The 57,512-nt window shown below is 51.7% G+C and carries 57 protein-coding genes and 1 pseudogene (2 of these 58 running past the window's edge); 45 read left to right on the top strand and 13 right to left on the bottom strand.

The window, feature by feature from the left end:
• From NC856_RS09235 to NC856_RS09075, 33 genes are all read left to right on the top strand, one after another.
• Positions 1-351, top strand: the 3' portion of a protein-coding gene (locus NC856_RS09235; protein WP_264090203.1) for a F0F1 ATP synthase subunit epsilon. 63 nt of this gene lie to the left of the window's left edge; the window shows 351 of its 414 coding nt (coding positions 64-414); the start codon falls outside the window, past its left edge; its stop codon occupies positions 349-351.
• A 261-nt stretch (positions 352-612) separates the two neighbouring features.
• Positions 613-1,983: a bifunctional UDP-N-acetylglucosamine diphosphorylase/glucosamine-1-phosphate N-acetyltransferase GlmU gene (glmU, locus tag NC856_RS09230; protein WP_264090136.1), complete on the top strand. Its 1,371-nt coding sequence runs from the start codon at positions 613-615 to the stop codon at positions 1,981-1,983.
• Between the two features lie 188 nt (positions 1,984-2,171).
• Complete coding sequence (gene glmS, locus NC856_RS09225; protein ID WP_264090135.1) at positions 2,172-4,004, top strand: glutamine--fructose-6-phosphate transaminase (isomerizing); 1,833 nt, start codon at positions 2,172-2,174, stop codon at positions 4,002-4,004.
• A gap of 292 nt (positions 4,005-4,296) precedes the next feature.
• Positions 4,297-4,683 (top strand): hypothetical protein, encoded by a 387-nt coding sequence (locus tag NC856_RS09220; RefSeq protein ID WP_264090134.1) that lies wholly within the window; start codon positions 4,297-4,299, stop codon positions 4,681-4,683.
• A gap of 71 nt (positions 4,684-4,754) precedes the next feature.
• Positions 4,755-5,828, top strand: a complete 1,074-nt coding sequence (locus tag NC856_RS09215) for a methyltransferase (protein WP_264090202.1) — start codon at positions 4,755-4,757, stop codon at positions 5,826-5,828.
• Between the two features lie 77 nt (positions 5,829-5,905).
• Complete coding sequence (locus tag NC856_RS09210; RefSeq protein ID WP_264090133.1) at positions 5,906-6,634, top strand: beta-ketoacyl synthase chain length factor; 729 nt, start codon at positions 5,906-5,908, stop codon at positions 6,632-6,634.
• Complete coding sequence (locus tag NC856_RS09205) at positions 6,627-7,421, top strand: lysophospholipid acyltransferase family protein (protein WP_264090132.1); 795 nt, start codon at positions 6,627-6,629, stop codon at positions 7,419-7,421. The genes NC856_RS09210 and NC856_RS09205 overlap by 8 nt, the downstream gene beginning before the upstream one ends.
• A gap of 17 nt (positions 7,422-7,438) precedes the next feature.
• Positions 7,439-7,705, top strand: coding sequence for a phosphopantetheine-binding protein (locus NC856_RS09200; protein WP_264090131.1), 267 nt, complete (start codon positions 7,439-7,441; stop codon positions 7,703-7,705).
• A gap of 18 nt (positions 7,706-7,723) precedes the next feature.
• Positions 7,724-7,975 (top strand): acyl carrier protein, encoded by a 252-nt coding sequence (locus NC856_RS09195; RefSeq protein ID WP_264090130.1) that lies wholly within the window; start codon positions 7,724-7,726, stop codon positions 7,973-7,975.
• Between the two features lie 15 nt (positions 7,976-7,990).
• A complete protein-coding gene (locus tag NC856_RS09190; protein ID WP_264090128.1) occupies positions 7,991-8,551 on the top strand; it encodes a COG4648 family protein in 561 nt (186 codons plus the stop codon).
• Complete coding sequence (locus NC856_RS09185) at positions 8,548-9,903, top strand: AMP-binding protein (protein ID WP_264090127.1); 1,356 nt, start codon at positions 8,548-8,550, stop codon at positions 9,901-9,903. Before NC856_RS09190 ends, NC856_RS09185 begins: the two co-directional genes overlap by 4 nt.
• A complete protein-coding gene (locus tag NC856_RS09180) occupies positions 9,890-10,282 on the top strand; it encodes a 3-hydroxyacyl-ACP dehydratase FabZ family protein (RefSeq protein ID WP_264090126.1) in 393 nt (130 codons plus the stop codon). Before NC856_RS09185 ends, NC856_RS09180 begins: the two co-directional genes overlap by 14 nt.
• The gene (locus tag NC856_RS09175) at positions 10,269-11,978 is read left to right on the top strand and encodes a glycosyltransferase family 2 protein (RefSeq protein WP_264090125.1); all 1,710 of its coding nucleotides are present in this window, start codon (positions 10,269-10,271) and stop codon (positions 11,976-11,978) included. Before NC856_RS09180 ends, NC856_RS09175 begins: the two co-directional genes overlap by 14 nt.
• Positions 11,979-11,980: 2 nt before the next feature.
• The gene (locus NC856_RS09170; protein ID WP_264090124.1) at positions 11,981-12,403 is read left to right on the top strand and encodes an acyl-CoA thioesterase; all 423 of its coding nucleotides are present in this window, start codon (positions 11,981-11,983) and stop codon (positions 12,401-12,403) included.
• Positions 12,400-13,005, top strand: coding sequence for a LolA family protein (locus NC856_RS09165; protein ID WP_264090123.1), 606 nt, complete (start codon positions 12,400-12,402; stop codon positions 13,003-13,005). Before NC856_RS09170 ends, NC856_RS09165 begins: the two co-directional genes overlap by 4 nt.
• Positions 12,977-15,298 carry an MMPL family transporter gene (locus NC856_RS09160; protein ID WP_264090122.1) on the top strand — a complete coding sequence of 774 codons (2,322 nt, stop codon included), beginning with the start codon at positions 12,977-12,979 and terminating at the stop codon, positions 15,296-15,298. The genes NC856_RS09165 and NC856_RS09160 overlap by 29 nt, the downstream gene beginning before the upstream one ends.
• A complete protein-coding gene (locus NC856_RS09155) occupies positions 15,295-15,870 on the top strand; it encodes a DUF3261 domain-containing protein (protein ID WP_264090121.1) in 576 nt (191 codons plus the stop codon). The genes NC856_RS09160 and NC856_RS09155 overlap by 4 nt, the downstream gene beginning before the upstream one ends.
• 1 nt (position 15,871) lies before the next feature.
• Positions 15,872-17,035 (top strand): beta-ketoacyl-[acyl-carrier-protein] synthase family protein, encoded by a 1,164-nt coding sequence (locus NC856_RS09150; protein WP_264090120.1) that lies wholly within the window; start codon positions 15,872-15,874, stop codon positions 17,033-17,035.
• Positions 17,028-17,504 (top strand): hotdog family protein, encoded by a 477-nt coding sequence (locus tag NC856_RS09145; RefSeq protein ID WP_264090119.1) that lies wholly within the window; start codon positions 17,028-17,030, stop codon positions 17,502-17,504. Before NC856_RS09150 ends, NC856_RS09145 begins: the two co-directional genes overlap by 8 nt.
• Positions 17,504-18,235, top strand: coding sequence for a 3-ketoacyl-ACP reductase FabG2 (locus NC856_RS09140; RefSeq protein WP_264090118.1), 732 nt, complete (start codon positions 17,504-17,506; stop codon positions 18,233-18,235). The genes NC856_RS09145 and NC856_RS09140 overlap by 1 nt, the downstream gene beginning before the upstream one ends.
• The gene (locus tag NC856_RS09135; RefSeq protein ID WP_264090201.1) at positions 18,235-19,473 is read left to right on the top strand and encodes a beta-ketoacyl-ACP synthase; all 1,239 of its coding nucleotides are present in this window, start codon (positions 18,235-18,237) and stop codon (positions 19,471-19,473) included. The genes NC856_RS09140 and NC856_RS09135 overlap by 1 nt, the downstream gene beginning before the upstream one ends.
• A gap of 294 nt (positions 19,474-19,767) precedes the next feature.
• Positions 19,768-20,808: a phosphate ABC transporter substrate-binding protein PstS gene (gene pstS / locus NC856_RS09130; RefSeq protein WP_264090117.1), complete on the top strand. Its 1,041-nt coding sequence runs from the start codon at positions 19,768-19,770 to the stop codon at positions 20,806-20,808.
• A gap of 150 nt (positions 20,809-20,958) precedes the next feature.
• Positions 20,959-21,918 (top strand): phosphate ABC transporter permease PstC, encoded by a 960-nt coding sequence (pstC, locus tag NC856_RS09125; RefSeq protein ID WP_264090116.1) that lies wholly within the window; start codon positions 20,959-20,961, stop codon positions 21,916-21,918.
• Positions 21,918-22,805: a phosphate ABC transporter permease PstA gene (pstA, locus tag NC856_RS09120; protein ID WP_264090115.1), complete on the top strand. Its 888-nt coding sequence runs from the start codon at positions 21,918-21,920 to the stop codon at positions 22,803-22,805. Before pstC ends, pstA begins: the two co-directional genes overlap by 1 nt.
• Before the next feature lie 51 nt (positions 22,806-22,856).
• Entirely contained in the window at positions 22,857-23,633 is a 777-nt protein-coding gene (gene pstB / locus NC856_RS09115) for a phosphate ABC transporter ATP-binding protein PstB (protein WP_264090114.1), read from the top strand.
• A 12-nt stretch (positions 23,634-23,645) separates the two neighbouring features.
• Positions 23,646-24,395, top strand: coding sequence for a phosphate signaling complex protein PhoU (phoU, locus tag NC856_RS09110; RefSeq protein ID WP_264090113.1), 750 nt, complete (start codon positions 23,646-23,648; stop codon positions 24,393-24,395).
• Between the two features lie 644 nt (positions 24,396-25,039).
• Positions 25,040-26,572, top strand: coding sequence for an ABC transporter substrate-binding protein (locus NC856_RS09105; RefSeq protein ID WP_264090112.1), 1,533 nt, complete (start codon positions 25,040-25,042; stop codon positions 26,570-26,572).
• A gap of 74 nt (positions 26,573-26,646) precedes the next feature.
• The gene (locus NC856_RS09100; protein WP_264090111.1) at positions 26,647-27,564 is read left to right on the top strand and encodes an ABC transporter permease; all 918 of its coding nucleotides are present in this window, start codon (positions 26,647-26,649) and stop codon (positions 27,562-27,564) included.
• Between the two features lie 9 nt (positions 27,565-27,573).
• Positions 27,574-28,506: an ABC transporter permease gene (locus NC856_RS09095; RefSeq protein ID WP_264090110.1), complete on the top strand. Its 933-nt coding sequence runs from the start codon at positions 27,574-27,576 to the stop codon at positions 28,504-28,506.
• A 10-nt stretch (positions 28,507-28,516) separates the two neighbouring features.
• Positions 28,517-29,506 (top strand): ABC transporter ATP-binding protein, encoded by a 990-nt coding sequence (locus NC856_RS09090; protein ID WP_264090109.1) that lies wholly within the window; start codon positions 28,517-28,519, stop codon positions 29,504-29,506.
• Positions 29,507-29,547: 41 nt separating this feature from the next.
• Positions 29,548-30,393 (top strand): ATP-binding cassette domain-containing protein, encoded by an 846-nt coding sequence (locus tag NC856_RS09085; RefSeq protein WP_264090200.1) that lies wholly within the window; start codon positions 29,548-29,550, stop codon positions 30,391-30,393.
• 165 nt (positions 30,394-30,558) lie between these two features.
• Positions 30,559-31,995 carry a M20 family metallopeptidase gene (locus NC856_RS09080; protein ID WP_264090108.1) on the top strand — a complete coding sequence of 479 codons (1,437 nt, stop codon included), beginning with the start codon at positions 30,559-30,561 and terminating at the stop codon, positions 31,993-31,995.
• Between the two features lie 156 nt (positions 31,996-32,151).
• Positions 32,152-33,081: a LysR family transcriptional regulator gene (locus NC856_RS09075; RefSeq protein ID WP_264090107.1), complete on the top strand. Its 930-nt coding sequence runs from the start codon at positions 32,152-32,154 to the stop codon at positions 33,079-33,081.
• Between the two features lie 36 nt (positions 33,082-33,117).
• On the opposite strand, the gene NC856_RS09070 is transcribed toward NC856_RS09075, so the two are convergent.
• Complete coding sequence (locus NC856_RS09070; protein ID WP_264090106.1) at positions 33,118-34,131, bottom strand: DMT family transporter; 1,014 nt, start codon at positions 34,129-34,131, stop codon at positions 33,118-33,120.
• Between the two features lie 216 nt (positions 34,132-34,347).
• Between NC856_RS09070 and NC856_RS09065 the strand changes: the two genes are divergently transcribed.
• Together NC856_RS09065 and NC856_RS09060 are read left to right on the top strand one after the other, a co-directional pair.
• On the top strand, positions 34,348-34,836 hold the full coding sequence (locus NC856_RS09065; RefSeq protein WP_113867140.1) for an Lrp/AsnC family transcriptional regulator: 489 nt from the start codon (positions 34,348-34,350) through the stop codon (positions 34,834-34,836).
• A 218-nt stretch (positions 34,837-35,054) separates the two neighbouring features.
• Positions 35,055-36,071, top strand: coding sequence for a 1-aminocyclopropane-1-carboxylate deaminase (locus tag NC856_RS09060; RefSeq protein ID WP_264090105.1), 1,017 nt, complete (start codon positions 35,055-35,057; stop codon positions 36,069-36,071).
• A 56-nt stretch (positions 36,072-36,127) separates the two neighbouring features.
• Here NC856_RS09060 and NC856_RS09055 read toward each other — a convergent pair whose 3' ends face one another.
• Entirely contained in the window at positions 36,128-36,637 is a 510-nt protein-coding gene (locus NC856_RS09055) for an Lrp/AsnC family transcriptional regulator (protein ID WP_264090104.1), read from the bottom strand.
• Between the two features lie 343 nt (positions 36,638-36,980).
• Here NC856_RS09055 and NC856_RS09050 point away from each other — a divergent pair, with 343 nt between their 5' ends.
• The 4 genes from NC856_RS09050 to NC856_RS09035 all read left to right on the top strand — a co-directional run bounded on the left by NC856_RS09050 (position 36,981) and on the right by NC856_RS09035 (position 40,845).
• Entirely contained in the window at positions 36,981-37,817 is an 837-nt protein-coding gene (locus NC856_RS09050) for an ABC transporter substrate-binding protein (protein ID WP_264090103.1), read from the top strand.
• 85 nt (positions 37,818-37,902) lie between these two features.
• A complete protein-coding gene (locus tag NC856_RS09045; RefSeq protein WP_264090102.1) occupies positions 37,903-38,655 on the top strand; it encodes an amino acid ABC transporter permease in 753 nt (250 codons plus the stop codon).
• A gap of 1 nt (position 38,656) precedes the next feature.
• Entirely contained in the window at positions 38,657-39,385 is a 729-nt protein-coding gene (locus NC856_RS09040) for an amino acid ABC transporter permease (protein WP_264090101.1), read from the top strand.
• Between the two features lie 122 nt (positions 39,386-39,507).
• The gene (locus NC856_RS09035) at positions 39,508-40,845 is read left to right on the top strand and encodes an NCS2 family permease (protein WP_264090100.1); all 1,338 of its coding nucleotides are present in this window, start codon (positions 39,508-39,510) and stop codon (positions 40,843-40,845) included.
• Between the two features lie 66 nt (positions 40,846-40,911).
• Here the strand turns inward: NC856_RS09035 and NC856_RS09030 are convergent, their stop codons facing one another.
• The 5 genes from NC856_RS09030 to NC856_RS09010 all read right to left on the bottom strand — a co-directional run bounded on the left by NC856_RS09030 (position 40,912) and on the right by NC856_RS09010 (position 45,875).
• Positions 40,912-41,652: a 4'-phosphopantetheinyl transferase family protein gene (locus NC856_RS09030; protein WP_264090099.1), complete on the bottom strand. Its 741-nt coding sequence runs from the start codon at positions 41,650-41,652 to the stop codon at positions 40,912-40,914.
• A 173-nt stretch (positions 41,653-41,825) separates the two neighbouring features.
• Positions 41,826-42,362 (bottom strand): 4Fe-4S dicluster domain-containing protein, encoded by a 537-nt coding sequence (locus NC856_RS09025; RefSeq protein ID WP_264090098.1) that lies wholly within the window; start codon positions 42,360-42,362, stop codon positions 41,826-41,828.
• A complete protein-coding gene (gene aegA / locus NC856_RS09020) occupies positions 42,362-44,383 on the bottom strand; it encodes a formate-dependent uric acid utilization protein AegA (RefSeq protein ID WP_264090097.1) in 2,022 nt (673 codons plus the stop codon). The genes NC856_RS09025 and aegA overlap by 1 nt, the downstream gene beginning before the upstream one ends.
• 583 nt (positions 44,384-44,966) lie before the next feature.
• Positions 44,967-45,392, bottom strand: a complete 426-nt coding sequence (locus NC856_RS09015) for an organic hydroperoxide resistance protein (RefSeq protein ID WP_264090096.1) — start codon at positions 45,390-45,392, stop codon at positions 44,967-44,969.
• Positions 45,393-45,515: 123 nt separating this feature from the next.
• Positions 45,516-45,875: a winged helix-turn-helix transcriptional regulator gene (locus NC856_RS09010; protein WP_264090199.1), complete on the bottom strand. Its 360-nt coding sequence runs from the start codon at positions 45,873-45,875 to the stop codon at positions 45,516-45,518.
• 126 nt (positions 45,876-46,001) lie between these two features.
• Here NC856_RS09010 and NC856_RS09005 point away from each other — a divergent pair, with 126 nt between their 5' ends.
• Complete coding sequence (locus NC856_RS09005; protein ID WP_264090095.1) at positions 46,002-46,853, top strand: SDR family oxidoreductase; 852 nt, start codon at positions 46,002-46,004, stop codon at positions 46,851-46,853.
• A gap of 246 nt (positions 46,854-47,099) precedes the next feature.
• Positions 47,100-47,282 (top strand): annotated as a pseudogene (locus tag NC856_RS09000) (HipA domain-containing protein); the annotation flags it as partial.
• 240 nt (positions 47,283-47,522) lie between these two features.
• Here NC856_RS09000 and NC856_RS08995 read toward each other — a convergent pair.
• The 6 genes from NC856_RS08995 to rpmH form a co-directional block, all read right to left on the bottom strand.
• Positions 47,523-47,858, bottom strand: a complete 336-nt coding sequence (locus NC856_RS08995; RefSeq protein ID WP_264090094.1) for a Fic family protein — start codon at positions 47,856-47,858, stop codon at positions 47,523-47,525.
• A 136-nt stretch (positions 47,859-47,994) separates the two neighbouring features.
• A complete protein-coding gene (mnmE, locus tag NC856_RS08990; protein ID WP_264090093.1) occupies positions 47,995-49,359 on the bottom strand; it encodes a tRNA uridine-5-carboxymethylaminomethyl(34) synthesis GTPase MnmE in 1,365 nt (454 codons plus the stop codon).
• Between the two features lie 118 nt (positions 49,360-49,477).
• Positions 49,478-51,112: a membrane protein insertase YidC gene (gene yidC, locus NC856_RS08985; RefSeq protein ID WP_264090092.1), complete on the bottom strand. Its 1,635-nt coding sequence runs from the start codon at positions 51,110-51,112 to the stop codon at positions 49,478-49,480.
• Positions 51,113-51,114: 2 nt separating this feature from the next.
• The gene (gene yidD, locus NC856_RS08980) at positions 51,115-51,372 is read right to left on the bottom strand and encodes a membrane protein insertion efficiency factor YidD (RefSeq protein ID WP_009115145.1); all 258 of its coding nucleotides are present in this window, start codon (positions 51,370-51,372) and stop codon (positions 51,115-51,117) included.
• Positions 51,336-51,695: a ribonuclease P protein component gene (gene rnpA / locus NC856_RS08975; protein WP_264090091.1), complete on the bottom strand. Its 360-nt coding sequence runs from the start codon at positions 51,693-51,695 to the stop codon at positions 51,336-51,338. Before rnpA ends, yidD begins: the two co-directional genes overlap by 37 nt.
• An 18-nt stretch (positions 51,696-51,713) precedes the next feature.
• On the bottom strand, positions 51,714-51,854 hold the full coding sequence (rpmH, locus tag NC856_RS08970) for a 50S ribosomal protein L34 (protein ID WP_004093983.1): 141 nt from the start codon (positions 51,852-51,854) through the stop codon (positions 51,714-51,716).
• Positions 51,855-52,572: 718 nt separating this feature from the next.
• On the opposite strand from rpmH, the gene dnaA reads away from it, so the two are divergent.
• The 4 genes from dnaA to gyrB all read left to right on the top strand — a co-directional run.
• A complete protein-coding gene (gene dnaA / locus NC856_RS08965) occupies positions 52,573-53,964 on the top strand; it encodes a chromosomal replication initiator protein DnaA (protein WP_264090090.1) in 1,392 nt (463 codons plus the stop codon).
• 4 nt (positions 53,965-53,968) lie between these two features.
• Positions 53,969-55,069, top strand: coding sequence for a DNA polymerase III subunit beta (gene dnaN, locus NC856_RS08960; RefSeq protein ID WP_264090089.1), 1,101 nt, complete (start codon positions 53,969-53,971; stop codon positions 55,067-55,069).
• Positions 55,070-55,168: 99 nt separating this feature from the next.
• The gene (gene recF, locus NC856_RS08955; RefSeq protein WP_264090088.1) at positions 55,169-56,254 is read left to right on the top strand and encodes a DNA replication/repair protein RecF; all 1,086 of its coding nucleotides are present in this window, start codon (positions 55,169-55,171) and stop codon (positions 56,252-56,254) included.
• 18 nt (positions 56,255-56,272) lie between these two features.
• Positions 56,273-57,512, top strand: partial view of a DNA topoisomerase (ATP-hydrolyzing) subunit B gene (gene gyrB / locus NC856_RS08950; RefSeq protein WP_264090087.1) — the 5' portion only. The gene runs 1,178 nt beyond the window's last position; the window shows 1,240 of its 2,418 coding nt (coding positions 1-1,240); its start codon is at positions 56,273-56,275; its stop codon lies off the right edge, out of view.

Here is a 57,512-nt window from a genome sequence, read left to right as displayed (position 1 = left end):
ATCCAGGTGACGGGGAGCGAAGGCGAACTGGGTATTTATCCGGGACATGCCCCTCTGCTCACTGCCATTAAGCCCGGTATGGTTCGTATCGTTAAACAGCACGGTGAAGAAGAGTATATCTACCTTTCCGGCGGCGTTCTTGAAGTGCAGCCGAATATGGTGACCGTACTGTCAGATACCGCCATCCGTGGGCAGGATCTGGATGAAGCGCGTGCGCTGGAAGCGAAACGCAAGGCAGAAGAGCATATTCGTAGTTCGCATGGCGATGTGGATTATGCTCAGGCGTCCGCTGAGCTGACTAAAGCGATTGCCAAACTGCGCGTTATCGAACTGACCAGAAAAGCGATGTAACAGATAAGCATGTTATGAAATAAAGGCCAGTGGGGTAATGCCGACTGGCCTTTTTGCGTTAATGCGCAAGCAATTCTGACTGCAACATTTATGTTCAGTTTGTTGGAGGGAGCCAGCCATTTTATCCCGCTATTTTTAAGCATATCTTTCAGAAAAAAACCATGAAAAACTGTCTGCTTTCAGGACAAGTTTCGGTACACTCAGATTGTTGTTTTGTTCACCTCTTTTGATTATCTGCCAACCCGTTTTTTCAGGATGCTTATGTCGAATAGCGCTATGAGTGTGGTTATCCTTGCCGCTGGTAAAGGAACCCGCATGTATTCCGATCTTCCCAAAGTTTTGCACCCGTTAGCGGGTAAACCGATGGTGCAGCATGTAATTGACGCCGCGATGACAACCGGCGCACAGCATGTTCATATGGTTTATGGGCACGGCGGCGATTTGTTGAAGCGTGAACTGTGCGATCCGGCATTGAACTGGGTATTGCAGGCAGAGCAGTTGGGGACGGGGCATGCTATGCAACAGGCCGCGCCCTATTTTGCCGACGATGAAGATATTCTGATGCTATACGGCGATGTGCCGCTGATTTCTCCATCAACGCTGAGCCGTTTATTGCAGGCAAAACCGCAAGGGGGAATTGGCTTACTGACGGTGAAGCTGGATGATCCCGCGGGTTATGGCCGTATTGTGCGTGATAACGGTGCGGTGGTGGGGATTATTGAACATAAAGACGCCAACGAAGAGCAGCGCCGGATTAATGAAATCAATACCGGCATTCTGGTCGCCAACGGCAAAGATTTGAAGCGCTGGTTAAGCCGATTGAATAACGATAATGCGCAAGGTGAGTTTTACATTACCGATATCATTGCCCTAGCCGCCGCAGAAGGCAACAGGATTGAAACGGTACATCCCGATCGTTTAAGTGAAGTTGAAGGGGTGAATAATCGCTTGCAGTTGTCGGCGCTTGAGTGTGTTTATCAACTTGAACAGGCGCAGCAACTCCTGTTGGCGGGGGTTATGCTGCTTGATCCGCATCGTTTTGATCTGCGTGGTGAATTGACCTATGGCCGTGATGTTATCATTGACGTCAATGTGGTGATGGAAGGTCATGTTCAGCTTGGCGACCGGGTTAAAATCGGCGCGGGCTGCGTCATCAGGAACTCGATTATTGGTGATGATTGCGAAATCAGCCCATACTCAGTACTGGAAGACGCGGTGTTGGAGGCTGACTGTACGGTGGGGCCATTCGCTCGTCTGCGTCCGGGGGCTGAACTGGCGCAAGGCGCGCATGTCGGCAATTTCGTGGAACTGAAAAAGGTGCGTCTGGGCAAGGGTTCAAAAGCAGGCCACCTCAGCTATCTGGGCGATGCGGAGATTGGCGCCGGTGTGAATATCGGCGCGGGAACCATTACCTGTAACTATGATGGCGCCAACAAACATAAAACCGTGATTGGCGACGATGTGTTTGTGGGCTCCGATACACAACTGGTGGCGCCGGTTACGGTTGCGGCAGGCGCTACTATCGCCGCAGGCACGACGGTGATGAAAGATGTAAATGGCGCGGAACTGGTCTATAACCGTAAAGAGCAGAATCAAAAAGCGGGCTGGCGGCGGCCAGTGAAGAAGAAATAATCGGGTTTTAGCCTTCGCCGACGGCGGAGGCTGTTTTGCTCTGTGTTTTGATGATTGGTCAAAAGCGCACGGCAAAACATAATAACCCCCAACTCTCTACAAGGCTCGGGGAACCCGGAAAAACCGGGACAATCAGGTCTAAGACATCTCTGGTGACACAATATGTCACTTTTATAGGAATACAATCGATGTGTGGAATTGTAGGCGCAGTCGCGCAACGTGATATCGCAGAAATTTTGTTGGAAGGTTTACGTCGCCTTGAATATCGTGGTTATGATTCAGCGGGGCTGGCGGTGGTGGACAGTGAAGGGCAGGTTTCCCGCTTACGGCGTTTGGGAAAGGTTCAGATTCTGGCTCAGGCCGCTGAAGAACATGCGCTGAATGGCGGCACCGGGATTGCCCATACCCGTTGGGCAACGCACGGCGAACCTTCAGAGGTCAATGCGCATCCTCATGTTTCTGAAAACATTATCATCGTTCATAACGGGATTATCGAAAACCACGAACCGTTGCGTGAACTGATGATAGAACGCGGTTACCGCTTTGTGTCGGAAACGGATACCGAAGTTGTTGCCCATCTGGTTCATTTTGAACAAAAGCAGAGTGGTGATTCACTGGTCGAGGTGGTTAAACGCGTGATCCCTCAATTGCGCGGCGCGTACGGTATGGTGGTGTTGGATAGCCGTGATCCAGGCGTACTGGTTGCCGCGCGTTCCGGTAGTCCGCTGGTTATCGGTCGCGGCATGGGGGAAAACTTTATTGCTTCCGACCAACTGGCGCTGTTGCCGGTTACCCGCCGTTTTATGTTTCTGGAAGAGGGCGACGTGGCGGAAATCACACGTCGTGACGTTCGCGTATTTGATAAATCCGGCCAGCTTGCCGTGCGCGAAGAAATTGAATCGAAAGTCAATTACGATGCCGGTGACAAAGGGGCTTACCGTCATTATATGCAGAAAGAGATCTACGAGCAGCCGATGGCCATCAAAAACACCCTTGAAGGGCGTTTCAGCCACGGCGAGATCAATCTTTCTGAATTAGGCCCGCACGCGGATCAGCTATTGGCGAATGTGCAGCATGTTCAGATTATCGCCTGCGGTACGTCTTACAATTCCGGTATGGTGGCCCGTTATTGGTTTGAAGCGCTAGCGGGCGTGCCGTGTGATGTGGAAATCGCCTCCGAATTTCGCTATCGCCAACCAGCGGTACGACAAAACAGCCTGATGATTACCCTGTCTCAGTCCGGTGAAACAGCGGATACGCTGGCTGCGCTGCGTTTATCCAAGGAACTGGGATATCTGGGCTCACTGGCTATTTGTAATGTTGCCGGCTCCTCGCTGGTGCGTGAATCCGATCTGTCGCTGATGACCAAAGCCGGTGTGGAAATCGGCGTGGCCTCCACTAAAGCCTTCACGACGCAACTCACCGTTCTGCTGATGCTGGTGGCGCGTATTGGCCGTCTGCGTGGTATGGATGCAAAGACTGAGCAGGATATCGTACACGGTTTGCAGGCGCTGCCTGCCCGAATCGAGCAAATGCTGTCGCAGGATAAGCTCATCGAGTCGCTGGCTGAAGGTTTCTCTGATAAGCATCATGCGCTGTTCCTGGGGCGTGGCGATCAGTATCCTATTGCAATGGAAGGCGCGTTGAAGCTGAAAGAAATCTCCTATATCCATGCGGAGGCCTATGCTGCGGGTGAACTGAAGCACGGTCCGTTGGCGTTGATTGATGCGGATATGCCGGTAGTGGTGGTGGCGCCCAACAATGAGTTGCTGGAAAAGCTAAAATCCAATATTGAAGAAGTTCGGGCGCGCGGCGGCGAACTCTATGTGTTTGCCGACGAAGATGCGGGTTTCACCAGTAGCGAGAATATGAAGATTATTCCCCTGCCGCACATTGAAGAGGTGATTGCGCCGATTTTCTACACCGTGCCGCTACAGTTGCTGGCTTACCATGTGGCGCTGATCAAAGGTACGGACGTCGATCAGCCGCGTAACCTGGCGAAGTCGGTGACGGTTGAGTAATTTCATGGCCGCTTTTTAAGCTTCAATCCGTCTTGTGGTGACTTTTTCTAAGCATTTCCATAAGGCGGATTTTTTGTCATTCCGCTTTACTGGGAATACATTCTGGTTATTACATCCCTCCTTTTGCTATTTTTCCCTTCCTTTTGACTTGAAAACATGCAGCGATGTTTTTTTTGTCAACGGATAATTATTTTGTGTAAAATAGTTTAAATGATGCGCTAATTCTTATGCTTCGCATCAGACGCTGCTGCTTTATCGCAGTTTAAATGTAGAGTTTATTGACAGGGATTTTATGAAAAAACTTTTTATTTTCTTAGGGTTGGCATGTGTTTTGGCTCTTTCTGGTTGTGCTCGCACGGCCCCAGTAGCCAATGTGACTAAAACAATTGCAGCACAATACACGGCTGATCAGGTGAAAAAGGCTATTCTTCAAGCTGGTCTGGAGCGTGAGTGGGTGATGACCCCGGTTTCTCCTGGCGTCATCAATGCACGCCTTGATCAGCGTGGTCACGTGGCGGATATCCGTATTAACTATTCACAAACCAGCTATTCGATCAATTATGTCAGTAGTCAGAATCTGCTGGCAGGTGATGGAAAAATTCATCGTAATTATAATCGCTGGGTAAACAATCTGGACCGAGAAATTCAATTAAAACTCGCAGGCCAACAAATTAAATAATTTTAAGGGCCGGATATTTTTATTTGGCCCTCTTATTTTTTTATTTCGTGATATTCGCTTTTTTAAGGGAAATGATCGTGCCTTACGGATATGAAAAAGATAATGTCAGTGCGCTTGATGCTATTACCGAAGCTCAACGTATCGCTTTTGCGCCGATGTTGTTTCAGGCTGCAATTAATCTATGCAATCACGGTATTCTGGCGTTTCTCGATAAGCGCGGTCGCCAGGGAGCGAACCTCGGCGATATTATCACTATCACTTCATTAAACCGCTATGCCGTCGAACTGTTACTGGATGTTGGTCTTAGTGGACGTATTATCACCCAGTGCGATGAGGTCTATTTTCTGGCAAAAATAGGCCACTATCTGCTTCACGATCGCATGACCCGCGTAAATATGGATTTCACCCAGGATGTTTGCTATCAAGGCATGTTTTATCTTGATGAAGCTTTATCAAAAAATGAGCCGGCGGGGTTAAAGGTTTTTGGCGAGTGGCCAACAATATATCCGGCCTTAAGTCAATTACCACAGCAGGCAAAAGATAGCTGGTTTGCTTTCGATCACTTTTATTCTGACGCGGCATTTGATGCTGTGTTGCCGCATGTATTTCAGTTAAAACCAAAGCATTTATATGATGTGGGCGGAAATACCGGTAAGTGGGCAATGCGTTGCTATGACTATGATCGAGATGTGAAGGTTACAATTCTGGATCTACCGGAGCAAATTACGCTGGCAGCGGCAAATATTGCAGAAGCAGGCAAATCTGATCGTATTCAAGGGACTGCTGTCGATATGCTCTCGGATTGTCTATTACCAGGGGAAGCGGATATCTGGTGGATGAGCCAGTTTCTTGACTGTTTCAGCGAAGAACAGATAGTCGCGATTCTGCGAAAAATTGCGGGTTCAATGAAGGCTGAGGCGCGAGTCTGTATTTTAGAAATTTTTTGGGATCGTCAGCAGTGGGAGGCGGGCGCGTTCAGCCTCAATGTTTCTTCGCTCTATTTCACCTGTCTTGCTAATGGTACCAGCCGTTTTTATGCGGCCAAACGATTTTTACCCTTACTGGGTGAAGCCGGGTTTATCGTAGAACATCAGGTTGACAATATTGGTATCGGCCACACGCTGCTTGTTTGTAAAAAGCAATGATAAACGAGATGCATAAAGCAGTCTCAAGATGGTATGTGTGTTTCTGGCGTAGGTAGCATCGGAATAAGATGACAGGTATGAATTTAGCGTTTTCAATTCTTGACTGGCAGGCTAGCGCACCAGGTATCAGCAATGTTGAGGATTGGCGGCTTTGGGCCGGACGACCAACGGTAATTGATTCGGAGCAGCCGCTGGAAAAGTGTCGGCACTTGCCGATGATGATGGCGCGTCGTTTGAATCATGGAAGTCGCCTGGCGGTAGATTGCGGCCTGGCGATACTTCGTCGTCAGACGGTTGATGCAATTGTCTTTACTTCTCGTCATGGCGAGCTGGAACGTAATCTAATTATTTTGAAAGCGCTGTCAAACAATGAAGATATCTCGCCTACTGATTTTGCCATGTCAGTGCATAATGCCGCGGTAGGAAGCCTGACTATCGCGGCGGGAGCGCCATTGGTATCAACATCCGTTGCTGCGGGGGCTGATTCTTTCCAGCAAGGACTGATCGAGGCTAAATCATTACAGACTGCGGGTCACCGGAATATTCTGCTGGTTGATTTTGATGGCGCTATCCCTGCTTTTTACTACTCGCATATACCGGCACAAATGCCACGTTATCCTTACGCGGTTGCCGTATTACTGGGGAAAGGACAAGGTATTATCTGTAAATCGGTGCCGCAGGTTGAACATGGCGCGGGTAATGTTCCGCAAAGCTTACTGTTTTTGCATGACTTTCTGGCCAGGAAGCCGACATTTCATATCCCTGGTGAACGTCTTGACTGGCATTGGGAACGACGCGATGTCTGAGTCGTCATTGATATTACGCTCATCATCTCGTGTAAATCGTTTATGGCGATTGACGATGACGGGATGCTGCTTTTTGATGTTTGGTCTTGGCGGGTTATTGCTATCTATGGTGTGGTTTAACCTGTTGCTGATTTTTCAACATGATGTTATGCGCCGCCGCCAGATGGCGCGCCGCAGTATTTCCGCCAGTTTCCGTTTCTTTTTATGGAGTGCGCGTAAGTTGGGGGTGTTGGATTACCACATTGATGGCATTGAAACCTTGCAGACGGATCGAAGCTGTCTGGTTGTCGCCAATCATCCGACGTTGATTGATTATGTGTTGCTGGCGTCTGTGATGCCGGATGCGGACTGTCTGGTCAAGGCTGATTTACAGAAAAACCCTTTTTTTCGTGGTGTCATCCGTTGCGCTGATTATCTGCTTAATAGTCAGTCTGACGCACTGTTAGCTGACTGTCAGCAACGACTTGACAACGGGGATGCGATAATTATTTTCCCTGAGGGTACGCGAACGCGATATGGCGAACCTATGGTGTTGCAGCGTGGCGCCGCCAATATTGCGGTGCGTTGTGGTTGCGATTTACGGGTGGTGCATATTCACTGTAGCCAGCAAACACTGGGTAAACAAAGTCGTTGGTATCATATTCCGCCTGAGAAGCCATATTTCGCCGTAAGTGTGCGGGAACGAATCAATAATCAAACGTTTATGGCGCCGGAAGTGGCGCGACCTCTGGCGGCACGCCGTTTGAATAGCCTTTTACAACAGTCTTTAACACCAGAATATTTATAATTATTTGGATACACCTTATGGAAAATATGTTTATTGAAATTAAAGAGATGATTATCGAATCTCTGAATCTTGAAGATATCGGCGTCGATGAAATCGAAACGGATGCACCTCTGTTTGGTGATGGTCTTGGATTGGATTCGATCGATGCGCTTGAATTGGGGCTGGCAGTAAAAAATCGCTATGGCGTCGTGCTTTCCGCGGAAAGTGAAGAGATGCGCCGGCACTTTTTTTCCGTTGCAACTCTGACTGCTTTCATCAACGCTCAGCGCGCTATTAGTGCCTGATAGTAAAATAATGAGTTAATGATGAATAAAAATGAAATTTATCAGGAAATTACAGATCTGCTGGTCAAATTGTTCGAACTGGATGCGGATAATATTAAACCAGAGTCTCGTCTCTATGAAGAACTTGAACTGGATAGTATCGATGCCGTGGATATGGTGGTTCATCTACAAAAGCGTATTGGCCGCAAAATATCACCCGAAACCTTTAAATCAGTGCGGACTGTGCAGGATATTGTCGATGCGGTAGAACGTCTGATTCATGAAGGTTAACGATTCGGGAAAGTGATGCGTGCGCTGATACGTTGCCTGAATGTGCTAATGATGCTCACCTGGCCTTTTGTGGTCTGGTTTGGCATTACTCATCCAGATCATCGCTGGTTGTTGTTTGTGCTGGCACTGATGTTTCTTTTACGTTTCGCCGCCTTGCGCGGTGAGAAACACGTATTTAAAGGGACGGCATTGCTTCTGGCCGCTGTGGGCGCCGCGGTTTCCATCGCCAGTTTGTTACTGCGCGATGGTTACTGGTTACTATGGTATCCCGTCGCGGTAAATGGCGTGATGTTATTGTTGTTTGGCAGTTCACTATACAGCGGCATGCCGTTGGTGGAACGTTTTGCCCGTATTCGGAAACCGGAACTCCCGATTCAGGCAATAACCTATACGCGTCGCGTGACGCAAATCTGGTGCCTGTTTTTTATTTTTAATGGCAGTGTTGCCGCACTGACCTGTTTTGTCGGCAATGTTCATTGGTGGATGTTATGGAATGGCATGATCAGCTATGTGCTGATGGGACTGTTGATGGGAAGCGAATGGTTGATGCGCCAGCGTCTGAGAAGACAAGTATGAATCGTATTGACGTCCGGGCTGTTAATGACTGGTTGATGGGGGATGGCGATCCGCTGCGTATTGTCGCCTGTAATGGTGTCCGTACCTTTACGCTGGGTGAACTAAAACAGCAGGCTGCCGCGCTTTGTCAGCAGTTGATTAGCCGTCACGAACGGCGGTGGGCATTGTGCTTTGAAGACAGTTATCGCTTTACCATCGGACTATTGGCCGCGCTGCATGCGGGAAAAGTTCCCGTGGTGCCGGGACACTGTCGTCAGTCCGTATTACAGGAACAGGCGGATGCGTTTGATGGTCTGCTGACCGATGTGGCGCTGAGTCTGGATTGCGCGCAGTTTACTCTCATATCTGACATCAATAATACGGATAGCGCCGCATTGCCAGCTATCCCGGATGATGCCTACATTGTGCTGTTTACCTCCGGTTCTACCGGAAAACCGCGTCAGGTTGTCAAACCAGTAAGTTGTCTGGATGATGAATCGTTCTGGCTGGCTCAACGCTGGGGTTCCTGTTTAAAAGGCTGTGATGTTATCGCCTCTGTTACTCATCAACACCTGTATGGGCTCACGTTCCGCATCTGGTTGCCGATGGCGCTGGGTTTGCGTTTTGACAGTCGTCAGTTGCTTTATACCGAACAACTCACCTCGCAGAGTCGACAACGGCGTTACGTGTTTATCAGCAGTCCGGCTTTTTTACGGCGTATCGATCATGCGCTCACGGCGCCATCGTGTCAGTTGATTATATCCGCGGGCGGCATGTTACCCTGGACACACGCCAGGGCAGCGGCAGAATGGTTTACGCAATCGGTCCATGAGATTTACGGCAGCACTGAAACCGGGGTTTTGGCCTGGCGTTTCCGTGAAGCGGACACTATACCGTGGCAACTGTTCCCTGGGGTTTCGCTGCTGCGTGACGAACAAGATAATTGGTGGGCGCGATCAGCGCTTATTCCGCATCCGCAAGGTCATAAGCTGGATGACAGGCTGGTGTTTGATGATGCAGGAAACTTCCAACTGTGTGGTCGACATGATCGTATTGTGAAAATAGAAGACAAACGGATCTCTCTTAGCGAGATCGAACGGCGTTTACTTGAACTGCCGGAAATTGCCGATGCGGTCGCGTTACAGGTGACTCGACCAGAGCGCAGCGGTATTGGCGTAGTGCTGGTGCTGAACTCACCAGAAATGAACGCTGATTTGCCCCGCTTGAAGCGCCAGTGGCGGCATGAGCTGCACAAATGGCTGGAGCCGCTGGCCATGCCGCGTTTCTGGCGTGTCGTTGATGTTATTCCCCATAATAGCCAGAGTAAACGTGCCTGGCCGCAGATACAGGAACTATTTCATGCTACCCGTTGAGCTTGCTCGGCTCTGTGTGAAAAAAACGAGTGAAGAATCGCAGGTTGAACTGATGCTGCGGGTGAACCCCAATCTGTTCTGGTTTAAAGGACATTTTTCTGAACAGCCGCTGTTGCCAGGCGTGGCGCAACTGGATTGGGTGATGCGCTATGCCGCTGAACTGTTGGTTCCGGGGTGGCAGTTTTCTTCTATCGAAAACATCAAGTTCCAGCAGCCAATTCTGCCGGGAAAAACGTTGCGTCTGGTATTAATGTGGCGTGCTGACAAGCAGTGGCTGACCTTTAGCTACCATATTCAGGAAGGGAACGCCGAGCGAACCGCCAGTAGCGGAAAAATAAAACTCGAGCCTGCCACGGAACGCTCTTATGCCAGTAAATAGTGAGTTTTCCCCTTGTGTGGTGATCCCCTGCTATAACCACGGTGCCATGATGTCTTCGGTGCTGGCGCGTCTGGTGCCTTTTTCCCTGCCAGTCTTCATTGTTGATGATGGAAGCGACGCGGCAACCCAGCAGATGCTGAAACAGCTGGCGGCGGAAAACGACAGCGTGACGTTGATTGGCCTGACGCAAAATAGCGGAAAAGGCGCGGCGGTGATCAGTGGCATTAAAGCGGCGGCGCAGGCTGGATTTACTCATGTCTTGCAGGTGGATGCAGATGGGCAGCACCAGATAGAAGATGCGCCGCACTTGTTGGATGCGGCAAAACGTCACCCAGACAGCCTGATTTCCGGTCGACCGCGTTACGATGCATCAGTGCCAAAATCTCGCCTTTACGGACGCTATATAACCCATGTCTGGGTTTGGATTGAAACGCTCTCTTTCTCCATCAAGGACAGTATGTGTGGATTTCGGGTTTATCCTGTTGATGTCACGCTTACTTTAATTGCCAGACAATCTGTAGGTCATCGCATGGATTTCGATACGGAAATCATGGTGCGACTCTATTGGGCGGGGACGCCCAGCCGCTTTGTCGATACGGCGGTGACCTATCCAGAAAATGGCCTGTCTCATTTCGATGCTCTGCACGATAATCTGCGCATATCCTGGATGCATACGCGATTGTTTTTCGGCATGCTGCCGCGCATTCCTTCGTTGTTGACGCGCTGTCGTCAGGCGCACTGGGCTGGGGTGGCTGAACGCAAAGGTCTTCTCGGCATGCGATTTATGTTGGCGGTATATCAACGTTTGGGACGCGGGCTGTTTACGCTGTTTCTCTGGCCGGTTATCGCGTTTTACTGGCTGACCGGCCGCGCACAGCGCAGAGCGTCGCAAGCGTGGTTGCGGCAAATCGGTAATTATGCGCGCCAGCATGACATTGTGTTGCCCAAACCGCTCAGCAGCTATCACCATTTTCTGCGTTTTGGGCAGGCGATGCTGGATAAAATCGCCAGTTGGCGCGGGGATTTGCGCTGGGGATGTGATATTGACTTCGCACCCGGCGCGCGAGAAATCATTGAGCAAGGTAAGCAAAAAGGGCAGCTAATTCTGGTCTCGCACCTCGGCGATGTCGAGGTGTGTCGGGCGTTGGCGCAGCAGGTTAGCGGTTTGGTTATTAATGCGTTGGTGTTCACCGAAAACGCACAGCGCTTTAAGCAGGTACTGGACGTGGTTGCACCGCAAGCAGGGGTGAATCTTATCCCTGTCAACGATATTGGTCCCGATACCGCCATGATGCTGCAACAAAAGTTGGAAGCGGGTGAATGGGTGGCGATCGTCGGTGACCGCACGTCGGTGAATCGCCAGCGAGGTGGGGTTCGCCGTGTGGTGTGGAGTCGTTTTCTGGGGCGTGACGCGCCTTTCCCGCAAGGTCCTTTTGTATTGGCTGCGGCGTTACGTTGCCCGGTGCTACTGATGTTTGTGATCCGTGAACGGCAAAAACTCCGTGTCTATTGCGAGTCGTTTGCCGATCCTATTGTCTTACCGCGCGCCACCCGCCAACAGACGTTGCAGCAGGTGATTGATCGCTATGCTGAACGGTTGGCGCACTATGCGCTGAAATCGCCTCTGGACTGGTTTAATTTTTTTGATTTCTGGAGATTGCCTGATGATGAACAGTCTTCCGGGAAAAAGGAGTAACGGTGTTAAACGATCCCCGCTTAAGCCATGAGATAGAACTGACAGTCTCTTTCCATGACTGCGATCCGATGGGTGTTGTCTGGCATGGCAACTATTTCCGCTTTTTTGAAGTAGCGCGCGAGGCGTTGCTCAGCAAGTTCAACTACGGCTACCGCGAGATGAAGGTGTCTGGCTATGTCTGGCCGGTGGTGGATACCCGCGTGAAGTACCGAGTGGCGCTGACCTACGAACAACGTATCCGCGTGCGGGCCTCGATTGAAGAAGTCGAAAACCGTTTACGCATTGCTTACCGGATTTTTGATGCGCAAAGCGGTCAGCGCACGACCACGGGTTATACGATTCAGGTGGCGGTACAGGAAGGAAGCCACGAACTGGGCTTTGTTTCTCCCCCCATTTTATTTGAACGCCTTGGAGTGACGCCATGATACGAATGATCGTTGCGGTTTTACTGATGTTGAGCGGTACGGTGCAGGCCGTTACGTTGGAGGAGTTGCAACAGCGGTTCAGCAGCCAGCCCGTAGTGCGTGCTGAGTTTACCCAACAACGTGAAATCAAAGGCATGGCGAAACCGCTCAAATCCAGCGGTCAGTTGCTGATCGCGCAGGATAAAGGACTATGGTGGCATCAGGCAACGCCTTTCCCCTTGACGATGGTACTGGATGATAAGCGCATGGTTCAGGTGATGAACGGGCAGTCGCCGCAGATTGTCACTGCGGAAAGCAATCCGCAGATGTTTCAATTCAATCACTTATTGCGCGCCTTATTTCAAGCCGATCGGCGCGTGCTGGAGCAAAACTTTGCCATTGATTTCACCGATCGGGAAAACCAGCAGTGGCGGTTGGTGCTGACGCCGAAAACATCGCCACTGGATAAGTTGTTCAACACCATCACACTAAATGGCGGCGAGTTTCTTGACGGTATAGTGCTGGATGACCGTCAGGGAGATATGACACGTATTACCCTGAGCAATCAACGGCTCACTCCCAGGACGTTAAGTGATGATGAACAGCAGCGTTTCGTTTTCTGACTGGGTACGCCGCGCGGCTTTTTTCTGGATGGGCTGTTGCGTGATGCTGATTGTGGCATTAACGCTATTGCTGCCGAAAGCGCAGATTAACAGCAGCGTATTGGCGTTGCTGCCTAAACAGGCGATGGGCGCCATTCCACCGGAATTACAGCAAGGTTTTATGCAGCGCCTGGATCGACAGATCGTGTGGCTGGTTACGCCGGGTAAGCTTGCGGACCCGGCGGTTGCCGACTGGTGGTTGAAGCAGTTACAAGCGCTTCCTGATTTGCAAGATGTCAAAGGGCCGATTGATGCCGAACAGCAACAGCGGTGGGGGAAATTTGTATTTGAACATCGCAACGGCCTGGTCGATCCCGCTACGCGGACGCGTTTGAAAAATGGTGGCGACGCACAGGCGGACTGGGTACTGGCGCAACTCTATTCTGCGTTTGCCGGAGTGAGTGGTAAAGAGTTGCGTCATGATCCGCTCATGCTGGTGCGCGGCTCCCAATTGGCGATGCAGCAAAATGCCAGTCAATTGGGGTTGTCGCAGGGCTGGCTGACGGCAACGGATGCGCAGGGACGATCCTGGTATTTTCTTCACGGCGAGTTACGCGGCAATTCGTTCGATATGGCGCGTAATCAGCAACTGGTCGATAAACTTAAGGCGATCGAAGTATCGCTTAACGCGCAGTTCCCTGATGCCGAGGTATTAACTCGCGGTACAGTGTTGTTTAGCAACCATGCCAGTCAGCAGGCCAAACAGGATGTGTCGACGCTCGGCGTGGCGACCGTGGCTGGTGTGCTGCTGTTGATTTTCTTCGTATTCCGTTCTCCGCGCCCGTTGTTATTGTGCGCGTTGTCTGTGGGAATTGGCGCGCTGGCAGGAACGGTTTTTACGTTGTTGTTGTTTGGTGAACTGCATCTCATGACATTGGTTATGAGCATCAGCATCGTGGGTATTTCAGCGGACTATACGCTTTATTATCTGGTTGAGCGCATGGTGCATGGCGGTTATGTATCTCCATTGGAAAGTCTAAGAAAGGTGCTGCCAGCACTTTTACTGGCGCTGGGGACGGCGGTGATGGCCTACCTGATGATGGCGTTGGCGCCGTTCCCCGGCTTGCAGCAGTTGGCCGTCTTTGCCGCAACCGGACTGACGGCCTCCTGCCTGACAGTCGTATGCTGGTATCCCTTTCTGGTCAAGGGACTGCCAGTCAGACCCGTTCCTGCCATGGTGTTGATGGGACGTTGGTTGGCCACCTGGCGACGTCGGCGCGGTGTTCGTCAGGGGCTTCCGCTGATACTGTTGGCGCTTTCCGTTGTTGGGCTGTTGCAAATGGAGGTGAATGACGACATTACCCAGTTGCAGGCGCTGCCGCAGGACCTTATGCGACAAGAGCGTCAGATTACGGCGTTGACCGGGCAGAGTGCCGATCAAACCTGGTTTGTGGTGTATGGCAACAGCGCCGAGGAAACGCTGCAACGGTTGGAGCAACTTGCTCCAAAATTACGTGATGCGCGACAACAGGCATGGTTAACCGCTTATCGTCTGTTGCCGCTTTCGTCGCTGGCGCAACAACAGCGTGATGGTAAACTTATCGCATCAGCAGCCGTTACGGTTATCGGGCGGCTTAATGAGGCAGGCGTTGATGCCGCATCGCCAGATGTTCGGCCAATGTCTGTGACCCCGGAAATCTGGCTGAACAGTCCGATAAGCGAAGGATGGCGATTGTTGTGGTTGACGTTGCCGGAAGGGAAAAGCGGTGTGTTGGTGCCGGTCAGTGGCGTCAGTGATAGCGCGGCGCTCGGGCGGTTGGCGAAAACGTTGCCAGGCGTGGCGTGGATTGACCGGAAAAGCACTTTCGACGAATTATTCGGTTTTTATCGCGTGATGCTCGGCTGGTTGTTGGCTGCGGCGTTGGCGGTGATTGCGTTAAGCTACGTCATTCGTTTAGGACTTTGCCGCGGACTATTGAGCGTGGTGCCGTCGGTGTTGTCGCTGGGCGCTGGTCTGGCGGTACTGGCGCTGAGTGGCCATGCGTTAAATCTGTTTTCATTGCTGGCACTGGTTCTGGTATTGGGTATCGGCATTAATTACACACTGTTTTTCAGCAATCCGCGCGGAACGCCGATGACCTCGTTACTGGCCGTGACGCTGGCGATGTGTGTGGCGCTGTTGACGCTCGGTATGCTGATTTTCAGCAGCACACAGGCCATTAGTAGCTTTGGTATTGTGCTGTGCAGCGGTATTTTTACCGCCTTTTTGTTGGCGCCGCTGGCATTGCCGGATTCAAAAGGGAAGCGAAAATGAAATCTTTACGATACGGAATGCTGCTGGTTTGCGCGCTATTATTGAATGGTTGCGCTAACAAAAATCAGGATGACAGCCGCCCACAGGCGTGGCTTAAACCGGGCGTGAAAGTTACGCTGCCGGCGCCAGGTATTGCGCCGTCCATCAACGAACAGCAACTGTTGACCGGCACATTCAAAGGCAAACAGCAATCGCTGCTGGTCATGCTGAGCGCCGATGACCAGCAGATCTCGCTGGTCGGATTATCCTCTATCGGCATCCGTCTGTTTATGGTCACCTATGACGCGCAGGGCATTCATTCCGAGCAGTCGATCGTGCTGCCGCAATTGCCGCCCGCCAGTCAGGTGCTGGCGGATATCATGCTGAGTCACTGGCCAATAGCCGAGTGGCGGCAACATTTGCCTGCTGGTTGGACGCTGCGGGATAGCGACGATAAAAGACAATTGCGTGATGATCGCGGCGCACTGGTTACCGAAATACGCTACATGACCCGGAACAACCAACGGGCGCCGATGAGTATTCAGCAATTTGCGTTTGGTTACCATATCGTTATTCAACATCTGGATGGCTGACATGATTTACATTAACGCCGTAGGTGCGCTTAATGCTCTGGGCAATAATCTGGATGAGATGGCCGATAACCTTGTCCGCGGTATTGCGCCGGGCATGCATCCAGATTGTGGGTGGCTGTTGCACGATAAACCGTGCTGGACCGGCAATGTCGATGCCGATTTGCCGGATATTCCTGCTGAACTGGCGCAACATAACAGCCGAAACAACCGATTGCTGCTGGCGGCGTTGGACCAGATTCGACCGCAGGTAGATGCCGCCGTTGCACGATATGGCGCTGAACGGGTGGCGGTGATACTGGGAACCAGTACATCAGGTCTGGATGAGGCCGATCGTTATGTCAGCGATAATCTGGCCACCTATTGTTATGCGCAGCAGGAGCTTGGCGATCCCTCGCGTTTTCTGGCTGCTTATCTGGGGTTGAACGGGCCGGCCTACACCATTTCGACAGCCTGTTCTTCTAGCGCCAGGGCGTTGATCAGCGGCAAACGGCTGATTGATTCAGGATTGGTGGATGTGGCGATTGTCGGCGGCGCTGACACCCTGAGCCGAATGCCGCTTAACGGTTTTGACAGTCTGGAATCCCTCTCGCCAATGTGTTGCCAGCCTTTCAGCGCACAGCGTAACGGTATTACGATTGGCGAAGGGGCTGCGCTGATGATGATCAGTTCGCAATCGCAATCTGATGACGTGGCGGTTCTGGGTATCGGTGAGTCTTCCGATGCACATCATATGTCGGCGCCTCATCCTGAAGGGGAAGGCGCTATTCGGGCGATTAACATAGCGTTGGCGCATGCCGGGCTACAGCCTGAAAATATCGGGTATATCAATCTGCACGGCACGGCGACGCGCCTGAACGATCAAATCGAAGCGAAAGTAATTCACGCTGTTTTTGGCGATCGTGTTCCCTGTAGTTCGACCAAACATCTTACCGGTCATACGCTTGGCGCGGCGGGAATTTGTGAGGCGGTCATCTGCTGGTTGCTGTTGACGCGGGATCTGCCATTGCCGCCGCAGGATTTCTCACACGGCATGCCGGATGCATCACTGATGCCCTGCGGTTTGCTCAGTGAGCCGGGGCGACTTGCGCGTCCGTTCATTCTGTCCAACTCTTTTGCCTTTGGTGGTAATAATGCCTGTCTGATTTTGGGGAAAACCAATGACTGACTATCTGCCCGCAGCGTGTTATCTGCCCCACGAATCGCCGATGGTGCTGGTAGACGAGGTGATCCTCGTTGATGATGAACATGCACATTGTCGGGTGGCGATCAGCTGCGAGAGTATTTTGGCCCCGTTTCTGAATACGAATGGGGATTTGCCGGCCTGGTTTGGTGTTGAAATCATCGCCCAAACGATAGGCGTTTGGTCTGGTTGGCATGGTCGACGACAGGATAATCATAAAAAGCCACGCCTCGGCATGTTGCTGGGTGCGCGCGGTTACTGCTGTAAACAGGACGTTTTCCCCGCAAGATCCCGACTTGATATCTATGTGACGTTACTAATGCGTGATGAAAAGGTCGGCAGTTTTGACGGTGAAATCGTGATTGATGGTGAAAAATATGCCTCAGGGCGATTAAATACCTATCAGCCTGATAATAATGAATTACAACAACTTTTAGAACAGGGAAAACAGTGATGACGCGTTCCGTGTTAGTGACCGGCGCCAGCAAAGGGATCGGTCGAGCCATTGCATTGCGTCTGGCGTCGGATGGTTTTACAACCGTGGTGCATTATCATCGTGACGAAAAAGGGGCGGAGGCAACCTTAGATCAGATTCTTAAGAATCAAGGATCGGGGCGGATTGTCGGATTCGATATTGCCGACCGGGAAGCCTGCCGTACCGTCATTGAGCAGGATATTGAGACGCATGGCGCCTACTATGGCGTGGTCAGCAATGCGGGTATTACTTATGACGGCGCGTTTCCCGCGTTGGACGACAACGCTTGGGACAGTGTGATCCATACTAATCTTGATAGTTTCTATAACGTGATTCACCCCTGCGTAATGCCGATGATTGGCCTGCGCAAAGGGGGGCGAATCATCACCCTGTCTTCTGTTTCCGGGATTATGGGGAACCGTGGACAGGTCAACTACAGTGCGGCGAAGGCCGGTATTATCGGCGCCACCAAAGCATTGGCTATCGAACTGGCGAAGCGGAAAATTACCGTCAATTGTATTGCGCCTGGGCTGATTGATACCGGTATGGTTCGAGCGGAGCCAGTAGTCGTTGAAGAAGCTATGAAGATGATCCCGATGAAACGCATGGGGCAGACGGATGAGGTGGCGGGACTGGCGAGCTACCTGATGTCCGATATCGCAGGCTACGTGACGCGTCAGGTGATTTCTATTAATGGAGGAATGCTGTGATGCATCGTGTGGTGGTTACAGGAATGGGCGGCGTGACTGCGTTTGGTGAATCATGGAGTAGCGTATCGGATGGCCTGCGAGCCGGACGCAATGCAATCCGTAAGATGCCGGAATGGCAGGTGTATGACGGCCTCAATACGCAACTGGGATCGCCGATTGATGATTTCACTCTGCCGGAGCATTACACCCGTAAACGCATTCGTTCTATGGGACGCGTCTCTCTGATGGCGACGCGCGCCACCGAACTGGCGCTGGAACAGGCGGGTCTACTTGGACATCCGGTGTTGACCAACGGGGAAACCGGCATTGCCTACGGTTCCTCAACGGGCAGTACCGGTCCGGTCAGCGAGTTTGCCACCATGCTGACAGAAAAGCACACTAACAACATCACTGGGACAACCTATGTTCAGATGATGCCGCATACTACGGCGGTAAATGCCGGGTTGTTTTTCGGATTGCGCGGGCGCGTCATTCCTACATCGAGCGCCTGTACTTCCGGGAGCCAGGCGATTGGTTATGCCTGGGAAGCTATTCGTCATGGTTATCAAACAGTGATGGTGGCGGGGGGGGCGGAGGAACTGTGTCCGTCGGAAGCCGCGGTATTCGATACGTTGTTTGCCACCAGCCAACGCAATGATGCCCCGCAAACCACGCCGTCGCCTTTTGACGCCAGTCGCGACGGTCTGGTGATTGGTGAAGGCGCCGGGACGTTGGTGCTGGAGGATCTGGAGCACGCGCAGGCGCGTGGCGCGACTATTTATGCTGAACTGGTCGGTTTTTATACTAACTGTGATGCTGCGCATATTACGCAGCCGCAGCGGGAAACCATGCAAATTTGCATTGAGGGCTCGTTGCGTTGCGCCGGTTTACAAGCCTGCGATATTGGCTATATCAGTGCGCATGGCACCGCAACTGACCGTGGCGATGTGGCGGAAAGTCAGGCGACCGCTGCCGTTTTCGGTCAATCGACGCCCATCTCTTCGCTAAAAAGTTATTTTGGTCATACATTGGGAGCCTGCGGTGCGCTGGAAGCCTGGATGAGCATCGAAATGATGCGCGAAGGTTGGTTTGCGCCGACGCTCAATCTGCTGCAACCCGCGGAGGATTGTGGTGATCTGGATTACATCATGGGTGAACCGCGTCATATCGAGACCGATTACATACAGTCCAATAATTTTGCTTTTGGCGGTATTAATACCTCGTTGATTTTCCGCCGTTGGACGTCACTTACCTACTGATGTTGGTCAGCACCGACAGGCTTGAATACAGACAGCAGGCTGAAAATAAAGGTAAATAATGCATTCTATTATTTATCTTTATTTATTATGTTTGACCTCGGTTTTCATCTGATCCGTTTCCTTCCTGTTCTGGTTTTATATTTAACAACGGTTATCCCCCCTTGTCCTTGTCATAAAACCGTCACATTATCGACATTTTACTGTCACTGAATTGACCTATTTTTCCTTCTGCAAACTACACTCTGATTAATAACGACTCTGGGTCTACATTTCCAGTATCCCATAGGAGGGATTATGAAACTGATGCGTACCACTATTGCCAGTATCGTTGCGGCAAGCTTTTCGCTGACAGCGGTTTCCGCTTTTGCTGCCACCAACCTCACTGGCGCTGGTGCGACATTTCCTGCGCCAGTCTATGCTAAGTGGGCTGATTCCTATCAAAAAGAGACGGGGAATAAAGTTAACTACCAAGGGATTGGATCTTCAGGCGGTGTAAAACAAATTATTGCCAAAACCGTTGATTTTGGTGCGTCTGATGCGCCATTATCTGACGAAAAATTGGCCCAGGATGGCTTATTCCAGTTCCCGACCGTTATCGGCGGCGTGGTGCTGGCGGTGAATATTCCGGGTATTAAGTCAGGCGATTTGACGCTGGATGGTAAAACGCTGGGTGATATCTACCTGGGCAAAATCAAAAAATGGAATGATCCGGCTATCACCACATTGAACCCGAATGCCAAACTGCCGGATCAGGCTATTGCCGTGGTGCGTCGTGCGGATGGTTCCGGTACCTCTTTCGTGTTCACCAGCTATCTGGCGAAAGTGAATCCTGAGTGGAAAGAAAAAATCGGTTCAGGCTCCACCGTAAACTGGCCGACCGGTCTGGGCGGTAAAGGAAATGACGGTATTGCCGCGTTCGTACAGCGTTTGCCGGGGTCTATCGGCTATGTTGAGTACGCTTACGCCAAGCAGAACAATCTGGCTTACACCAAACTGATGTCTGCTGACGGTAAAGTTGTCAGCCCGACCGGTGAAAGTTTCAGTAATGCGGCTAAAGGCGCAGACTGGAGCCAGTCTTTCGCTCAGGATCTGACTAACCAGAAAGGTGATGACGCCTGGCCTATCAGTTCCACCACGTTTATTTTGATACAAAAAGAGCAGGCTAAAGTCGAGCAGGGTACTGAAGTGCTGAAGTTCTTTGATTGGGCTTACAATAAAGGTGGCGATCAAGCCACAGCGTTGGATTATGCTACGTTGCCTAATGAAGTTATTGAGCAGGTTCGTGCCGCATGGAAAACTCAGATAAAAGACAGTAGTGGTAAACCACTCTATTAAAATATTTCTGCGATACGACCTGCTTTGAACCGCAGGGGCGTTCGCTGAAAGGTTAAAGATTGTATCAAGGCGAAGAGGTGATAATCACCTCTTCGCCTTAAACAACTCTTGTATTATCAAATGCAGTTAAATCGAGAAGAAGAGAGACGCATGGCTGAGTACAAGCCAACTATCAAAGCCCCTGGGAAACACGGCGATATCATTTTTGGCGCACTGGTTAAACTGGCTGCGTTGATTACGCTGTTGTTGCTTGGGGGCATTATTGTTTCCCTGATTGTGGCGTCCTGGCCCAGCATCGAAAAGTTTGGTTTTGCTTTTCTGTGGACTAAGGACTGGGATGCGCCAGCAGAACAATTCGGCGCGTTGGTGCCCATCTACGGCACCATTGTTACCTCGCTGATTGCGCTGATTATTGCCATTCCGATCAGTTTCGGGATCGCGCTGTTTCTGACCGAACTGGCACCCAACTGGCTGAAGCGTCCGCTGGGCGTGGCGATTGAACTGCTGGCCGCGATCCCAAGTATTGTTTACGGTATGTGGGGCTTGTTCATTTTCGCGCCGTTATTCGCTAAATATTTCCAGCAGCCGGTGGGTAATGTTCTGTCGGGCATTCCGATTGTGGGCGCGCTATTCTCCGGCCCGGCCTTTGGTATCGGTATTCTGGCGGCTGGCGTGATTCTGGCCATCATGATAATTCCGTATATCGCCGCCGTGATGCGTGATGTGTTTGAACAAACTCCGGTGATGATGAAAGAGTCCGCTTATGGTATCGGCTGCACCACCTGGGAAGTGATTTGGCACATTGTTCTGCCTTATACCAAAAATGGGGTGATTGGCGGCATTATGTTGGGGCTGGGGCGTGCATTGGGAGAAACCATGGCGGTGACCTTCATTATCGGCAACACCTACCAGTTGGATAGCGTATCGCTGTATATGCCTGGCAACAGTATCACCTCGGCATTGGCTAATGAGTTCGCCGAAGCAGAATCTGGTTTGCATACTGCGGCGCTGATGGAATTAGGACTGATCCTGTTTGTGATTACCTTTATTGTTCTGGCGTGTTCAAAACTGATGATCATGCGTCTGACAAAGAATGAGGGAGCAAGCTGATGGCGGCGTTAAGTAGGGAACAAGAAGCGGCGCTGGCGCGTTCACGGCACAAGATGCAGGCCTGGCGGCGTAATAAGAACCGTATCGCATTGTGTTTATCCATGATCACGATGGTTTTTGGCCTGTTTTGGCTGGTGTGGATCCTGTTCTCCACCATTACCAAAGGAGTGGACGGGATGTCGCTGGCGTTATTTACTGAAATGACGCCGCCGCCGAATACTCCCGGCGGCGGATTGGCGAACGCTATTGTCGGCAGCGGGCTGCTGATCCTGTGGGCAACGCTGTTGGGAACCCCGCTTGGCATTATGGCTGGTATCTATCTGGCGGAATATGGTCGTAAATCCTGGATTGCCGAAGTGATCCGCTTTATTAACGATATTCTGCTCTCCGCGCCGTCAATTGTGGTCGGGCTTTTCGTCTATACGTTGGTGGTGGCGAAAATGCAGCACTTTTCCGGCTGGGCCGGGGTAATTGCGTTAGCGTTGTTGCAGGTGCCGATTGTGATCCGCACCACGGAAAATATGCTCAAGTTGATACCCGATAGCCTGCGTGAAGCCGCTTACGCTTTGGGTACGCCAAAGTGGAAAATGATTTCCGCCATTACGTTAAAAGCCTCGATCTCCGGCATCATGACCGGGATTTTGCTGGCGATAGCGCGTATTGCGGGAGAAACTGCCCCGCTGTTGTTCACTTCGCTGTCGAATCAGTTCTGGAGCACGGATCTGATGCACCCAATCGCTAACCTGCCGGTTACTATCTTCAAATTTGCCATGAGTCCATTTATCGAATGGCAACAGTTGGCCTGGGCGGGCGTGCTGCTGATCACGATGTGTGTTCTATTGCTGAATATTCTGGCGCGCGTTATTTTTTCCGCTAAGAAACATTAAATAAATTCAAGGCGTTGCCTGGCAGCGCCGGTGTAAAAGAGAGAAGTCTTGATGAGTATGGCGACAAAGACATCCACCAGCAAAATCCAGGTCCGTAATCTGAACTTCTATTATGGCAAGTTCCACGCGTTAAAAGACATCACGCTGGATATTGCCACAAATCAGGTTACGGCGTTTATCGGTCCTTCCGGCTGTGGAAAGTCCACGCTGCTGCGCACGCTGAATAAAATGTATCAGCTTTACCCGGAGCAACGCGCCGAAGGCGATATTCTGCTGGATGGCAATAACATTCTGACGGATAAGCAGGATATCGCGTTGCTGCGTGCCAAAGTTGGTATGGTTTTCCAGAAACCGACGCCGTTCCCCATGTCGATTTACGACAATATTGCGTTTGGCGTGCGGCTGTTTGAAAAGCTGTCCCGCGCCGATATGGATGAACGGGTGCAGTGGGCGCTGACCAAAGCGGCATTGTGGCACGAAACCAAAGATAAGCTGCACCAGAGCGGTTACAGCTTGTCCGGCGGTCAACAGCAGCGTCTGTGTATTGCGCGTGGCATTGCGATTCGCCCGGATGTGCTGTTGCTGGACGAGCCTTGTTCCGCGCTCGATCCGATCTCTACCGGCAGAATAGAAGAACTTATTTCCGAACTGAAAAAAGATTACACCGTGGTTATTGTTACCCACAACATGCAGCAGGCGGCGCGCTGCTCGGATCATACTGCGTTTATGTATCTGGGTGAACTGATCGAATTCAGCGATACCGACACTCTGTTTACCGCGCCGCGGCAGAAACAGACCGAAGATTACATCACCGGCCGTTACGGTTGATTAGGAAGCATCATGGATAATCTGAATCTGAACAAACATATTTCCGGTCAGTTTAATGCCGAACTGGAACATATCCGCACTCAGGTATTAACGATGGGCGGGCTGGTTGAGCAACAACTGACCGATGCCATTACCGCGATGCATAATCAGGATGCGGAACTGGCTCAGCGGGTGGTGGAAGCCGACGCCAAGGTCAACATGATGGAAGTCGCCATTGATGAAGCCTGCGTGCGTATTATCGCCAAACGTCAGCCCACCGCTAGTGACCTCCGTCTGGTTATGGCGATCATCAAGACGATTTCCGAACTGGAACGTATGGGTGATGTGGCGGATAAAATCTGCCGTACCGCGCTGGAGAAATTCTCCCATCAACATCAGCCGTTGCTGGTCAGTCTGGAATCGCTGGGGCGCCATACCGTACAAATGTTGCATGACGTATTGGACGCGTTTGCCCGTATGGATCTGGATGAAGCGGTGCGTATCTATCGTGAAGATAAAAAGGTCGATAAAGAGTACGAAGGCATTGTACGTCAACTGATGACTTACATGATGGAAGACTCGCGTACCATTCCAAGTGTGCTGACAGCGTTATTCTGCGCCCGATCCATTGAGCGTATTGGCGACCGTTGCCAGAATATCTGCGAATTTATCTTCTATTTCGTCAAAGGACAGGATTTCCGCCATCTGGGTGGTGATGCGCTGGAAAAACTGTTGATTGCGAAAGACGCGCAAGATGCTCAGGATGCGGAAGACGCCGAGTAATATTCACCGGTTGTTTATTCTGGAAAACGCGCGACTTGCCGGGCGTTTTCCTTTTTTTAGCGCTTTATTTTAGATAAATAATCCGATGTAAAATAAATAAACCCTATCTTTCATTCGCTTATCTGGTGAATGAAAAATAGTATTTCCTTTCCTTTCCTTTCCTTTCCTTTCCTTTTTCTTCTCTTTTTACGCCATTTTTCGCACCTGAATATAATTTATTTTTATATTTAATGGATTCGATATTTTGCCATGCAATTACCTTGTCTTGCTTTTCCATAGTGCAATATGAACATCAAATGCACTATTAGCGTACCGTGGATAAAAAAGAAAAACTTATATCAAAAACGAATTTTTTTATTTATCGCGGCGTAGGATTCAAAAATAAAGCACGCCACGTCTGCGGTTTCTTCTTTTTAGAAAGCTCTCACCTAAAATTAGTAAGGATATAAACCAGCGGTTGGCTTCAGTCTTGCAATAAATACCAGGTGAAGATTCATTATTTACCCTTCATTTTTCATGTTGCAGGCGTAACGGCTTAAGTCATGCCTCCCCAAGCGTTCCGGGGCGCGCAATGGCTGCCTTATTGCACTTTGGATGATGGGGTATCGCTATTTTATTTTTTCATTGATGGTATGGAGAATAGCATGACTCGTTCCCTGGCAAGACTGATAAAGAAATATGCTTTATCCGCATTATTGATAGGTTTCGCCTCACACAGCTATGCGGGAAAACAGGATGATACGTTGGTTTATGCCTCGGATAACGAGGTGGAAAATATTAGCCCTTACCACAATACATTGCGCGAGGGCGTCATTCTCTCCAACCTGGTGTGGGATCGTCTGATCTATCGCGATCCTAAAACGGGTGAATATGAACCTCAACTGGCTGCCGGTTGGGAATGGGATTCGCCAGAAATACTGGTGTTGCGTTTGCGTAAAGGCATCAAATTCCATAATGGCGATGATTTTACCGCGGATGATGTGGTTTATACGTTTACCAATATTGCCGGTGATAATACCGGTTCCGTGATGCCGCAGAGCGTTAACTGGATAAAAGAAACTGAAAAGGTGGATGATTATACGGTAAAACTGCATCTTAAAAAGCCGTTCCCGGCAGCGCTGGAATATTTGTCCGGTCCGACGCCCATCCTCCCCGCCAAATATTTTCAGCAGGTTAAATTGGCTGGTTTCAGCAAAGCGCCTATCGGCACAGGCCCTTACAAAATCACCAGCGTGACGCCGGCACAAGGCGTGATGATGGAAAAGAATCCTGATTACTTTAAAGACAGCCCGCTCGGACAGCCCAAAATCGGTAAGCTGAAATTTGTGGTTATCCGCGATCCGGAAACCCGGTTGGCGCAGTTGATGACCGGTCAGGTCGACTGGATCTGGCGGGTATCCTCGGATCAGATGTCTTCACTGGAGGCGATGCCGAATATTACGGTGAACAGCGGCGAAACCATGCGCGTGGGTTTCCTGGCGCTAAACATCAATGCCAAAGGTCCTGAAGGCGAACCACTGAAAGATCTGCGTGTGCGCCAGGCGATTAACTATGCCATCAACCGTAAGAGTATTGTCGATAATCTGGTGCGCGGCGGCAGTCAGCCGGTGTATTCCGCCTGCTTCCAGGCGCAGACCGCTTGTAACACCAGCAAGGTCATCAAGTATGACTACAACCCGGAAAAAGCCAAGCAGTTGCTGGCGGAAGCGGGCTACCCCAACGGCTTTGACACGGATATCTGGGCTTATCGTGAGCGTGATTATGCGGAAGCGATCATCGGCGACTTGCGCAAGGTCGGTATTCGCGCCCGTCTGCACTACGTTCAGTACCAGGTGATGTCCGCTGATCTGAGTTCCGGCAAAGCGCCGATGGGGATCCGTACCTGGGGCTCTTATTCCATCAATGATGCGTCCGCGTTCGTCACGCCTTACTTTGGCGGCGCCGGCGACGATATCTGGAAAGATGCCGAAGTGACCAGCATGCTGGAAAAAGCCGATCAGACCATCGATCCAAAAGCGCGTAGCGCGCAATACGCCGATGTACTGGGCCGTATTTCATCCCAGGCTTATTTGGCGCCGCTGTTTTCCTACTCAACCAACTACGCCTATACCTCCGATCTGAACTTTGATAGTTGGCCGGATGAATTGCCGCGTTTTGCATTGGCTAGCTGGAAATAACACGTTGACGGGGAATCAATCCACGCATTGATTCCCAGTTCCCACGAGCATTTGGTGAGAACGAGGAACTGTTCATGATTATCTATATTTTACATCGGCTTCTGGTTGCACTGGCGGTACTGTTTACCGTCGCCGTAGTCAGTTTCTCTCTCTTGAACCTTTCCGGCGATCTGGCGGCAGCTATTGCCGGGCCTGACGCCACGGCTGATGTGGTGGAAAGCATCCGGGTGCAATATGGGTTGGATCAGCCGTTAACCACGCAGTTTATGCACTGGATGTGGTCGGCGTTGCACCTTGATTTTGGGCGCTCTTTCTATTTTGAAAACACGGTTATGGAACTGGTTGGACAGAGAATGCCGGTGACGCTGAAGCTGGGCGTAGTATCCCTGTTGCTGGCGTTGGTGGTGGCCATTCCGCTGGGCGTGCTGGCGGCGGTGTTCCGCGATACCTGGATTGACCGGTTATCCATTTTTATTTCGGTGATCGGACAGGCCATGCCGAACTTCTGGTTTGCCCTGATCCTGATCCTCATCTTTGCCGTTGGGCTTAAATGGGTGCCGGTGGCAGGCAATAGCAGTTGGCAGAATTTTGTTTTACCGGCGATTGCGCTGGGTTATTACGCGATGCCGTCCCTGATGCGTCTGACGCGCTCCGGCATGTTGGATGTGCTGGGCTCGGATTACATCCGTACCGCACGGGCAAAAGGGTTGGGTACCTTCAAAGTGATTGTGAAGCATGGCCTGCGCAACGCCATTATTCCTGTGGTGGCGCTGGCGACGGTTGAACTGGGTTTTATGTTGGGCGGATCGGTGGTGATTGAATCCATCTTCGCGCTGCAAGGATTGGGGCAACTGGCGTGGGATTCCATCTCCCGTAATGATTTCCCGGTGGTGCAGGCCATCGTATTGATTATCTCAGTGTTTTATATCGGGCTGACATTTTTGGCGGATGTCCTTAATGCGGCGTTAGATCCGCGCTTACGTACCCAATAAGGAGCTTCCATGAAAACGTCATCATCTCTTTCTTCAACACTGGCGGCGAAAGCGTCGGTGGTGGAACCGGGATTGGCCCCTGAGCCAACTCCAATGCGGCGCTGGCTGAAGACCATACTGGGACATCACAGTATGACGCTGGGCCTGATTATTCTCGGCGTCATTATCGTGGCGGCGATCTTCGCACCGTTTATCAGCCCGCACGATCCTTATGCGCAGGATGTCAGCCGACGTCTGATCCCTCCGGTATGGCATGAAAAAGGAAGCTGGGAGCATGTGCTGGGAACCGACAAACTGGGACGCGATTACCTGAGCCGTCTGCTATACGGCGCGCGGGTGTCAATGATTATCGGGTTGATTGCCGTGGTGGTTTCCGGGTTTATCGGCGTTACGCTGGGGATTCTGGCTGGCTATTTTGGTGGCCGGGTAGATTCCGTCGTCAGCTATATCCTGACTGTTCGCCTCTCCATGCCGGTCATTCTGGTGGCGCTGGCGACGGCGGCGTTGGTGGGCGGCTCGGTAAAGGTGGTTATTCTGCTGCTTGGTTTACTGCTGTGGGACCGTTTTCTGATTGTTTCGCGATCGGTGACGCGCCAACTACGTGAGGCCGAGTTTATTGCCGCGGCCAGAACGCTGGGCGCCTCGTCGCTGTTCATTATGTTGCGGGAAATTCTGCCTAATCTGATCGGGCCGTTGACGGTGGTAGCGACGCTGGAAATCGCGCACGCCATTTTGTTGGAAGCGACGCTCTCTTTCCTTGGGCTTGGGGTTCAGCCGCCGATGCCGTCATGGGGGCTGATGATAGCGGAAGGCAAGGCTTACATGTTCTTTCAACCCTGGGTAATTCTGATTCCGGGCATTGTGCTGGCGGTCGTGGTTTTGGGGATCAATCTGGTGGGCGATGGCCTGCGGGATATCACCGCGCTGGACGGACGTAACTGAGGAAATGGCCATGAAGAATGACATTCTGCTGGATGTAAAAAACCTGCGGGTTGATCTGCCCACGTCGCGCGGTACATTGCACGCGGTGCGCGGCATTGATTTTACGGTACGCCGAGGTGAAATGTTGTGTCTGGTGGGTGAATCCGGTTGCGGCAAATCCATGACCTCGCTGGCGTTGATGGACTTGCTGCCGCGCAAAGCGGTGCGCACAGCGGACAGTATGCATTTCAAGGGAATGAATTTGCTTTCGCTGAAAAAACGCGACATCACCGCGTTGCGCGGCGATCAAATGTCGATGATTTTTCAGGAGCCGATGACCTCCCTCAACCCTTCTTTCACCTTGGGTAATCAGCTTTGTGAAACCCTGATGGCGCACCGCAAGGCGTCGCAGGCCGAAGCCAGAGATCGGGCGGTGTATCTGATGGAGCGGGTGGGAATTCCGATGGCGTCCGCCCGGCTTAATCAATATCCTCACCAGCTTTCCGGCGGTTTGCGTCAGCGCATCATGATCGCCATGGCGCTGATGTGCGAGCCGGATCTGATTATTGCCGATGAGCCCACCACCGCGCTGGACGTGACGATTCAGGCGCAGATCCTGCGTATGCTGCGTGAACTTCAGCAAGAGCTTGGCACCGCCGTGATTTTCATCACTCACGATCTGGGCGTTGTAGCGCGTATCGCTGATCGGGTGGCGGTAATGTACGCCGGACAGATTGTGGAAACAGCGCCGGTAATGGAGTTATTTACCCAGCCACAGCACCCCTATACTCGCGCGTTGCTTGATTGTATTCCGGTTGCAGGAAAAACCGTGCCGGGTCAGCCGCTGAAAGCGATTCCCGGAGTGGTGCCCAGTTTGGTCGGCGTACAAACTGGTTGTGCATTCAGCAATCGCTGTGCGCATTGCAGCGATATCTGTCATCAGAACCCGCCGTATGTTCAGGTGACGTCTGATCATGAAGTGCGTTGCGTCCGGGCATTGAAGAAAGCGGAGGTGGCATGAATAACCAAATGAATCAACAAACCGGCGGCAATGATCAGCAGATGGCTGCCGCGTTGCCGACGCATATTCCGGGCAATGATAATATTGCGCTGGAATTGTGCGCGCTCACCAGGGTGTTCCGTTTGAATCACGGCCTGTTTACTCGCGCGGGCGAAATCCGCGCCGTGGATAACGTCTCGTTGCGCGTGCGCCGCGGCGAAACGCTGGGGCTGGTGGGCGAATCAGGCTGCGGGAAGAGTACGCTGGCAAAAATGCTGCTGGGGCTGCTTGAGCCTACATCCGGCAACGTGCTGATTGAAGGGCGCGAGATTGACATCACCCAGCGCAAAGCCATGTCATCCCGCATTCAGCCGATTTTTCAGGACCCCTATTCGTCCCTTAATCCGCGCCGAACTGTTTCCGATATTGTGGAAGTGGCTTTGAATCTTCATAAGATCGGCACGCCGGAAGAAAGGAAAACGCGCGTCAAAGAGATGCTGGATGTGGTGGGCATGCCAGCTCGTACCCACAGTCAGTATCCCGGCCAGCTTTCAGGCGGTCAGCGTCAGCGGGTGGCGATTGCCAGAGCGCTGATTATGCGGCCTGAGATCCTCATTTGCGATGAACCCACCTCCGCTTTGGATGTTTCCGTGCAGGCGCAGATCCTCAATTTGCTGCTTGAGCTTAAACAGGAGTTTGGCCTCACTTACCTGCTTATCAGCCACAATCTGTCGGTGGTGGAGCATCTGGTTGATCATGTGGCGGTGATGCAGAAAGGGGCGATTGTCGAACAGGGAACGCGTGAGCAGATTTTTCATTCACCGCAGCATCCATATACCCGATCGCTGCTTGCTTCCGTATTGACGCCAGAGCCGGGTTTGGGGATCCCCGATATCGAACGCCATTAACCGATAAGCGACCGTTCAATAACAGCATGATATCCCTGGGTTAGCGCCGGGGAGGGGCTTTGCTTGCCCGAATTCGAATAAACAGACACGGCACTATGCCCGAAAATATTGGCCCGAAAATATTGCCGTGACGCATGAATATCCAGAGAAGAGGACAGACTGAAAATGACGCGTGAAGAGACGATTCAGGCAACCGTTGATTATTTTGGTTCAGGAAAATTCGAGCAAACGCTGGCGCGCCGCGTGGCATTCCGTACAGAAAGCCAGAACGCCGACAGCGGGCCGCTGCTGATGTCTTATCTGACGGAAGAGATGATCCCGGCGTTACATGCCCTGTCATTTGAATGCCTGCTGGTGGAGAATCCGGTTAACGAAAGATGTCCGTTTTTACTGGCCCGCCGCATTGAACCCCAGGCGGAATTGACGCTGTTGACTTACGGCCACGGTGATGTGGTGCGGGGTTATGATGATCAATGGCGCGCCGGGTTATCGCCCTGGGATATGGTCAGGGACGATAGCCGCTGGTACGGGCGCGGCACGGCGGATAATAAAGGCCAGCACACCATCAATCTGGCGGCGCTGGAGCAGGTATTGAAAGCGCGTGGCGGTCAATTGGGCTACAACGTGAAAATCATTCTGGAAATGGGCGAAGAGGATGGTTCGCCGGGGCTGGATGAGGTGTGTGAGCAATACCGTGACTGGTTGGCGGCCGATCTGTTTATTGCCTCTGATGGCCCGCGTGTTTCCGCATCCCGACCAACCTTGTTTCTCGGTTCCCGCGGGGTGTTCAACTTCGAACTGCAACTGAATTTACGTGAAGGCGCGCATCACTCCGGTAACTGGGGCGGGCTGTTGAGTAATCCGGGAATTCGGCTGGCGCACGCCATCGCCAGCATGGTGGACGCGCATGGTCGCATCCTGGTTCCTGGCCTGCGCCCGCCCGCGTTGTCGGACAATATGCGCCGGGTGCTGTCGGATCTTGAACTGGGCGGCGGCGCCACTGACCCGGTCATTGATGCTCAATGGGGCGAGCCGGGGCTGACCGCCGCGGAGAAAGTGTATGCCTGGAATACGCTGGATGTCCTGGCGTTCGTTACCGGCAACCCGGATAAACCGGCCCATGCCATTCCGCCGCAGGCGAAAGCCCATTGCCATATGCGTTATGTCATGGGTTGCGACGTGGCGAATTTTACCCGGCATATCCGGCATCATCTTGATGCCAACGGATTTGAGGATGTCGAGATAGTCAACGATGCCAGTCATTACAAAGCGACCCGGCTGGATCTCAACGATCCGTGGGTGGCCTGGGGCGTGACGTCAATCAAGCGTTCGGTCGGCGCCAATGCCGCCGTGTTGCCGAACTTTGGCGGCGGTCTGCCCAATGCCTGCTTTTCGGAAACGCTGGGATTGCCGACGCTGTGGGTGCCGCACTCTTATCCCGCCTGCTCACAGCATGCGCCGAACGAACATATTCTGGTGGATATGACGCTTGAGTCGCTGAAAATCATGACCGGGTTATTCTGGGATCTGGCGGAACAAGGGCAGGATATCGCCAACGCGCGTTCAAAGCGGGAGACAATGCCGTCGATAACCGCGTTATAAACCGGCACGATGCCGTTCAGAGGGATGAGGCGTCGCCTCATCCCGATTGCCGTGCGCCATTCAGCCAGAACAGATGAGTATTATCCTCCTGATTTACATTTGTCTATGATGAGCCTGTTGCGGTTGAGTCATCGTTAAACACAAGGCGGAGCGCTCATGCATAACAACGAAATTCGTTATTTTATGGCGGTGGCGAGCACCGGATCGCTAAGCGCGGCCAGCCAGCAGCTGTTTGTGGCGGTGTCCGCCATCAGCCGCCAAATCCAGCGGCTGGAGGCCAGGCTGGGCGTGCCTTTGTTTGAGCGGCATGCCCGCGGTATGGTGCTGAATGACGCCGGGCATATTCTGGAAAATCACGTCCGGCGCAGTATCGTCGATATGGAATTGGCGATTGCTGAAATCGAGGGGTTGAAATCCTCCCGGCAAACCACGATCCGTATCGTGTGTACCGATGGTCTGGGGTTCAATCTATTGCCGACGCTGTTGGCGAAATACCGGCAACAACATCCGGCGGTCAATTTTGTGCTGACGGTCGGCAGCGCCAGACAGGTTCCCGATCTGGTCCGCCACGGCGAATGCGATGTGGCGCTGAAGTATAGCCTGTCGCCGGAGCACGGCATCAAGGTGATATCGTCATTTTCCGCGCCGTTTATGGTGGTGATGAAGGACGATCACCCGCTGGCGTCCAGTGATTTTCAACTGGCCGATCTCAATGATTTCCCTGTCATCCTGCCCGATCAGGCGGCAACGGTTCGTCAACTGTTCGATCTCTCATGCCGTATAAGCGGTGTTTTTATCGATCCCGTTTTTACCTGCAATCACTTTTCAACCCTGTATGCCTTTTTGCTCAATACTCCGAATGCCATCGCCATATGCAGTCATTTCTCCGTCTTATACAGCGCCCGGCGTGATGGTTTGCAGGTGAGATCGGTTAATCTGGAGCAACTGGGGCAGCGCACATTGCAGGTTCAGACGGAAGTCAACAAACCGGTGACTGCGGTACTGAAAGGTTTTTTTGACTTCTTACACGATGAATTGACGCAGCAGGATGTGCGGTTTCGTCAGGTGTATCGCCTCCAGACGTGAAAGGTGACGGCGAAACCCGCATATTGTCACACTGCGTTAGTCAGATTTGGGTTGTGGCTTGGCGGGAATGGCATCGGTCTGTTGCGCGGCGGAGCGTGGTTTGTTCAGCGTAACGACCAGCATACCGACAATAATGGCGATGACGCCGATGACTAATCCCGATGTTAACGATTCACCGAAAAATGCGACGGAGATAAACAACCCGACCAGCGGGACGCACAGCATGGAGGAGGCCATGCTGGTGCTGGAAATCCACTGGCTTGCCGCGTTAACTGCGCAGAAACAGAAGGCGGTGGCGAGCGGCCCGACAAACAGCGAGATCTCCCATAAACGCGTGGAGTTATCCCCGGTATAAGGGCCTTCCTGATACCAGGCGATGATGATCAAGGGGAGCGTGGCAATCAGCATTTGCCAGGGCGCGAGATGATAAGCGCTGGATGCGCCCCGGTAATAACGCAGATGCAGAATGCAAATGGCCCAGCATAGTGAAGCGAGCAACAGCAATAAGTTGGCCCATAGCGCGTTATGATCTGTCCAGTCCAGCGTCAGGGGATTGAACAGAATGGCGACTCCGGCGATGCCCATCAGCGTACCCAGCAGTTCCTGACGGGTTACTTTTTGCCGGAAGATCAGAATGGCGCCCGGCAATACCCACAGCGGGGTGGTATAAGCAAGAATGGCGGAGCGGCCTGCGGGGATCTCGGTCATGGCGATCGCACCCAGTGCGGTAAAGCTCAGCATTTGCAGCAAACCGACGCTGAATAACAACGGGATATCTCGACGCCTGGGCAACCGGAGCGTGCCGGTCACAATCTGGATAAAGAACAGGCACAATCCACCGAGCGCGAAACGCAATGCGGAAAACCACAGCGGGGTGATATGTTCCAGCCCAAGTTTCATGACCGGCCAGTTAGTCCCCCAGACTAGAATGGCCAGAAGCAGCAAAAAAAGGCCGCCAATCTGACGCACTGATAATTCCGCTGGCAATATTTCGGTCAGTGATTGTTTTTGCCAGATAATTTTCTTATTTCTTAACGAGGGATAAATCATTTTATATTTCCGGTCGTTATAAAAGTATCCTGCTGGCAAACCTTATTGTTTTTCTGATTTCTCACCACAAAAAAACAATAAGGTTTACCAGAAGATGAGATAAACCCAGTTTATTATTTTTCTGACGGAAATTTTTTCTGTTATTTGCTGTGATATGTTTATTTTCAGAATGATTTTTTCGATCAACCGTTCATTGACAGTAAAGGTTTTCTTTATATGCGCAAACTGGATAAAACCGATATCAGCATCCTTAATAAATTGCAGGAAAATGCCAGGATCACGCACGCTGATTTGGCGCGTGCCGTGAACCTTTCCACCACACCTTGCTTTAACCGGGTGAAAGCGCTCGAAGAACTGGGCCTTATTCGTCAGCAGGTCACCCTGCTTTCACCTGAGCGCCTGGGGTTACACGTTAATGTGTTCATCCATGTCAGTCTGGACAGGCAGGTTGAAGCAGCATTGCAGCAGTTCGAGCAAGCTATCTCAGCGTGTCCTGAAGTGATGGAGTGCTATCTGATGACGGGCGACGCGGATTATCTTCTTCGCGTTCTGGTTAAGAATATCAATGAGATAGAGCACTTTATTCTTCACCATCTGACGCGAATTCCCGGCGTGGCCAATATCCGCTCCAGCTTCGCGCTCAAGCAGGTTCGCTACAAAACAACATTGCCGTTGCCCGCGGAAGGAATGCTATTGCCGCAGTAGATTTTATACTGTTAATTTTGTTTCGTTTTTTTATTTTTTTTAGAAATTATTTCATTTGTTTTCTGTTTTTTGTGAAATTTAATGGATAAAAATAGAGTGATTTAGCAATTTAAATTCATTCAATTTCAGGTAGTGTTATCAGCATGGAGTGACGGTATTTCCTCAAGAGATATCACAACCTGCGGCTAATTTTACCCATTATTTATCGGAGCACTATTATGAATCTGGAAAAATTCCCACGTTATCCATTAACATTTGGCCCCTCTCCGATTACGCCAATGAAAAGGCTAAGTGAATATTTAGGTGGGGACGTAGAAATATATGCCAAACGTGAAGATTGTAATAGTGGTCTGGCGTTCGGTGGAAATAAAACCCGTAAACTGGAATATCTTATTCCCGAAGCATTAGAACAAGGCTGCGATACACTGGTTTCTATTGGTGGTATTCAATCTAACCAGACGCGACAAGTTGCTGCCGTGGCTGCGCATCTGGGAATGAAATGTATTCTGGTGCAAGAGAACTGGGTTAATTATGCTGATGCGGTTTATGATCGCGTCGGTAATATCGAACTGTCACGTATTATGGGCGCCGATGTTCGTCTGGATGCCGCCGGTTTTGATATTGGCATTCGTGAAAGCTGGAAAAACGCCATGGAGGAAGCATCACAGAATGGCGGCAAACCTTTCCCGATCCCTGCCGGTTGCTCTGAGCATCCCTATGGCGGTTTAGGCTTTGTTGGCTTTGCTGAAGAAGTACGCCAACAGGAAAAAGAACTGGGTTTCAAGTTTGACTATATTGTGGTGTGTTCCGTCACCGGTAGTACTCAGGCGGGAATGGTGGTTGGCTTTGCGGCGGATGGCCGTTCACAGAATGTCATCGGCATTGATGCCTCGGCAAAACCGGAAAAAACCAAGGCGCAGATCCTGCGTATTGCGCAGAATACCGCCAATCTGGTCGAACTGGGCCGTGAAATCACTGAGGAGGACGTAGTGCTGGATACCCGCTATGGCGGCCCGGAATACGGCCTGCCGAGCGAAGGCACGCTGGAAGCCATTCGTCTGTGCGCCCGGATGGAAGGGGTGATGACCGATCCGGTGTACGAAGGTAAATCCATGCAGGGAATGATCGATATGATCCGCAAGGGTGAGTTTCCGAAAGGATCAAAAGTCCTGTATGCCCATCTGGGCGGCGCGCCGGCATTGAGCGCTTATAGTTACATTTTCCGTAACGGTTGAGTTTCACAATGTCAGGCCCGACCGATGGCGGGCCTGACACGTTACATCATCCCCACTCAGAACGTCAGTTGCGTGGTGGAAAGCACTTCCCTTAGACCGATAAAAGAACGGATCTGGCGCACGCCGGGCAGAAAGAGCAATTGTTCCGCATGCAGGCGATTGAAGCTCTGGTTGTCTTTCGTCCTGATCATCAAAATGTAATCGAATTCCCCCGTCACCACATGACACTCCATACAACCGCTGATCTTCTGGACGGATGCCTCGAAATCTTCGAATGAGCCTGGCGTCGAGCGATCCAGCACCACCCCGATTAATACCACCAGACCGGCATTAAGCGCCTCCGGGTTAAGTAACGCCACAAACCCTTTTATCAGGCCGATCTGTTTGAGCCGTTCAACACGTCTCAGACAGGCTGGCGGACTGAGGTTGACCTTCTCCGCCAGAGCAACGTTTGAAATAGAAGAGTCGGCCTGCAAAATACGTAGGATCGCCGTATCAAAGCGGTCCAGTTCGTAAGTTTTTTTTTCGTCTGCCGAAGGCAAGGTATTGGGGGTTTTGTCTTTCATCCGGTTCCCATTGGCGTAAGCCGATGCTTGATATTGTCATCACGTTAATTCAGATAATTAATCTACGGGCTTTTACACATCAGGTTAATAAAAATAAGAAAAAGCTCTGACTATATGCAATAAAACGCACATGCTATCGCGGTAATTTTTCGTGGTTGCCTGAAGTCTGACGGGCAAGGATTCTGATGCCGGCAGGCACGGATCATAATATTTTTATCTTTCAGGATAATCTGCCAAAAATCTAAGCTAACATGAGGTTATATAATAGATATTTATATTATTTACCGGCTTTTCATCCTGCTGATAGCCTATAAATAATCATTTAAACGTTTAGGGGAAGGGAATGAAAAAGCGTATTGTGGCATTAGCATTGACGATAGGATTAGCGTCTGTTTCAGGTATTGCGCAGGCGGATAAGCTGGACGATATTCAAAAAGCTGGTGTGATCAGGATTGCGGTTTTTGATAGCAATCCGCCGTTTGGTTACATCGATCAGCAAAGTAAAAAGCTGGTGGGGTATGACGTTGATATCGCCGAAGCGATTGGCCAAGCATTGGGCGTAAAAGTTGAATTGCGGGCAACTAACCCGGCTAACCGTATTCCGTTGCTCAGTTCCAATAAAGTGGATCTGATTGCCGCTAACTTTACCATTACAGATGAACGCGCCAAACAGGTTAATTTCAGCATTCCCTATTTTGCTACCGGACAGAAATTCATTGCCCGTAAAGGCGTTCTGAAAACCCCTGAGGATATTAAAGCGTTGCGTATTGGGGCGGATAAAGGCACGGTTCAGGAAATTACGCTGCGTAAGCATTATCCTACGGCGAAAGTCATCTCCTATGATGATACCCCGCTGGCGTTTGCCGCGTTGCGCAACGGCAATGTTCAGGCGATTACGCAGGACGATGCGAAACTGGTCGGGTTGTTGGCTAACGTGCCAGATGCGCAAAAAGCGGATTTTGAGATCTCGCCTTTTAGCATTACCAAAGAATATCAAGGTATCGGCCTTCCTAAAGGCGAGGCGCGCCTGACGGAGAAAGTTAACGAAACCCTGCTGAGTCTGGAAAAACAGGGTGAGGCGAAAACGATTTACGATCGCTGGTTCGGGCCTGCGACAAAATCGGCGCAGCCACGTGGTGATTTCACCTTCGCCCCGCTGGATCAGCAGCCAAAAGCCTGATTTTTTTAGACTGACGAAGTGATTTTTAGCCCTCTGCTTTGCCGGGGGCGTTGTTGTTTTATGTTATGGAGAACGCGAGTGGCTTATGAAACTGACAAATACGGCGCTGCAATACATCGAGCAATGGTTGCTGGCTCCCCACTATCTTGTTTGGCTGTGGCAAGGTTTTCTGATCACGTTGTGGATTTCCCTCTCTACGATTATTTTTGCCACCTTTGCGGGGGTTTTACTGGCGGCGGCCAGAGATAGCCAGCTAAAGACGCTGCGTTATGCGGTGATGGCATATAGCTCCCTTTTTCGTAATACCCCGTTGTTGATACAGCTTTTTTTCTGGTACTTCGGCGCAGGTCAGTTGTTTCCCTCCGCGATGATGCAGTGGCTGAATACGCCGCATGACATTACGTTATTGGGGATAAATCTGGCGTGGCCGTCCTTCGAATTTCTGGCTGGATTATTTGGGTTGACGCTGTATTCCAGCGCCTTTATTGCGGAAGAAATCCGCGCGGGCATTGGCGGCGTGGCGCGTGGACAAAAATATGCGGCCCAGGCGCTGGGCCTCACGCCCTGGCAATCAATGCGCCATGTGGTGCTGCCGCAAGCATTGAACATCGCGTTGCCGCCGTTGCTGGGGCAATACATGCATGTCATCAAGAACTCCTCGCTGGCGATGGCGATTGGCGTTGCCGAACTCTCTTACGCTTCACGTCAGGTGGAAACCGAAACCTTGCGTACTTTTCAGGCATTCGGCGTTGCTACCGTGCTGTATATTGCGATTATCGCACTGATGGAAGGTTGGGGCATGTGGCGTCAGCAGCGTAATCTGGTTGGGAGGCACTGAGATGGATTTTACGATTATTACCGATAATCTCGGTTATCTGATGTGGGGCGCCTTTCCTGACGGTCCGCTCGGCGGGGCGGCGCTGACATTGCTGATGAGTTTGCTGGCGGGCATTGCCTCGGCGCTGTTGGGCACATGCCTTGGGATTGCGCTGGCCATGTCGCGCGGCGCAGGGGCGGCAATACTGGCGGCGATTCTCGGTTTCTTCCGGGCCATCCCTGTCATCATGCTGATTTTCTGGACCTACTTTCTACTCCCGATCCTCTTTGGCGTGGATATTCCCGAAATCACTACAGTGGTGTGCGCGTTGGCGCTGATTGCATCCGCTTATCTGGCTCATAGCGTAAAAGCCGGTATTGTCGCGATCGGGCGTGGACAGTGGCAGGCTGGGTTATCGCTGGGACTCACGCGTTGGCAAGTGCTGTGGACTATCGTTTTGCCACAGGCGTTGCGGATGATGGCGCCGTCGTTTATCAATCAATGGATTTCCCTGATTAAAGACACATCGCTGGCTTACATCGTTGGCGTGGGTGAACTGACGTTCCTGGCGACGCAGGTGAACAACCGCAGTATGGTCTACCCGATGGAAGTGTTCCTGTTTGTCGCGCTGGTCTATTTTGTGTTTTGTCTGTCGCTGGAACTGCTGGCAAACGGGGTGAGTCAGCGCTTTAGTCAGCAGGAAAAACAGCTAAAGCGCTCATGGTTACGGTGGCGAAACAAGCCAGCCTGATGACGTTACAACAGTTTGTATCTCTTCCCTTCAATTTTAAGGGAATCAGCGTTAATACGCATAAATGTGCAAAATTGTTATAGGATAGCGAAAACCATTATCCCTTCTTTGGAATCCAGACAATGAATAAATCACAAACCGATCTTGCCGCCGGGCAAGGCCTGCTGGAACGCGTATTTAAGCTGCAACAGCACGGCACCACCGCGCGAACTGAAACCATCGCGGGCTTCACCACATTTCTGACGATGGTATACATCGTTTTTGTTAACCCGCAAATTTTGGGTGTGGCCGGCATGGATACCAAAGCGGTGTTTGTCACCACCTGTCTGATTGCGGCATTTGGCAGCATCCTGATGGGGTTGCTGGCCAACCTGCCGGTCGCGCTGGCGCCGGCGATGGGGCTGAACGCCTTTTTCGCGTTTGTCGTCGTGGGGGCGATGGGGCTTTCATGGCAGGTTGCCATGGGCGCAATCTTCTGGGGAGCAGTTGGTTTCCTGTTGCTGACGATTTTTCAGATTCGTTACTGGATGATTGCCAATATTCCGCTTAGCCTGCGTCTCGGCATCGCCAGCGGCATCGGCCTGTTTATTGCCATGATGGGGTTGAAAAATGCCGGTATTATCGTGCCTAACCCTGAAACGTTGGTGACGATCGGCAATCTGACGTCGCACAGCGCGTTGTTGGGCGCTCTGGGGTTTTTCATCATTGTGGCGTTGGCGTCGCGTAATATTCATGCCGCGGTGCTGGTTTCTATCGTGGTGACCACCTCAATGGGTCTGTTGCTTGGCGACGTGACGTTTACCGGCGTCTTCTCCATGCCGCCCAGCGTGATGACCGTGGTAGGACAGGTTGATTTGGCCGGTGCGTTAAATCTGGGCCTGTCCGGGGTTATCTTCTCTTTTATGTTGGTTAACCTGTTTGACTCTTCCGGCACGCTGATCGGGGTGACAGATAAAGCGGGTCTGGTGGATGCCCGCGGCAAGTTTCCCCGCATGAAGCAAGCGTTGTATGTGGATAGCGTCAGTTCGGTCGCCGGCTCTTTTATTGGGACATCCTCCGTGACGGCCTATATCGAAAGCTCTTCCGGGGTGTCCGTTGGTGGCCGTACCGGGTTGACCGCGGTTGTGGTGGGGCTGTTGTTTTTGCTGGTTATCTTCCTGTCGCCGCTGGCGGGAATGGTTCCGGCTTACGCGGCGGCGGGCGCGCTGATTTATGTCGGCGTATTGATGACTTCCAGTCTGGCGCGGGTGAAATGGGATGATTTGACGGAAGCTGTACCAGCCTTTATCACGGCGGTGATGATGCCGTTCAGTTTCTCGATCACCGAAGGGATTGCATTAGGCTTTATTTCTTACTGCGTGATGAAACTGGCGACAGGCCGCTGGCGTGAAATCAGCCCGTGCGTAGTGGTTGTCGCGCTGCTGTTCCTGTTAAAAATCATTTTTATTGATGCGCATTAATTCCTTTCTCGCTCCGGGATTTCACCCGGAGCGCTGTTTTTTATTCGTGGCAAAAGTAAGTGCAAATTACTGAAGCGGTGTGGTGGTTTTTTCAATGGCGTGGCTGGTCAGTTTCATGTAACGCACAGATTGACGCTGTTGATGGATGATTTCCCTGCTTTTCTTCATGCCCACGTCTGAGGTGTAATTCCACATCACCAGCCGGTTCAGCGTTGGCGCATGTGCGCATGCCCATGCCAGGTAATCGTCAATATCGCTAATCACTTCAACTTCAAACATGCTGTTGGTACGCAGTCGCCCAGAAGCCGGATGAAGCTTCAGGCTTTCAGGGCGGCTGACATTCAGTGTGGGGAGTTTCAACAGGGACTGACGAATGGTGCACAGTTGCGTGGCAGCCTCAAGAGGATCCTGTTGTGCGTCAATCCAGGCTTGCTCTGCCTGCGTCCGGGTTTGAAGATGAACAGGAACCTGATTATTTGACCGGACATGCACAATCTCGATATCCATGCCGACCAGTCCCTCTTCGCTCAGCAGAATGGCAATGGTATTCCCGGCATAACCCAGGCTGAAATGAGGCAGGATAGGATCGGCAAAATAAGGTCTGCCCTCCGGGGAGGAAAGCAAAGGTGGTAATTGCGGATAGCCGAAAAAGTAAAACATCATCTCAGCCAGCAGCGCCCGACTTTTCAGATAACGCTCGCGACGTTTAGCGGAGAAGCCTTGTGTTGAAGAAATAAGGTCATCCGACAATCTTTGCAAGTCGGGAAGCGCTTCCGTGCTGGTCCACCTGACAAAATGACAGGTCATTGTTCACTCCGTGATAATGATAAAGGTTTTGATTCGCTTGGGCCTTACCTGGAGGCATGCCCCGGTATTAAAAATGATGGTAGTACAAATATTTCGTTTATGTAGTATTTCATTGGCATATTATCAGACTAATATATGATCTAAATGAAAATAAGTAGATAAATCGGCGATTTTTATTTATTAAAAGCAATGATATTCCGGTAGTCTTGCGCTGAATGCCATTGCTTCTCATTCGTTCTCTTGTGCAATTCACCCGCTGTTACCAAGCTGAGCGCGGAGGTTGGGCAGACTCTGATGCAGGAAGGGCTGTCAGCCACACCGACACATAAATCGCACTTATACACTTCGCTTTTAGTACGCGCCAACCCGCGGTTTATTGCAGCAGTGACTGTTGCGACATTGATAGCGCCGAAAGGACAAGCGATCACGCAGCTTTTGCAGCCGATGCAGCGTGACTGAATCACCTGAATACTGTCGTGATCGCGAATCAGCGCATCATGAGGACAAACACTGGCGCAGGGGGCATTTTCACATTGGTGACAGAGGACGGGTACGCTGACGCTGGCGTTCTTTATTACGGTTAAGCGAGGAAAAAAACGACTGGGCTGTAGCGTCGCGCTATTGTCGCCGCTGTGTGCCACCGCACAGGCGATTTCACAGGTTCGACAGCCGATACACTTCTGCGCATCGGCGATAACGAATTGGTTCATCAGGGCGTCTCCTTCAGGGTTGCGCCGCAATCAGACGCGAGTGAGGTTGCCGACTGGATCGCTGAACTATTTCCTATCCCCATAACATCAATCATTCCCCTCGCTGCTTTACGACCATCGGCAATCGCGGTGACCACTAGATCGGCTCCGCGTACAGCGTCTCCTCCGGCAAAAATTCGCGGGTGATTAGTCTGGCAGGGAATGCGGCTGTTAGCGGATGCGATAATGCAACCCCATTTGTCCAGACTGACGTCCGCTTCTTCCAGCCAGGGCATGCTGTGAGCCTGAAAACCGAAAGCGACCAGGATGGCGTCGGCAGGTTGTACAAATTCGGACCCGGCAATAGGACGCGGGCGCCGACGCCCGCTGGCATCGGGAGCGCCCAGTTCAGTACGAATCAGACTGATGCCGCATACGTCTCCTTGCTCATTCAGACAAATTTTCTGCGGTTGTACGTTGAACATGAATTCAACGCCTTCTTCCCGTGAGTTTTTCACCTCTTTTTTCGAGCCAGGCATGTTAGCTTCATCACGGCGATACGCGCAGGTGACGGACATGGCGCCCTGACGAACGGAAGTACGCAGACAGTCCATCGCGGTGTCTCCGCCGCCCAGCACCACAACCCGTTTCCCCGCCATCGAGATATAGGGTTCATCTTCAAGCTCAGGTAAACCCATTACGTGTTTGGTATTGGCTATCAGGAACGGCAGCGCATCGAAAACGCCGGGCGCTTCTTCATTTTCAATCCCCGCCTTCATGGAGCGGTAAGTCCCTACGCCGAGAAACACCGTATCAAATTCATTGAGGATCTGGGGGAGAAAAATGTCTTTACCCACTTCGATATTTAATTGAAATTCGATGCCCATCTCACGGAACATCTCATGGCGGTGAGTAAGCACTCGCTTATCTAGTTTGAAAGGTGGAATGCCGAATGTCAGTAAGCCGCCAATTTCAGGATGACGATCGAACACCACTGCCTGAACGCCATTGCGCGCCAGAACATCCGCACAGGCCAGTCCTGCCGGGCCTGCGCCAATAATGGCGGCACGTTTGCCGCTTGGCGTAACCCCACTCAAGTCAGGCTTCCAGCCCATGGCGATGGCGGTATCGGTAATGTAACGCTCAATATTGCCGACGGTGATCGCGCCGTATTCCTTGCCCAGCGTGCAAGCGCCTTCGCACAACCGATCTTGCGGGCATACCCGGCCACAGATCTCCGGCAGGCTGCTGGTCTGGTGAGACAGTTCCACGGCCTCCAGAATTCGGCCTTGTTTGGCCAGATTGAGTAATTCGGGGATATTATTATGCAGCGGACAGGTCCACTCACAAATGGAATGTTTTCCGCAGGCGAGGCAGCGATCGGCCTGATCCTGCGTTTGCTCCGGCGTAAAGCCGTGATAGATCTCGTCGAACGTGGTTTTCCGTTGTGTCAGCGGTTTTTTTTCCGCGTCGCGCCGGGGCCAGTTTTTCCTCTGGTTTAACGGGTTGCGCGCCTCGGCCCTACTGACGGGTATGGCTCGTTGCCAGTGTGTTGATGTACGCAGCGCCATGTTTTGCTGTTTTTTGCGGCGGTTTGCTTCCAGTGTCTGTTCGCTGACCAATTGCAGGGCTTGGGTCGGACAGGCTTCCACACAGGCGGGTCCCTGTGAGCGGCCTGAGCAGAGATCGCATTTATGTGCTGTGGCGCCACGGATCGTGGCGTTGGCGACGACTGACATAGCGCCAAACGGACAGGCCAGTACGCAGGTTTTGCAACCAATACAACGTTCTTTAATAATTTGAATACTTTCGTCTTTTCTTACCAGCGCCTGAGTCGGGCAAACGCTGGCGCAGGGAGCATCTTCACACTGACGGCAGGTCACCGCAGAGCGCAACTCTGGTGTATTGAAGGCTTTTATTCTGGGCTGGAACAATTCATCATGGATTGGATATTGTTCGTCGTTGTGTGAAATAACGCAGGCAATTTCGCAGGCGCGACAACCCATACAGTCCTGAGCACTGACAATAACAAACCTGTTCATAAACTCTCCCGACAAAATATACCTGCGTATAACAACCGTAGCGAAACCCAAACAGCCGGTCTGGATAGGTTCTTATTGCGTATAAACGCGTTAAATGTGAACACTCACTCACATCAGGAGCGAGATACTCTGATTGATAGCGTTCGATTTTTTGTCTGGTTGCCCAGAAAGTGATTTGGAAGGGGTTGGCAGGATCTCGTCAGGAGAAAATACAACTATCCCCCCATTTATTGTCTTCATCCTAATGGCTCTGAAAACCACAGATTTTGATGTAGAACAGGTAACGATATGGTTAATGCAAAGTTTCTGAATGAAAATATTCTGATTGAGTTAGTGAGTAACCATTTCATATTCCTATTGATGTTAACTTAATTAAACTATTGGTTTTTTATTGATGAGGCGGTTTGTTAACGCGGGGACAGCGAATTCGATAAGTTGACATAGACCCTGATGGGTAATGATGTCTGTTCGGAGTGGATTGCACGGGCACACATCAATGTTGCCCGTACATTGCTGCCGTAGCAGGTGATGTGCTGATATTCCAGCCTTGCTGGAAAGCAAGGCTTTAAGGGTTATTCCATCGTCAGACAATTTTCAGCGTGACATCAATATTGCCGCGCGTGGCATTTGAGTAAGGGCATACGGTGTGTGCTTTTTGCACCAGTTCTTCCGCTTTGGCTTTGTCAAAGCCAGGTATGGAGATTTTCAATTCCACTTCAATGCCGAAGCCGGTTGGGATCTTGCCAATACCGACACTACCTTCGATTGACGTATCGGACGGCAGCGAGACTTTTTCACTGGAGGCGACGTTTTTCAGCGCTCCCAGAAAACAGGCAGAGTAACCTGCGGCAAACAGTTGTTCAGGGTTGGTGCCTTCACCACCACCGCCACCCAGTTCTTTTGGCACATCAAGCTTCACATCAAGATGGTTGTCTGATGAGACAGCGCGACCATCACGCCCGCCTGTTGCTTTAGCATGAGCAACATAGAGAACTTTTTCGATAGACATACTTTCTCCTGTGATTTATGAGAACAAGTTTAAGCGTAGACCATATGGCGCATATCTACCCATCTTCCTGGGATCATGTTGTCTACATCGACATCTTTTTTCCCTGAGGCTCGGAAGAAACGCCTATCGCGACTCGTTATTCCGCTGAGTAGCGACGATAGTCCCGATATTCTCCTCTACCCAGTCGGCCAGGACTTTTACTTTTTCACTCACTTCTCTGCCCAATGGCGTCAGGCTGTATTCCACATGCGGCGGGACAACGGGATAGGCGGTGCGCAGGATAAATCCATCGCTTTCCAGATACTGTAGCGTCTGAGCCAGCATGCGTTCGCTCACGCCGCCTATTCTGCGCCGTAACTGACTGAAACGGTGAGTGCCCTCCATCAGCGCAACCAGTATCAATACTCCCCAGCGGCTGGTAACGTGGTTAAGCACCTGACGGGATGGACATTTTTCAGCGAAAAGATCGCCTTTTGGCATCATCGCGGCAAAATAGGCCGCATCGTTTATTTTTTTAGGCACTATACTTACCTTTATGTGCGTACTTACTCAAAGTTAGCTTTATGGGTATTATGCCAGCCTGTGTTAGTCAAAGAAAGGAACTTAACGATGATTGCGATTACAGGTGCAACCGGTCAATTGGGCCGTTTAGTCATTGAACAACTGTTGGATAAGGTTCCGGCGACGGAAATTCTGGCGCTGGTGCGGGACGTGAATAAAGCAGCGGATTTGGCCGCTCAAGGCGTTCAGGTGAAAGCAGCGGACTATAACCAGCCAGAGGCGCTCTTTTCTGCGTTGCAAGGCGTTGATAAGGTATTGTTGATTTCTTCCAGCGAAGTGGGTCAGCGCGCTGCTCAGCACCGCAATGTGATTGAAGCCGCTGTAAAAGCGAAAGTAGCGCTGCTGGCTTATACCAGCCTGCTGCATGCGGATACCTCGCCACTTGCGCTGGCGGCTGAACATCGTGAAACCGAAGCATTGTTAAAACAATCGGGCCTGTCCCATGTGGTATTGCGCAACGGATGGTACACGGAAAACTATACGGGAAGCATACCGGCTGCATTACAACACGGTGTCTTTATCGGTTGTGCCGGAGAAGGAAAGATCGCTTCCGCCACGCGCGCGGATTTTGCGGCGGCTGCGGCTGTCGTTTTGACGCGGGAAAACCAGGCCGGCAAGATTTATGAACTGGCTGGCGATGAAGCTTACACGCTGACCGATCTGGCGGCTGAGATCAGCAAACAGTCTGGTAAAAGTATTGGTTATCAAAACCTGTCGGAAGAGGAATACAAGGCGGCGTTGGTCGGCGCTGGCTTGCCAGAGGCTTTTGCCGGGATCATTGCGGACTCGGATACGGGAGCGTCCAAAGGCGGTCTGTTTGACGGGAGCCATCAACTGAGCAACCTGATCGGGCGAGCGACGATCCCACTGGCAACGGTGGTGAAAGCAGCACTGAAGTAAGTTCACCTCCCTGCTCATGGTTGATGTGAGCGGGGATATATTTGTGTTGGTGGAATATTTTAACGGTTATGGCCAGGTAAAATCTGGCTTACCGGCTAAAGCGTGTAATATTTACTCTACCGTCTGTAACCGGTAAGGTGAAACAAAGTGGGGCGTGGCAGTGTAGGGGCGTTGCAATTGGTGCCGCAGGGCATACCTGTCAGCGATATCAAACGGATTGAATACAGATCTTTATCTGAGCAAGAACTTGAAAACATATTGGCGGCAACTGACGGTCATGCAAAAAACTTCTCCCTGTTTATCGAATCGCAAGGCCGTTACCGGCTTACACCTTACTATGACATTATCTCCATGTACCCGGCATTGAGCGGTCGAGGGATCGATCGCAGAGATGCGAAGCTCGCAATGGGACTGGCGATTTTAGAAGGCTTGCAGAAAAGGGCGTTGTGTCTGACAACGGGCTGAGGTTAGGTTTCGTATAGGCGCCTCGCTGGGTCGATGCAGAAGCTGGAATTTTGTTTTATCTGTTTGATTTATCATTATGTTTGTTGGTGCGTTTTTGTGTGATGGGCACATTTATGGACACAAAAAACATATTATGAATAACACGTTGAATTTAAATAGTAATATGATATTTCTGTCACTATTGATTACGATTAAATGACCCTCTCATGTACGATCTCCTCCAGGATTTTGCTGTGCCAACCAACTTTTACCCGTCGGCGTAAGTCGATACCTTTGCCGACTGCTTCTGGGTTTGTCTGGAATCGTCATTTCGATGAATCCGCCCGTTAGCGCCGGGAGAAGATAGGTATTGCGGAAGTGATCTTCATGCTTCAATCCCAGAGCGGCCTGAATGTCAGACCGCTTCATTTCCCCTTGCATTACCATCAGCAACCGCAACACTTCCCCGGTGACTGCTTCTGCCAGTGACCGCCGGATAACCACGCGGAACGGGTTAGCCGCTACATCGTCGATAAGATCGATGGCTGGCCAATCCTGCAATGCGCGGGGAATACCGGTGCCCAAGCCGCGGTAGGGCAGGTTCGGCTTCGGTCATTGGTAACATGATCCTCATTCGGTGAACAATTCGCTGGTGTTGCGAACCGCCCAGTATCAGTGGGCGCTTACAGACTCAGCGTTACTTGCCGATGCAGAAACTGGAAAAAATCCTTCCCAGCAGGTCATCTGAGGTGAATTCGCCGGTAATTTCACTTAAGCAATGTTGCGCCAGGCGCAGTTCTTCAGCCAGTAGTTCTCCCGCGTAGGCGCTGACCAGTTGCTCTTTACCCTGAACCAGATGCTGAGCGGCCTGTTCCAGCGCCTGCAAGTGGCGGCGACGTGCCAGAAAACCGCCTTCGGTGTTGCTGGTGAACCCCATGCTTTGTTTAAGATGATCGCGCAGCGTATCAATGCCTTCACCGGTACGGGCTGACAGGCGAATAAGTGAGTAAGTATTCACTTCTTTAATACCCAGCGTTTCGCCCGTGATGTCTGCCTTATTGCGCACCACGGTAATGGGCAGGGTTTTTGGCAGACGCGCCATAAACTCCGGCCAGATTGCGGATGGCTCCACGGCTTGCGTGGTGGTGCCGTCCACCATGAAAAGCACACGGTCGGCCTGCTCGATTTCCTGCCAGGCGCGTTCAATACCGATGCGCTCGACTTCATCATTGGCGTCGCGCAGACCGGCGGTATCAATGATGTGCAGCGGCATGCCGTCAATATGAATATGTTCACGCAGCACGTCGCGGGTTGTACCGGCGATATCGGTTACAATCGCCGCTTCACGGCCAGCTAACGCATTGAGCAGACTGGATTTACCAGCATTAGGACGTCCGGCGATCACCACTTTCATGCCTTCACGCAGCAGGCTGCCTTGGTGCGCTTCGGTTCTGACCGCATTCAGATCAGCCATGACGTTGTTTAATTGAGTTTCTATCTTGCCATCGGAGAGAAAATCGATCTCCTCATCGGGGAAGTCTATGGCGGCCTCAACGTAGATTCTCAGGTGCGTCAGGGCCTCGACCAGATGATTAATCCGGTTGGAAAAGGCGCCTTGTAGTGAATTGAGTGCGGAACGGGCGGCCTGCTCAGAACTGGCATCAATCAAATCGGCAATGGCTTCCGCCTGCGCCAGATCGAGCTTGTCATTAAGAAATGCGCGTTCGGAGAACTCGCCGGGGCGGGCGATACGCACGTCAGGCAACGTCAGGATACGTTGCAGCAGTAAATCAAGAATGACCGGGCCGCCGTGTCCCTGAAGTTCCAGCACATCTTCACCGGTAAAGGAATTTGGGCCGGGGAACCAGAGCGCGATCCCTTGATCGAGCGTCGTGCCATCCGTATCCCGAAACGGCAGATAATCCGCATAGCGGGGGTTGGGCAACTTATCCAGAACGGCAAGCGCCACATCCGAGGCCGCCGGCCCCGAAACGCGCAAAATACCTACCCCGCCGCGTCCCGGTGGCGTGGCTTGGGCAACGATGGTATCGGTATGACTCATGGTGCACTCTCTGCGTTAGCGCCTGTCTGCTGCCAGGCTGGTTACGTCTCATTCTGGATAAAAAATAAGGCGGTCATTGACCGCCTTACGCTGTATATCAGGTTGGCCATCAACCGGATTATTTCTTCTCGCGGCTGTGCAACCCACGTTTTTCCAGGCCGCGATAAATCAATTGCTGCTGGAAGATGGTCACCAGGTTGCTGACGATATAGTACAGCACCAGACCTGATGGGAACCACAGGAAGAACACAGTGAAAATAACCGGCATGTAGGTCATTATTTTCTGCTGCATCGGATCGGTAACGGTGGTCGGCGACATCTTCTGAATGAAGAACATCGTCACCCCCATCAGCAGCGGCAGAATATAGTATGGGTCTTGTGCGGACAGGTCATGGATCCACAGAGCGAACGGCGCATGACGCAGTTCAACGGAGCCCATCAACATGTAATACAGCGCCAGGAAGATCGGCATCTGAATCAACAGCGGGAAGCAGCCGCCCAGCGGGTTAACTTTCTCTGACTTGTACAGCGCCATCATTTCCTGACTCATGCGCTGTTTATCATCGCCGATACGCTCACGCATGGCCTGCAATTTCGGTTGCAGCATGCGCATTTTCGCCATAGAGGTATATTGCGCTTTGGTCAGCGGGTACATGATACCGCGCACGATAAAGGTAATGGCAATGATGGAGAAGCCCCAGTTGCCGATAAAACCGTGCAGGAATTTCAACAGCTTGAACAGCGGCTGAGAAATGAACCACAACCAGCCGTAATCAACCGTCAGATCCAGATGCGGCGCTACGGCCGCCATTTTGTCCTGGATCTCCGGGCCGACCCACAGCGTGGCGTTCAGATTCTGCTGGCTGCCGGCCGGGACGACGACAGGCGTGGCTTTAAAGCCGATAGCCGCTTGTCCGTTGCCCAGTTGAGACGAATAGAACGTATTGCTGCCCGCGGTTGTCGGGATCCAGGCGGTAGCGAAGTATTGTTGCAGCATCGCGACCCAGCCACCGTTGGTGGTGATATTCAGGGCTTCTTCCATATCGCTGAAGCTGTATTTCTGGTATTTATCTTCGCTGGAAGAGAACGCGGCGCCACGGTAAGTATGCAGAGCGAAGTTGCTGCTGCCAGTATCGCGATGTTTGGGTAAATCGATGGATTGCTTCAACTGGCCGAACAAGGTCAGTTCCAACGCCTGCGCACTGGTGTTGTTGACGCTGTAGTCAACATTCAACGCGTAGTCGCTACGTTTCAGAACGAACGTTTTAGTATAAGTGACGCCATCCGCCGTGGTGTAGGTCATCGGAATGCGCAGTTCGTTTTGACCGTCAGCCAGTTCAAAATGATCTTGAGCGACCGTAAACAACGGACGCGGACCATTGGCCGGATTATCCGGGCCGTTCTTGCCGGTCAGACCGCTTTGCGCCTGATAGACAAACTCAGGCGTGGTTTCCAGCAGCAGGAAGGGTTTGTCTGAACCCAGCGTATCCGGGTAAGCCAGCAGGTGCGCTTGCTCAATATCGCCGCCGCGGGTATTGATGGTCAAAGACAGTACATCGGTTTTCACCGTGATAAGTTGGCCTTGACCGCTGGCCGGTACGCCCTGGTTGGTAGCATCACCGGATGCTGCATTCGTCGCCTGCTGTATGGCCTGCGTGGTCGCTGGCGGATTTTTGTCCGTTTCCCAGGCTTGCCAGAGCATAAAGGTCACGAATAGCAGAGCGATGAGAAGAAGATTGCGTTGCGAATCCATCGTTAATGTTCTCTGTTATTGTCGGTTTTTGGCGGTACGGGATCATCACCACCAGGGTTCAAAGGGTGGCATTTTAATACGCGTTTGAGCGTCAACCAACTGCCTTTTATCATGCCGAACCTGCGTATTGCCTCAATTCCGTATTGTGAACACGTTGGCCGGAACCGGCAATGTGGTCCAAGTAACGGACTGATAACGAGTTGATAACCACGTATCAACCCGATCAGCAGGCGTGAGCCAAACGACAGTGCCGACGCCATAATTTTTCCAACGCTTCCGTCAGTGTTCGGTTATCCAGTTCAGACACCCCTTTTTTCGCAATCACCACAAAATCCATTGCCGGCAATGAATGTTGATGCAGGCGAAAGCTTTCGCGCGTCAGGCGTTTAATCCGATTGCGTTCATGAGCACGTTTGACATGCTTTTTGGCGACGGTAAGACCGATGCGGGGATGCCCCAGCGTGTTCAGGCGGCCGAGAATAGTGATTTGCGGCGTGCCAGCCCGTTGCGGCTGCTGGAAGACGAAAGTGAAATGGCTGGGAGTTAACAAACGTAACTCCCTGGGAAAAGCGAGCTTAACCACTCGGCGGGTTAGCTTTTATTACTTAGAAACAGTCAGACGAGTACGGCCTTTCGCACGACGGCGGGCCAGAACCTGACGACCATTTTTAGTGGCCATACGAGCACGGAAACCGTGGCTACGGTTACGCTTCAATACGGACGGTTGGAAAGTGCGTTTCATGGCGATTTCTACCTAAACTTGGATAATTAACGGTTCATCCCTGCTGCGCGGAGATTGAACACGACTTCACAGTAAACGCGCTTGGCTACTCGGCGTGAAAATAACCGACGCCTCAATCGCATATAACAATTATATATAACTGCGATCATATATAACTGAAAGAGGCGGGATTGTAATAATTGTACAGTCCTGAGTCAATTAACATCACACTTCACATGCCAGCCATGCCAACTATTTTTGGATTTCTGTCTGGCTGAGCACAGAAAACAGGCGTAGACGCGCGGGCTGGGAATTATACGGACTCTATACTAAAGCGCAAGGATCCTGCGACGATCTCTCCCGCAAGATCATGATCGCGGTCATCGTAACGATCTAGTCATCGGGTTTATTCTTGAGCGTCGCCCGGACACGCAGGCCAGGGTGGGAAGGATCCGATCTTTGTCATGCGTCGCACAAAGCTGCTATAAGAATAGCCTGTGGATAAAAAGGATCAAAACTGTGCAGAAGGGGAGGATCTCTTCTTTGGATTAGGTTATGATCCGCCGTCCCGTTGGTGATCCTTCGTCGGGATCGTCACGGTCATCCGCTTAGATAACGCGGTGCGCTTGTTTTTCCGTTGCGTTGCGGGATGCGGAATAGGCGCCAAAATCATGAGTCACATAAATAACGTTTCTTAATTCTTTTCTTTTTGATCGTTCTTGTTCGAGTGGAGTCCGCCGTGTCACTTTCGCTTTGGCAGCAGTGTCTTGCCCGTTTGCAGGATGAGTTACCTGCCACAGAATTCAGTATGTGGATACGCCCATTGCAGGCAGAACTGAGTGATAACACTCTGGCGCTCTACGCCCCCAATCGTTTCGTATTGGATTGGGTTCGTGATAAATATTTAAATAATATCAATGGATTGCTTAATGATTTCTGTGGAATGGATGCCCCGCTGCTGCGTTTTGAGGTCGGGAGCAAACCATTGGTTCAGGCGGTAAGCCAGCCCGTCAATCATCATCATGTCAGTGTTACGTCGGCGCCGCAGACCCGTTCGGCGCCGGTGCGCCCAAGCTGGGATAATTCCCCGGCGCAGGCTGAGCATACCTATCGTTCCAATGTGAACCCCAAGCATACGTTTGATAACTTTGTTGAAGGTAAGTCAAACCAGTTGGCGCGGGCGGCGGCGCGTCAGGTGGCGGACAATCCAGGCGGCGCCTACAACCCGCTGTTTTTGTACGGTGGCACGGGGCTGGGTAAAACGCACTTGTTGCATGCGGTGGGCAACGGCATTATTGCCCGCAAAGCCAACGCCAAAGTGGTTTACATGCATTCTGAGCGTTTTGTGCAGGATATGGTGAAAGCGTTGCAGAACAATGCTATTGAAGAGTTTAAACGCTACTACCGTTCTGTCGATGCGTTACTGATTGATGATATTCAGTTCTTTGCCAACAAAGAGCGTTCTCAGGAAGAGTTTTTCCATACGTTTAATGCCTTGTTGGAAGGCAATCAGCAAATCATTCTGACTTCCGATCGCTATCCTAAAGAGATCAATGGCGTGGAAGACCGGCTGAAGTCCCGTTTTGGCTGGGGGCTGACTGTTGCCATTGAACCGCCGGAGTTGGAAACCCGCGTGGCGATCCTGATGAAGAAAGCGGATGAAAATGACATTCGTTTGCCCGGCGAAGTGGCTTTCTTTATCGCCAAACGTCTGCGTTCCAATGTGCGTGAATTGGAAGGCGCATTGAACCGGGTTATCGCCAATGCCAACTTTACCGGGCGTTCCATCACCATTGATTTTGTACGTGAAGCGCTGCGCGATCTGCTGGCGTTGCAGGAAAAACTGGTGACTATCGACAATATTCAGAAGACAGTGGCGGAATATTATAAAATCAAAGTCGCCGATCTGTTGTCTAAGCGTCGTTCCCGTTCAGTGGCGCGCCCACGTCAGATGGCGATGGCGCTGGCCAAAGAACTGACCAACCATAGCCTGCCGGAAATCGGCGACGCGTTTGGTGGACGTGACCATACCACGGTGTTGCACGCCTGTCGTAAAATCGAACAGTTGCGTGAGGAAAGTCACGACATCAAAGAAGATTTTTCCAATTTAATCAGAACATTATCTTCATAACATTATGAAATTCATTGTTGAACGCGAACATCTGTTAAAGCCGCTGCAACAGGTCAGCAGTCCGTTGGGCGGTCGACCGACATTACCGATTCTGGGCAACCTGTTGATACAGGTGACCGAGGGGGCGTTGTCGCTGACCGGTACTGATCTCGAAATGGAGATGGTGGCGAAAGTGGCGCTCACGCAGCCCCATGAACCGGGCGCGACAACGGTGCCGGCCCGTAAACTTTTCGATATCTGCCGGGGACTGCCGGAGGGAGCGGAAATCACCATCATGCTAGATGGCGATCGTATGCTGGTGCGCTCCGGTCGTAGTCGTTTTTCGCTGTCGACCTTGCCTGCCGAGGATTTTCCCAATCTGGATGACTGGCAGAGTGAGGTGGAATTTTCCCTGCCGCAAGCCACGCTGAAGCGTCTGATTGAGGCCACGCAGTTTTCGATGGCGCATCAGGATGTGCGTTACTACCTCAACGGCATGTTGTTTGAAACCGAAGGCGAGGAGTTGCGCACTGTAGCAACGGATGGACATCGGCTGGCGGTTTGCGCGATGCCGGTAGGTCAGCCTCTGCCGTCGCATTCGGTGATCGTGCCGCGCAAAGGCGTGATGGAATTGGTGCGTTTGCTGGATGGCGGCGATACGCCGCTGCAATTGCAAATCGGCAGTAACAATATTCGTGCGCATGTCGGTGATTTTATTTTTACGTCCAAGTTGGTTGATGGCCGTTTCCCTGATTATCGCCGCGTTTTACCGAAGAACCCGGATAAAACGTTGGAAGCCAGTTGTGATTTGCTGAAACAGGCATTTTCCCGCGCCGCGATCTTGTCGAATGAAAAATTCCGCGGCGTGCGTCTGCACCTCATTCATAACCAGTTGAAGATCACCGCCAATAACCCTGAACAGGAAGAAGCGGAAGAGATCCTGGATGTACAGTATGAGGGCGCCGAGATGGAGATCGGATTTAATGTCAGCTACGTGCTGGACGTTCTGAATGCGCTGAAGTGCGAGGACGTGCGTCTGCTGCTGACCGACTCGGTTTCCAGCGTGCAGATTGAAGATGGCGCGAGTCGGGCGGCGGCTTATGTCGTTATGCCAATGCGCCTCTAGCCGTATGGCGGGCTATTTTACTTGCCAGATTGGGATTGGGCTGTGCCTTGTCCCAATTTGTCTGCGGCAATCACGCCTTTGAATACATGAAACAGTCGCATGGCGCTTACTCGTCTTCTGATTAAAGATTTTCGTAATATTGAAGCGGCTGATCTGGCGCTGGCGCCCGGCTTTAACTTTTTGGTCGGGGCGAATGGCAGCGGAAAAACCAGCGTGCTGGAAGCGATTTATACGCTGGGGCATGGACGGGCGTTCCGCAGCGTGCAGGCGGCGCGCGTGATCCGTCACGATCAGGCGGAATTTGTCCTGCATGGCCGTATCGACAGCGCGGAGAAAGAACGCGCTGTCGGGCTGAGCAAAAACCGTCAAGGCGACAGTAAAGTGCGTATTGACGGCAGCGACGGCCATAAAGTGGCAGAACTCGCGCAGTTGTTGCCGATTCAGCTTATTACACCCGAAGGTTTTACTCTGCTAAATGGCGGGCCGAAATTTCGCCGCGCTTTCCTCGACTGGGGTTGTTTTCATAACGAGCCTGGTTTTTTCTCCGCCTGGAGCAATATGAAACGCTTGCTGCGTCAGCGCAATGCGGCGCTGCGTCAGGTGAGCCATTATGGTCAACTCAGAGCCTGGGATCAGGAATGGGTGCCATTGGCCGAACGTATCAGCGAATGGCGGGCGCGGTACAGTGAAGCGATTGTCGAGGATATCTCCGCAACCTGTACGCAATTCCTGCCGGAGTTTTCGCTTGGGTTTACGTTCCAGCGCGGCTGGGACAAAGAGAGTGAGTACGGCGAACTGCTGGAGCGTCAGTTTGAACGTGACCGGCTGTTGGGCTATACGGCGCTTGGGCCGCATAAAGCCGACTTTCGTATCCGCGCGAGCGGCGTGGCCGTTGAGGATATGCTATCCCGCGGTCAGCTAAAACTGCTGATGTGCGCATTAAGATTGGCCCAGGGTGAGTTCCTCACCCGTCAGAACGGACTGCGCTGTCTGTATCTGATCGATGATTTTGCTTCCGAACTGGATAGTACCCGCCGCCGTTTGCTGGCCGAACGGTTAAAAGCCACCCATGCACAGGTTTTTGTCAGCGCCGTCAGCGCTGAGCAGATAGACGACATGGTTGGTGAAAAGGGCAAGATGTTCCGCGTGGAACAGGGTAAAATAACGGTTCAATCACAGGACTAAAATGAGCGGGAAACGTTGATGTCGAATTCTTATGATTCCTCAAGTATCAAGGTATTGAAAGGGCTGGATGCGGTACGTAAACGCCCAGGTATGTACATCGGTGATACGGACGACGGTACTGGTCTGCATCACATGGTATTCGAGGTTGTGGACAACGCTATCGACGAGGCGCTCGCTGGCTATTGTAAAGACATTATCATCACCATCCACGCTGATAACTCCGTTTCGGTACAGGATGATGGTCGTGGTATACCCACCGGGATCCATGAAGAAGAAGGGATATCCGCCGCGGAAGTGATCATGACGGTGCTGCATGCCGGCGGCAAGTTTGATGACAACTCCTATAAAGTTTCCGGTGGTTTGCACGGCGTAGGGGTATCGGTCGTTAACGCCCTGTCTGAAAAACTGGAACTGGTGATCCGCCGCGAAGGTAAAGTTCATGAACAGACTTATCGCCACGGCGTGGCGCAGGCTCCGCTGAAAGTGGTGGGTGAGAGCGAGAAAACCGGTACGACAGTCCGTTTCTGGCCGAGCCTGGAAACCTTCACCAATGTGGTGGAATTCGAATATGAGATCCTGGCCAAGCGTCTGCGTGAGTTGTCATTTCTTAACTCCGGCGTATCGATCCGCCTGATTGACGAGCGCGAAAAAGACAAAGCCGATCACTTCCATTATGAAGGCGGGATCAAAGCGTTCGTCGATTACCTCAATCGCAACAAAACGCCAATCCACCCGACCGTATTCTATTTCTCCACCGTGAAAGACGACATCGGCGTTGAAGTCGCTTTGCAGTGGAATGATGGTTTTCAGGAAAATATTTATTGCTTTACCAACAATATTCCGCAGCGTGACGGCGGTACGCACCTGGCTGGCTTCCGTGCGGCGATGACCCGTACCCTGAACACCTATATGGATAAAGAGGGCTACAGTAAGAAAGCCAAGATCAGCGCCACCGGTGATGATGCGCGTGAAGGGCTGATTGCGGTGGTTTCCGTCAAAGTGCCTGATCCGAAATTCTCCTCACAGACCAAAGACAAGCTGGTTTCTTCGGAAGTGAAAACCGCGGTTGAATCGTTGATGAACGAGAAGCTGGTGGACTATCTGATGGAAAACCCGTCGGATGCCAAGATTGTGGTGGGTAAAATCATTGATGCGGCGCGAGCTCGTGAAGCGGCGCGTAAAGCGCGTGATATGACGCGCCGTAAAGGTGCGCTCGATCTGGCTGGTCTGCCGGGCAAACTGGCTGATTGTCAGGAGC

The organism is Brenneria izbisi (genome assembly GCF_025840185.1).
GTDB classification, from domain to species: Bacteria; Pseudomonadota; Gammaproteobacteria; order Enterobacterales; family Enterobacteriaceae; genus Brenneria; species Brenneria izbisi.
The sequence above is the reverse complement of the archived record's forward strand: the minus strand, read 5'-3'. Positions and strand labels throughout refer to the sequence as shown.

Excerpts from the sequence above, each read along its gene's own strand:
- glmU (WP_264090136.1), top strand. The coding sequence starts at position 613 with ATGTCGAATAGCGCTATGAGTGTGGTTATCCTTGCCGCTGGTAAAGGA.
- glmS (WP_264090135.1), top strand. The coding sequence starts at position 2,172 with ATGTGTGGAATTGTAGGCGCAGTCGCGCAACGTGATATCGCAGAAATT.
- NC856_RS09220 (WP_264090134.1), top strand. The coding sequence starts at position 4,297 with ATGAAAAAACTTTTTATTTTCTTAGGGTTGGCATGTGTTTTGGCTCTT.
- NC856_RS09215 (WP_264090202.1), top strand. The coding sequence starts at position 4,755 with ATGATCGTGCCTTACGGATATGAAAAAGATAATGTCAGTGCGCTTGAT.
- NC856_RS09210 (WP_264090133.1), top strand. The coding sequence starts at position 5,906 with ATGAATTTAGCGTTTTCAATTCTTGACTGGCAGGCTAGCGCACCAGGT.
- NC856_RS09205 (WP_264090132.1), top strand. The coding sequence starts at position 6,627 with ATGTCTGAGTCGTCATTGATATTACGCTCATCATCTCGTGTAAATCGT.
- NC856_RS09200 (WP_264090131.1), top strand. The coding sequence starts at position 7,439 with ATGGAAAATATGTTTATTGAAATTAAAGAGATGATTATCGAATCTCTG.
- NC856_RS09195 (WP_264090130.1), top strand. The coding sequence starts at position 7,724 with ATGATGAATAAAAATGAAATTTATCAGGAAATTACAGATCTGCTGGTC.
- NC856_RS09190 (WP_264090128.1), top strand. The coding sequence starts at position 7,991 with ATGCGTGCGCTGATACGTTGCCTGAATGTGCTAATGATGCTCACCTGG.
- NC856_RS09185 (WP_264090127.1), top strand. The coding sequence starts at position 8,548 with ATGAATCGTATTGACGTCCGGGCTGTTAATGACTGGTTGATGGGGGAT.
- NC856_RS09180 (WP_264090126.1), top strand. The coding sequence starts at position 9,890 with ATGCTACCCGTTGAGCTTGCTCGGCTCTGTGTGAAAAAAACGAGTGAA.
- NC856_RS09175 (WP_264090125.1), top strand. The coding sequence starts at position 10,269 with ATGCCAGTAAATAGTGAGTTTTCCCCTTGTGTGGTGATCCCCTGCTAT.
- NC856_RS09165 (WP_264090123.1), top strand. The coding sequence starts at position 12,400 with ATGATACGAATGATCGTTGCGGTTTTACTGATGTTGAGCGGTACGGTG.
- NC856_RS09160 (WP_264090122.1), top strand. The coding sequence starts at position 12,977 with ATGATGAACAGCAGCGTTTCGTTTTCTGACTGGGTACGCCGCGCGGCT.
- NC856_RS09155 (WP_264090121.1), top strand. The coding sequence starts at position 15,295 with ATGAAATCTTTACGATACGGAATGCTGCTGGTTTGCGCGCTATTATTG.
- NC856_RS09150 (WP_264090120.1), top strand. The coding sequence starts at position 15,872 with ATGATTTACATTAACGCCGTAGGTGCGCTTAATGCTCTGGGCAATAAT.
- NC856_RS09145 (WP_264090119.1), top strand. The coding sequence starts at position 17,028 with ATGACTGACTATCTGCCCGCAGCGTGTTATCTGCCCCACGAATCGCCG.
- NC856_RS09140 (WP_264090118.1), top strand. The coding sequence starts at position 17,504 with ATGACGCGTTCCGTGTTAGTGACCGGCGCCAGCAAAGGGATCGGTCGA.
- NC856_RS09135 (WP_264090201.1), top strand. The coding sequence starts at position 18,235 with ATGCATCGTGTGGTGGTTACAGGAATGGGCGGCGTGACTGCGTTTGGT.
- pstS (WP_264090117.1), top strand. The coding sequence starts at position 19,768 with ATGAAACTGATGCGTACCACTATTGCCAGTATCGTTGCGGCAAGCTTT.
- pstC (WP_264090116.1), top strand. The coding sequence starts at position 20,959 with ATGGCTGAGTACAAGCCAACTATCAAAGCCCCTGGGAAACACGGCGAT.
- pstA (WP_264090115.1), top strand. The coding sequence starts at position 21,918 with ATGGCGGCGTTAAGTAGGGAACAAGAAGCGGCGCTGGCGCGTTCACGG.
- pstB (WP_264090114.1), top strand. The coding sequence starts at position 22,857 with ATGAGTATGGCGACAAAGACATCCACCAGCAAAATCCAGGTCCGTAAT.
- phoU (WP_264090113.1), top strand. The coding sequence starts at position 23,646 with ATGGATAATCTGAATCTGAACAAACATATTTCCGGTCAGTTTAATGCC.
- NC856_RS09105 (WP_264090112.1), top strand. The coding sequence starts at position 25,040 with ATGACTCGTTCCCTGGCAAGACTGATAAAGAAATATGCTTTATCCGCA.
- NC856_RS09100 (WP_264090111.1), top strand. The coding sequence starts at position 26,647 with ATGATTATCTATATTTTACATCGGCTTCTGGTTGCACTGGCGGTACTG.
- NC856_RS09095 (WP_264090110.1), top strand. The coding sequence starts at position 27,574 with ATGAAAACGTCATCATCTCTTTCTTCAACACTGGCGGCGAAAGCGTCG.
- NC856_RS09090 (WP_264090109.1), top strand. The coding sequence starts at position 28,517 with ATGAAGAATGACATTCTGCTGGATGTAAAAAACCTGCGGGTTGATCTG.
- NC856_RS09085 (WP_264090200.1), top strand. The coding sequence starts at position 29,548 with ATGGCTGCCGCGTTGCCGACGCATATTCCGGGCAATGATAATATTGCG.
- NC856_RS09080 (WP_264090108.1), top strand. The coding sequence starts at position 30,559 with ATGACGCGTGAAGAGACGATTCAGGCAACCGTTGATTATTTTGGTTCA.
- NC856_RS09075 (WP_264090107.1), top strand. The coding sequence starts at position 32,152 with ATGCATAACAACGAAATTCGTTATTTTATGGCGGTGGCGAGCACCGGA.
- NC856_RS09070 (WP_264090106.1), bottom strand. The coding sequence starts at position 34,131 with ATGATTTATCCCTCGTTAAGAAATAAGAAAATTATCTGGCAAAAACAA.
- NC856_RS09065 (WP_113867140.1), top strand. The coding sequence starts at position 34,348 with ATGCGCAAACTGGATAAAACCGATATCAGCATCCTTAATAAATTGCAG.
- NC856_RS09060 (WP_264090105.1), top strand. The coding sequence starts at position 35,055 with ATGAATCTGGAAAAATTCCCACGTTATCCATTAACATTTGGCCCCTCT.
- NC856_RS09055 (WP_264090104.1), bottom strand. The coding sequence starts at position 36,637 with ATGAAAGACAAAACCCCCAATACCTTGCCTTCGGCAGACGAAAAAAAA.
- NC856_RS09050 (WP_264090103.1), top strand. The coding sequence starts at position 36,981 with ATGAAAAAGCGTATTGTGGCATTAGCATTGACGATAGGATTAGCGTCT.
- NC856_RS09045 (WP_264090102.1), top strand. The coding sequence starts at position 37,903 with ATGAAACTGACAAATACGGCGCTGCAATACATCGAGCAATGGTTGCTG.
- NC856_RS09040 (WP_264090101.1), top strand. The coding sequence starts at position 38,657 with ATGGATTTTACGATTATTACCGATAATCTCGGTTATCTGATGTGGGGC.
- NC856_RS09035 (WP_264090100.1), top strand. The coding sequence starts at position 39,508 with ATGAATAAATCACAAACCGATCTTGCCGCCGGGCAAGGCCTGCTGGAA.
- NC856_RS09030 (WP_264090099.1), bottom strand. The coding sequence starts at position 41,652 with ATGACCTGTCATTTTGTCAGGTGGACCAGCACGGAAGCGCTTCCCGAC.
- NC856_RS09025 (WP_264090098.1), bottom strand. The coding sequence starts at position 42,362 with ATGAACCAATTCGTTATCGCCGATGCGCAGAAGTGTATCGGCTGTCGA.
- aegA (WP_264090097.1), bottom strand. The coding sequence starts at position 44,383 with ATGAACAGGTTTGTTATTGTCAGTGCTCAGGACTGTATGGGTTGTCGC.
- NC856_RS09015 (WP_264090096.1), bottom strand. The coding sequence starts at position 45,392 with ATGTCTATCGAAAAAGTTCTCTATGTTGCTCATGCTAAAGCAACAGGC.
- NC856_RS09010 (WP_264090199.1), bottom strand. The coding sequence starts at position 45,875 with ATGATGCCAAAAGGCGATCTTTTCGCTGAAAAATGTCCATCCCGTCAG.
- NC856_RS09005 (WP_264090095.1), top strand. The coding sequence starts at position 46,002 with ATGATTGCGATTACAGGTGCAACCGGTCAATTGGGCCGTTTAGTCATT.
- mnmE (WP_264090093.1), bottom strand. The coding sequence starts at position 49,359 with ATGAGTCATACCGATACCATCGTTGCCCAAGCCACGCCACCGGGACGC.
- yidC (WP_264090092.1), bottom strand. The coding sequence starts at position 51,112 with ATGGATTCGCAACGCAATCTTCTTCTCATCGCTCTGCTATTCGTGACC.
- yidD (WP_009115145.1), bottom strand. The coding sequence starts at position 51,372 with ATGGCGTCGGCACTGTCGTTTGGCTCACGCCTGCTGATCGGGTTGATA.
- rpmH (WP_004093983.1), bottom strand. The coding sequence starts at position 51,854 with ATGAAACGCACTTTCCAACCGTCCGTATTGAAGCGTAACCGTAGCCAC.
- dnaN (WP_264090089.1), top strand. The coding sequence starts at position 53,969 with ATGAAATTCATTGTTGAACGCGAACATCTGTTAAAGCCGCTGCAACAG.
- recF (WP_264090088.1), top strand. The coding sequence starts at position 55,169 with ATGGCGCTTACTCGTCTTCTGATTAAAGATTTTCGTAATATTGAAGCG.